Here is a 57,671-nt window from a genome sequence, read left to right on the forward strand (position 1 = left end):
GTGGGCAACCTGCGCGTGCCGGAAGTGGTCATGGAACGCATGCGCGCCTCACCCTGCATTTCGCTCCAACTGGACCGTGCCCTCCGCGTGCAGTTGCTGATGGAAGACTACCACCACTTCTGCGCCGACCCGGGCGCGCTGAATGCGCAGCTGGACCATCTGGTGCAGCTGCACGGCCGCGCGCGCATCGAAACATGGCACGAGATGGCCAATACGGGGCAGATGCCGGAACTTGTGGATCAACTGCTTGTCGAGCACTACGATCCCGCCTACCTGCGCTCGATCGACCGGAACTTCGTGCAGTACCCGAAGGCGGAGACGCTCACCCTGCCGGGCATCTCGAAGGACGACTTCATGGCGGCGGCGCGGCACCTCCATACCTAGGGTGGGCACACTCTGCCCACGCGCTCGACGACCATATGCGCCCTCGAGATGCCGGATGACGGTCCGGTCGGTTGAACGCGTGGGCGGGGGCCGCCCACCCTACCCGCAACGCGGCATTCGCCGCAACGCCCCACCGCATTCATTCCGCCGCCAGATAACCCTGTGACGCGGCCTTGTCCTGGTCCTGGAACACGGCCATCGCCGTCGCCATGCGCCGGAAGCCGTAGCGCGCATAGAACCCCTCCTTGCCGGGCACCGAATACAGGATGATCTTCGCGTGCCCGCGCGACAGCTCGACCAGGTGCGCGATCAGCGCGTCGCCCAGGCCGCGTCCCTGGTGGCTGGGCAGGATCGCCACGTCGCAGATGTAGGAACAGTCGAGGCCGTCGGCCAGCGCGCGTCCGGCCGCGACCAGCACGCCGTCCTCGTAGCCGAACCGGCGGAACATGCTGTTCGTGAACACGGTTTTCAGGCGCTCCGGCGACTTGTTCCCGAGCGGCGCCTTGCGGTACAGCTCGGAGAGCTCGTTCCAATCGATAGCGTCGAGCGTATCGGTCCAGGTCACGGTCATGCGGTTGTCCTTGCGTTGTGGATCGAATCGCGATTGTAGCGGTGTCGCAAAGAAAAAGCCCGGTCCGCTCGCGCGGCCGGGCTGTCGATGACGCGTCCGGATTTACTCGGACTTCGCGCCGAGATCGGCAGGCTTGACGTTGATCTTCGCCTTCGCCTTGTGCTTCAGCGCTTCGACGAAGCCATAGGTCTCGGCATTGCCGACGGCGCGGCCGATCTGTTCCGCTTCCTGCTTGCGGCGCGCCACGTCCGGCTGCGCCGGCTGGCTCACCTTGTTGATGCGGTAGACGCCATAACCCACGCCCGGGATATCGACGCCGACATAGGCCGGCAGCTTGCTCGCGTCCGCCTTCAGCACGGCGACCGCGGCCGTTTCGTTGATCGTCGGCTGCTTCGTGCGCGCCACGATCTTCGCTTCGCCGAAGCCGGCGGTATCGCCCGATGCCTTGGCGGCGGCCAGTTTCGCTTCGCCGGCCTGGCGTGCCAGCTTGGCCGCTTCTTCCTGCGTCACGCGCTGGCGGATGGCGGCTTCGACGTCGGCCAGCGGACGCTTGGTCGCCGGCTTGAATTCCACGACGCGGCCTGCGACCAGCGTACCCGGCGCCACTTCGACGGCGTCCGTGTTGCGCTTGTTCTTCACCGCGTCGCTGCCGAAGATCGCTTCCAGGAACTTCGGATTGTTGACCGGCGACGGGCCCAGGGCCGGGTTCGGTGCGCGGGTCAGGCCTTCGGCGGTCTGGATCGTCAGGCCCAGCTTGTCGGCGACCGGCTTCAGGCTGTCCGACTGCTCGTACACGGTATTACGGAAGGTTTCCGCCAGCTCGGTGTACTTGGCCGACATCTTCGCCTTCTTGAGCTCGGCAGCGATCTCCGGCTTCGCCTCTTCCAGCGACTTCTGGGTTTCCGGCACGATCTTCGTGATCTTGATGATGTGGTAGCCGAATTCCGAACGGACGAGACCGCTGACTTCGCCTTCCTTCAGGCCGTAGATCGCGTCTTCGACGGGCTTGACGAACACGCCCTTCTGCACGACGCCCAGGTCGCCGCCCAGCTCGGCCGAGCCCGGATCCTGCGATTGCGCCTTGGCGATCTTCGCGAAGTCGTTCGGGTTCTTGCGCACGTCATCCAGGATCGCCTGCGCCTTGGCCTTCGCGGCGGCGTCCTCGGCGGCCGAGGCGCCCTTCTTCACGTTGATCAGGATGTGGCTGGCGGTGCGCTTTTCCGGCGTGGTGAAGCGCGCCTTGTTCTTGTTGTACGCGTCGGCGATTTCGGCGTCGGACACGTTGACCTGCTTCTCGACGGCGGACGCATCGAACACGACGTATTCGGCCTTGACGGATTCCGGCACCTGGAACAGCGCCGCATTCTTGTCGTAATAAGCCTTGACCATGTCATCCGTGACCTTGACCTGCGAAACGTAGTTCGCCGCCGGGAACAGCTGCTCCTGCACTTCGCGCTCTTCGTCGTTGATGTCCGACAGGCGGTTGGCGACGGTACGCGGTGCGAACGCGGTCTGCTGCACGGAACCGACGAGCTGCTGCACGGCCAGGTCGTGGCGCATGCGCTGGTCGAACATCTCCGGCGTCATGCCCTGCGCGGCCAGCGCGGCCTTGTAGCGGTCCATGTCGAACGTGCCGTCTTCCTTGCGGAACGCCTGGATCTCGAGGATCGCCTTCTGCAGCGCGGCGTCGCTCACCGTCAGGTGGTTGCGGACGATCTCGGCGTTGATGGCGCGCTCGGCCACGAGCTGGTCGAGCACGGCCTGCTTCGCTTCCGGCGTCTCGAACAGTTTCTGGTCGAACTGCTCGCCCATCATCTGGCGGGCCTGGTCCAGCTGGCGGCGCTGGGCGGATTCCCACTCCTGCTGGGTGATCTTTTTCCCGTCCACGGTCGCCACACCATCGTTGCTGCCGCGTTCGTTGTAGCTGCTGACGCCGACCAGAACGAACGACGGAACGATCAGCAGCAGCAGAAAGAACTGCATCAGGCGCTGGTGAGTACGGATAAATTCAAACATGGTCAGCCAATCAAGGTTGAAAATGCGTTATCGAAAAACTTAAAAAAAAAGGCGAACCTAGGTTCGCCTCTCTTTCAGTATCTGGCGGAGCGGACGGGGCTCGAACCCGCGACCCCCGGCGTGACAGGCCGGTATTCTAACCAACTGAACTACCGCTCCGAATTCTTGTATTTCGCAACCGCGAAATCGAATGCCGACAAGGCTTGCGATTCGTGGCGGAGCGGACGGGGCTCGCCGACGTTCCGCCGGCCGCGGAATCGCTTGCAAGCGATTCCCTTCGATCCCTAAACCGTGTTGCCCGCAGGGGCAACACTACGTCTGCTAAACCGTGGCGGAGCGGACGGGGCTCGAACCCGCGACCCCCGGCGTGACAGGCCGGTATTCTAACCAACTGAACTACCGCTCCACGAAATACTGGGTGCTACTCGACTGACTGGAATCCAGCAGCGTCCTGCTGCGTGTCAGCGCAGCGGAGGCATTAGTTTACTGCATCTTTCAGTGCTTTACCAGCCTTAAATTTCGGGACCTTGGCCGCCTTGATCTTGATGGCTTCCTTCGTGCGCGGATCGCGGCCCGTGCGTGCGGCGCGCTCGCCGACGGTGAACGTGCCGAAGCCGACCAGCGTGACGCTGTCGTTGTTCTTCAGCGTGTTCGTCACAGCGTCGATCATCGCATCGAGGGCGCGCGCCGCGGAAGCTTTGGTCAGGTCCGCGGACTTCGCGATTTCTTCGATCAGTTCAGTTTTGTTCACTTTCTTCCCTCGTTGTGCGTTCTGGACACGGTATGCACGACCGGGTCGGATTGACCGTCGGCAAAAACCGCAAGGGCGTATTAAACAAGCCGACAATGCGTTGTGTCAAGTAACGCACTCGCAACAGCGCGACATAAAAAAAACGGCACCCGAAGGTGCCGCTTTCACCCTGCCCAGCAGGCTCAGTGCTTGACGACGCCGCCCTGGCCGTCGCTCGTGGCGGTCGTCACCGACGACGAGGACGCCGCTACCGCAGGCACGTCGACGATCGGTTCCGGCTGGCGTTCCAGTGCCACTTCCAGCACTTTCTCGATCCAGCGCACCGGCACGATCTCGAGCTTGTTCTTGACGTTGTCAGGAATGTCCGCGAGATCCTTCACGTTCTGCTCGGGGATCAGCACGGTCTTGATGCCGCCGCGCTGGGCCGCCAGCAGTTTTTCCTTCAGGCCGCCGATCGGCAGGACTTCGCCGCGCAGGGTAATCTCGCCCGTCATCGCCACGTCGGCGCGAACCGGGATGCCCGTGAACACCGACACCAGCGCCGTCGTCAGGCCGATACCGGCGGACGGACCGTCCTTCGGCGTCGCGCCTTCCGGCAAGTGAACGTGGATGTCGGTCTTCTCGAACACCTCGTTCTTGATGCCCAGGCGCGCCGCACGGCTGCGGACCACGGTGCGCGCGGCTTCGATCGATTCCTTCATCACGTCGCCCAGCGTACCGGTACGGATGACGGCACCTTTACCCGGCACCTGCACGGCTTCGATCGTCAGCAGGTCGCCGCCGACTTCCGTCCACGCGAGGCCCGACACCTGGCCGATCTGGTTTTCCTTCTCGGCCACGCCGAAGTCGTAGCGGCGGACACCCAGGAATTTATCCAGGTTCTTCGACGACACGATCACGCGCTTGCTGTCCTTCTTGAGCAGCAGCATCTTGACGACCTTGCGGCAGATCTTCGAGATTTCGCGCTCGACCGAACGCACACCGGCTTCGCGGGTGTAGTAGCGGATGATGTCGCGGATCGCCGCCTCGTCGACCTTGATCTCTTCATCCTTCAGGCCGTTCGCCTTGATCTGCTTCGGCAGCAGGTAGCGCTGCGCGATGCTCGTCTTCTCGTCCTCGGTGTAACCCGACAGGCGGATCACTTCCATACGGTCCAGCAGGGCCGGCGGGATGTTGAACGAGTTCGACGTCGCCACGAACATCACGTCCGACAGGTCGAAGTCCACCTCGACGTAGTGGTCCGAGAACGTGTGGTTCTGCGCCGGATCCAGCACTTCGAGCAGGGCCGACGACGGGTCGCCGCGGAAGTCCGCGCCCATCTTGTCGATCTCGTCCAGCAGGAACAGCGGGTTGCGCACGCCGACCTTCGCCAGCGACTGCAGCACCTTGCCCGGCATCGAGCCGATGTAGGTACGGCGGTGGCCGCGGATCTCGGCTTCGTCACGGACGCCGCCCAGTGCCATGCGGACGTACTTGCGGTTCGTCGCCCGGGCGATCGATTCGCCCAGCGACGTTTTACCGACGCCCGGAGGACCCACGAAGCACAGGATCGGGGCCTTCAGCTTGTCGACGCGCTGTTGCACCGCGAGGTATTCGAGGATGCGTTCCTTGATCTTGTCGAGGCCGTAGTGGTCGGCTTCCAGGACTTCCTGGGCCTTTTCCAGGTCGATCGTGACCTTGGATTTCTTTTTCCACGGCAGCGACACGAGCGTGTCGATGTAATTGCGCACGACGGTGGCTTCGGCCGACATCGGCGACATCAGCTTGAGCTTCTTGATCTCGGCCTGGGCTTTGTCCATGGCCTCCTTCGGCATCTTGGCGGCGATGACCTTCTTCTCGAGTTCCTCGATGTCGGCGCCCTCTTCGCCCTCGCCCAGTTCCTTCTGGATGGCCTTGACCTGTTCGTTCAGGTAGTACTCGCGCTGCGATTTCTCCATCTGGCGCTTGACACGGCCGCGGATGCGCTTTTCCACCTGCAGGATGTCGAGCTCGCCTTCAAGCTGGCCGAGCAGATGCTCCAGGCGCTTGGCGACGTTGAAGATTTCCAGGATGACCTGTTTCTGCTCGAGTTTCAGCGGCAGGTGGGCGGCAACGGTGTCGGCCAGGCGGCCAGCGTCGTCGATACCGGCCAGCGAAGCCAGGATCTCGGGCGGGATCTTCTTGTTCAGTTTGACGTACTGGTCGAACTGCTGGACGATCGCGCGGCGCATTGCCTCGACTTCGGAGTCGTCGCCGATTTCCGAATTGATCGGAGTCAGGTCGGCGATGAAATGACTCGGCGCGTCGTTGATGTGATTGATGCGTGCACGCTGCGCGCCTTCGACCAGCACCTTCACGGTGCCGTCCGGCAGCTTCAGCATTTGCAGAATATTGGCCACGCAGCCGATCTCGTAGATGTCTGCGGCGGAGGGTTCGTCCTTGGCAGCGGCCTTTTGGGCGGCGAGCATGATGCTCTTACCCTGTTCCATGGCAGCCTCGAGCGCCTTGATGGATTTCGGGCGGCCAACGAACAGCGGTATCACCATATGCGGGAACACCACCACGTCGCGCAGGGGCAGCAGGGGCAGCGTCATTTGCTCGGTCAATTTGGAAGTTGTCATGGCATACCTTATAGAAAGCGTGTAGACGATGTGGGAGCACACTGTCGAAACACAATACCGGCCCGGAAATATTTTCTACAAGTAAAAAAACTTTAACTTGATACGAATAATAGCCGTTTCTACAAAAGTCTTGAATTCAAATAAAAAAGCCACTTCACAGCATCGGCCGCGAGTGGCTTTTCGATTGAAGCCGTCTTTTGTTGAGATTGATTGTACCGTCTCAACTCAGCGATTCAATACCTTTGTTGTGTTTGCGCCCGGAAATTTTTCAGCTTGGTTCAATTTTCGCCTGCAGCCTTCGGCGATTCGCTGTAAATCAGCAAAGGTTTCGCGCCATTCGTGATCGTATTTTCATCGATGACGACTTTCACGACATTTTGCTGGCTCGGCAATTCATACATCACGTCGAGCAGAGCATGTTCCAGGATCGAACGGAGACCACGTGCGCCGGTCTTGCGCGCCAACGCCTTCTTGGCAATCGCGTGCAGGGCCGCCGGGCGGATTTCCAGTTCGGCGCCTTCCATATCCAGCAGTTTCGAATACTGCTTGATGAGGGCGTTTTTCGGCTCGACCAGAATCTGGATCAAAGCCTCTTCCGTGAGCTCGCTCAGGGTAGCTACGACAGGCAGACGGCCGACAAGTTCCGGAATCAGGCCGAACTTGATCAGGTCTTCCGGTTCCGCTTCCAGCAGGATGTCGCTGACGGAACGCTGCGTCTGGCTCTTGACGCTGGCCGCGAAGCCGATGCCGCTCTTTTCCGAACGGTTCTGGATGATCTTGTCCAGGCCGTCGAAAGCGCCGCCGCAGATGAACATGATGTTCGTCGTGTCGATCTGCACGAAATCCTGGTTCGGATGCTTGCGGCCGCCCTGCGGGGGCACCGACGCCATCGTGCCTTCGATCAGCTTCAGCAGCGCCTGCTGCACGCCCTCGCCCGACACGTCGCGGGTGATGGACGGGTTGTCGGACTTGCGCGAAATCTTGTCGATCTCGTCGATGTAGACGATGCCGCGCTGGGCTTTCTCGACTTCGTAGTTACAGCTCTGCAGCAGCTTCTGGATGATGTTCTCGACGTCCTCGCCGACATAGCCGGCTTCCGTCAGCGTGGTCGCGTCGGCGATCACGAACGGGACGTTCAGCATGCGCGCCAGGGTCTGGGCCAGCAGGGTTTTACCGGAACCGGTCGGGCCGACGAGCAGGATGTTGCTCTTGGCCAGTTCGACGTCGTCCTTCTTGCCCAGGTGCTTCAGGCGCTTGTAATGGTTGTAGACCGCCACCGACAGGATGCGCTTCGCCGTCTGCTGGCCGATGACATATTGATCGAGCAGTTCGGCGATCTCGTGCGGAGTCGGCAGGTCGGACTTGGCGCCCGCCACCGATTCGACGTTCGAGGTCTCGTCGCGGATGATGTCATTGCACAGGTCAATGCACTCGTCGCAGATGAAGACCGAAGGTCCTGCGATGAGCTTCTTGACCTCGTGCTGGCTCTTGCCGCAGAACGAGCAGTACAGGAGTTTTTCGCCGCTAGAGGATTTTTTGTCTGACATGGGGCAGGTTTCAGTTGAATTGCTATGAATATAACGCTAATACGAGGGCGCAACAAGTGCACACGACACCATGCTACCCGATTTGAAAACAAAACGCCCGAAGCGCTGTCGCGTCCGGGCGTATTTGAGCAACAGTTGTCGAGTGCACCACGCGATCTCGAAAACCGCGCGGTTTACCCTCAGCCGCGGTTCGTCAGAACCTTGTCGATGAGACCATATTCCACGGCCTCTTCGCTCGACATGAAACGGTCGCGATCGGTATCCTTGTGGATCTGTTCGATCGTCTGGCCGGTGTTGTCCGCCATGATGCGGGCAAGGCGTTCACGCAGGTACAGGATTTCCTTGGCCTGGATCTCGATGTCCGACGCCATGCCCTGCGAGCCACCGGACGGCTGGTGGATCATGACACGCGAGTTCGGCAGCGAGAAGCGCTTGCCCTTGGCGCCGGCGGCCAGCAGGAACGCGCCCATCGAGGCGGCCAGGCCGGTGCACAGCGTCGACACGTCGGGCTTGATGAAGTTCATCGTGTCGAAGATGGCGAGGCCAGCCGACACGGAACCACCCGGCGAGTTGATGTACAGCGAGATGTCCTTGTCCGGATTCTCGCTTTCCAGGAACAGCAGCTGGGCCACGATGAGGTTGGCCATCTGGTCGTTGACAGGACCGACCAGGAAAATCACGCGCTCCTTCAGCAGGCGCGAGTAGATGTCGTAGGCGCGCTCGCCGCGGCCGCTCTGCTCGATCACCATCGGCACGAGGCCGAGGGCTTGGGTATCCAATGCCGGATTACGATTCATACCTGTCAATTCCTTTGTAAAAGTTACGAAGCCGCACTATCTCAGATTTCTCAGGAGAATGTCGTACGGCTTTATCAAGGAAGTTAAGCCTGAGCAGCGCTTCCCATCAGCTCGTCAAAGGCGATGTCCTTGGTCGTCACCTTTGCCTTGCCGAGCACATAGTTAACGACGTTTTCTTCCAATACAAGAGCTTCCACTTCGCCCAGGCGGCGACGGTCGCTGTAGTAGTACTTCAGGACTTCCTTCGGATCTTCGTAGCTCTGCGAGAAGTCTTCGATCTGGGCCTTCACCTGCTCTTGCGTGGCTTGCAGGTTATTCTCCGAGACCAGCTGCGACAGGATCAGGCCCAGGCGCACGCGGCGCTCGGCCTTGGTGGCGAACAGGTCGGCCGGGAACGGCAGGCTCTGCACGTCCATGCCGCGCTGGGCCATGTCCTGGCGGGTCTGCTCGGCCAGGCGCTGCGAATCCTGCTCGATCATGACCTTCGGCACGTCCATTTCGGTGTGCTTGACCAGGGCGTCCATCACGGCTTCCTTGTTGCGCGCCTTGATGCGGGCGTTGACTTCACGCTCCAGGTTGACCTTGATGTCTTCGCGCATTTTCTCGACGCTGCCGTCTTCGATGCCCAGCGTCTTGGCGAACTCGGCGTCGACTTCCGGCAGGTGCGCCCATTCCAGCTTCTTCAGCGTGATGGTGAACTCGGCGGTTTTGCCGGCCACGTCCTTGCCATGGTAGTCTTCCGGGAAGGCCAGCGGGAAGGTCTTCGACTCGCCCACTTTCAGGCCGACGGTCGCGGCTTCGAACTCCGGCAGCATGCGGCCTTCGCCCAGCACGAATGCATAGTCTTCGGCTTTACCGCCCGGGAATTCGACGCCGTCGATGACGCCGACGAAGTCGACGGTCACGCGGTCGCCGTTCGCTGCGACCGGCTCGCCGCCATCGCCATGCTCACCGGCTTCGCCCTTGGTGTGGTAGTGCACGCGCTGCTTGCGCAGGATGTCGATGGTCTTGTCGATCTCGGCATCGGTCACGTCGGTCTTGACGGTCTCGATCTCGATCCCCTCCAGGCCCGGCAGCGACACTTCCGGATACACTTCGAAGGTCGCGTCGAAGGCGAGCATGCCTTCCGGTGCGTCCTGCTTCGGCTCGATTTTCGGCATGCCGGCAACGCGCAGCTGCGCTTCGTCCGCGGCACTGCTGAACGCCTGGCCGACTTTGTCGTTCAACACGTCGGATTCGATCTGGTAGCCGTACTGCGCAGCGACCATCTTCAGCGGCACCTTGCCCGGACGGAAGCCCGGAGCACGAGCGGTCTTGGCCTGCTTCTTGAGGCGCTTTTCAACTTCCGTACGTACGTCGCTCAGCGGAAAAGAGATCGTCAAGCGACGCTCGAGTTTACCCAGGTTTTCGACTGCAGTTGCCATTGTAAAAATCGTCCAAAAAAATAATTGTTCGTGGTGCGAGGAAGGGGACTCGAACCCCTACACCATTGCTGGCGTCAGGACCTAAACCTGGTGCGTCTACCAATTTCGCCATCCTCGCGCAGGATTGCTGATCTTGCCACAAAAACAAAGGGCGCCCGACAATGAAACCGGCCGCCCTGAATCCAATGTCTAGGGGCTACAACTTCAACCCGATATTTTACTGGATTTTCTGACACCATTGGGCAGATTTTAAATCGTATCAAATCGCCCGATATTTCAAGGATTTACGACCGCCACCCGGGTGTGCACCGGCCGCTTTACCCGGAACCATGCGGCATACAGCGCCGGCAGGAACAACAGCGTGAGCGCCGTGGCGACCAATAATCCGCCCATGATCGCGATCGCCATCGGGCCCCAGAACACGGAACGGGACAGCGGGATCATCGCGAGCGCCGCCGCGGCCGCCGTCAGCAGGATCGGCCGGCACCGCCGCACGGCGCTTTCCACGATCGCTTCCCACGCCGGGTGCCCGGCCGCGATGTCCTTTTCGATCTGGTCGACGAGGATCACGGAATTGCGCACCACCATGCCGAACAGCGCGATCACGCCGAGGTTGGCCACGAAGCCGAACGGCGCGTTGAACAGCAGCAGCCCCATCGCGGCACCCGCGATGCCCAGCGGCCCGGTGAGGAAGACCATCACGGACCGCGAGAAGCTGTGCAGCTGCAGCATCAGCAGGGTGAACACGATGAACAGCACCAGCGGGACGTTCGCCGAAATGGAGTCTTCCGCCGTCGAACTGTTCGCGGCCGCGCCTTCGAGCTTGATCCGGTAGCCGGCCGGCAGCTTCGCGCGCAGCGCGTCCAGTTTCGCATTGACCTGGTCGGACACGGTCGGTCCCTGCACGCCGTCGACGACGTCCGACTGGACCATGATCGCCCACTCGCGCCCGTAGCGCTGCACGACACCCGGCTCCCACACGAATTCGATGCGCGCCAGCTGCGACAGCGGCACGGCCCTGCCGGACGGCGTCGGCACGTTCGTATTGGCGAGCACGGACATGTTCGAGCGCTCGTCCAGCGGCTGGCGCACGACGATGTCGATCAGTCGGTTGCTTTCCCGGAACTGGCCCACCGTCGTTCCCGACAGGAGTGTCGCGATCGTGCGGCGCACGGTCTGCGAGGTCACGCCCAGCGCGCGCATCTTGTCCTGGTCCAGTTCCAGCCGCAGCACTTTCACGGACTCGTTCCAGTTGTCGTTCACGCCCACCGTGTTCGGGTTGGCGATCATGATCTCCTTCACCTGGTCGGCGACCTTGCGCACGACGCCGATGTCCGGCCCCATCACCTGGAACTGCACGGGGTACGGCACCGGCGGCCCGTTCGGCAGCAGTTTGACGCGGCCGCGCACTTCGGGAAAATCCGACTTGAACCTGTCCTCGATCTTGCGCTTGAGGGCGTCGCGCTGATGGACGTTCTTCGGCAGCACGACGAATTGCGACACGTTCGACGCCGGGAAGATCTGGTCCAGCGGCAGGTAGAAGCGCGGGCTGCCCGTGCCGATGTACGACGTCACGCTGTCCGTTTCCGGCTGCGCGCGGGCGAATGCTTCGAACTTCTTGGCCAGCGCCTCGTTGACGGCAAAGCTCGTGCCCTCCGGCGCCCACATCTCGACCATCAGTTCGGGGCGGCTCGAATCGGGAAAGAACTGCTTCTCGATGAACTTGAAGCCGAACACGCCGAGGAAGAACACGGCGAGCGACAGCACGATCGTCGTCTTGCGCCATTCCACGCAGCGGTCGACGAGACGGCGGAAGCGCTGGTACATCGGCGTGTCGAACACGTCATGGTGCCCGTCGCCGTGAGGTTTTACCCGCAGGAGGATGAAACCGATGTAGGGCGTGAACGTGACGGCGACGACCCACGACACGAGCAGCGCGATCGCGTTCACGGAAAACATCGAGAACGTGTACTCGCCGGCCGCCGATTTCGCGAGGCCGATCGGCAGGAATCCCGCCGCCGTGATCAGGGTCCCCGTGAGCATGGGGAACGCGGTCGACGTGTACGCGAACGTGGCCGCGTCGAAGCGCGACATGCCCTCCTCCATCTTCCGCACCATCATCTCCACGGCGATGATGGCGTCGTCCACCAGCAGGCCCAGCGCGATGATCAGCGCGCCCAGCGAGATCTTGTGCAGCGAAATGTCGAACACGCGCATGAACAGGAACGTAATCGCCAGCACGAGGGGAATCGTCAGCGCGACGACGAGGCCGGGGCGCACGTCCAGGCGCAGCTTCGGCTTCGTATGCAGGCCCAGCGCGACGAACGACACGACCAGAACGACGACGACGGCCTCGATCAGGCTGTGCATGAATTCGCTGACGGACGCCGTGACGGCCGCGGGCTGGTTCGACACGCGCTCCAGTTCGATGCCGACGGGGAGCTGGCGCCGGATGCGTTCGACCGTCTGTTCCAGGCCCTTGCCCAGCTCGATGATATTGCCGCCCTTCTCCATCGACACGCCCAGGCCTATCACGTCCTTGCCGTTGAAGCGCATCTTGTCGTGCGGCGGATCCTCGTACGCGCGCTCGACTCTTGCGAAATCGCCGAGGCGGAACGTCGTGTTCCCCGCGCGCAGGCTCAGGTCCTCGAGCTGCTTGACGGTCTTCAGGCCGCCGGTCACGCGCACCTGCAGGTTTTCCAGCGGCGTCACGAGCACGCCGGCCGATTCGATGCCGTTCTGCGTGGCGATCTGGTTCACGATCTGCTCGAACGGGATGCCCAGCTGCGCGAACTTCTGCTGCGAGAACAGGATGTTGACTTTTTCCTGCTGCACGCCGAACTGCTCGACCTTCGACACGAGCGGCACGGCGAGCAGCTGCTGGCGCACGAAATCGGCGTAGTCGCGCATCTCGGCATAGGTAAAACCGTCGCCCGACAGCGCGAAGATGGAGCCGTACGTGTCGCCGAATTCGTCGTTGAAAAACGGCCCGATCACGCCGGGCGGCAGGGTCCCCGCGATGTCGCCGACCTTCTTGCGCACCTGGTACCAGACGCCCTGCACCTCCGCCGGCGGCGTGGATTCCTTCAGTTCGATGATGATCGTCGTCTCGCCCGGCTTGGAAAAGCTGCGCAGCTTGTCGATGTGCGGCGTCTCCTGCAGCTTCTGTTCGAGCTTGTCCGCCACCTGCTGGGCCATCTGCACGGACGTGGCGCCGGGCCAGTACGCGGTCATGACCATCACGCGGAAGGTGAACGGCGGGTCCTCGTCCTGGCCCAGTTTGCCGTAGCTGATGATGCCGCCGATGAGCAGCGCGGCGATCAGGTAGCGGGTCAGCGGGATGTTTTCCAGCGCCCAGCGCGACAGGTTGAAGCCTCTCATTTAGGGGCCCCGTTCGCTTCCACCTCCGCATCGCCGCGGCGCGCGACGTCCGCCGTCAGCACCTTCACTTTCTGGCCTGGTTTCAGCAGATGCACGCCGGCCGTGACGACCGTCTGGCCCGGCTTCACGCCGCCCGCGAGCACCACGTCGTTGCCGGAGACGCCGCCGACCTGCACGGGCACGAGGTGCACGGCGCCGTTCTCGATCACCCACACCGACGTCGCGCCCTTGTTCTGGTACAGCGCGGACAGCGGCACCTTGATCGCGGCACCCGTGTTCGCATGCGCCAGCTGGACGACGGCCGTCATGCCGAGGCGGATGTCTTCCTGCGCCGGGATCGCCACTTTCACGGTGTACGTGCGCGTGGCGGGATCGGCCACCGGCGCCACTTCGCGGATCTTGCCCGGAATGCCGCGGTCCGGATCCGCCCACAGCCGGACCTTTACTGTGCTCACCTTGCGCAGCTCGTCGACCTGATCTTCCGGCACGCCGATCACCACTTCCTTCTCGTCCGTCCGCGCCACGCGCACGACCGGGGTGCCGGCCTGCACGACCTGGCCCACTTCCGCATCGATGCCCGTCACGACGCCGTCCGTGTCGGAAACGAGGTTCGCATAACCCGTCTGGTTGGCCTGCTCGCTCGACGCGGCGCGCGCCGCTTCCACGTTCGCCTGCGCCGAACGCGCGGCCGCCACTTTCTGGTCGAGCACCGCCTGGCTGACGAAGTTCTGGCTGCGCAGGTCCTGGTAGCGCTTCAGGTCCGCGCGCGCCAGCTCGTACGTCGTTTGCGCCGCGCGCAGGTTCGCCTGGGCCTGGGCCTGGCCGAGCCGGAGGTCCTGCGGATCGAGCTGCATCAGCACCTGGCCGCGCTTGACGACCGTGCCCACGTCCACCTTGCGGGCGCTGATCTTGCCCCCGACGCGGAAACCGAGGCGGGATTCGTAACGGGGCCGGACGTCGCCGGAAAACTCCGCCGACGAGCCGACCGTGCCCGTCGCGAGCGTGAGGGCACGCACGGGGCGTACGTCTTCGGCGGGGGTGTCGTTACGGGAGCAGCCTGCCAGCGATACGGCGGCCAGGACCAGGGTCAAAGGAATGGCGAACGAAAAAGCACGCATTGGTTTCCTCATGGCGGCCCGGCCGGGACGGCGAGGCACTGTCGTGGATTTAACCTAGCAATTATAATCATGCAATTAACGCCAGTAAATGACTTTAGAGTCAGCAATCTACAGAGTCGCATGGCCGTCGACCATTACGAAAACTTCCCTGTCGCGTCGATCCTCCTCCCCCGCCGCCTCGTGCCCGCGGTGGAGGCGATCTATGCGTTCGCCCGCAGCGCCGACGACCTCGCCGACGAGGGCGACGCCACCCCGGCCGAACGCCTGGCCGCCCTGCAGGCGTACGAGGCGGCGCTGGACGCCATCGCGGCCGGCAAGCCCCCGGCCGAGCCCATGTTCCAGCGCCTCGCCGCCGTGCTGGCGGAATACAGGCTGCCCCTGCAGCCGCTGCGCGACCTGCTCTCGGCCTTCAAGCAGGACGTCGTCACGACGCGCTACCCGGATTTCCCGCACCTGCTGGATTACTGCCGGCGCTCCGCCGATCCCGTCGGGCGCCTGATGCTGGGGCTGTACGGCGTGGACGACGCGACGAGCCTGCGCGAGTCGGACGCCGTCTGCACGTCGCTCCAGTTGATCAACTTCTGGCAGGACGTCGCCATCGACATCGCCAAGGGCCGCATTTACCTGCCTCTGGACGATCTCGTTCGCTTCGGCGTGACCCAGGACGTCATCGAGGAGGGCCGCATGAACCCCGCCTGGCGCGCGCTGATGCGCTTCGAGGTGGACCGGGCGCGCGCACTGATGCTGGAAGGCGCGCCGCTCGCCACGCGCCTGCCGGGCCGCATCGGCTGGGAGTTGCGCATGGTCGTCCAGGGCGGCCTGCGCATCCTGGAAGCGATCGAACGCGTGGATTACGACGTGTTCCGGCGCCGTCCGCGCCTGAAACGCCTCGACTGGCTCACGGTAGGCTGGCGCGCACTACGTATGTAACGCCTCATCGGCTAAGATAGCGGACTTGCTCCGCGCAATAACAACCTAATTATGTCCCCCGACGAATACTGCCAACAAAAGACCGCGCAAAGCGGCTCCAGCTTCTACTACAGCTTCCTGTTCCTGCCGCCCGAGCGGCGCCGGGCGATCACGGCGCTGTACGCGTTCTGCCGGGAAGTCGACGACACGGTCGACGAAGCCACCGACCAGTCGGTCGCGCGCATCAAGCTGGCATGGTGGCGCAACGAGGTCGCGCAGATGTATTCGGGCACGCCCACGCATCCCGTGATGCTGGCGCTGAAGCCGCACATCCAGCCGTACGACCTGAAACAGGAACACCTGCAGGCCATCATCGACGGCATGGAAATGGACCTCGACCAGTCGCGCTACCTCGACTACCCGAACCTGAAGAAATACTGCTGGCACGTGGCGGGCGTCGTCGGGATCCTGTCGGCCAGCATCTTCGGCGTGACCAATCCGCAGACCTTGAAGTACGCGGAGACGCTGGGCCTCGCGTTCCAGCTCACGAACATCATCCGCGACGTGGGCGAGGATGCGCGCAAGGGCCGCATCTACCTGCCGGTCAACGAACTGCAGCAGTTTGGCGTGACGGCGGCCGACCTGCTGAACGCGCGCCACAGCGAGAAGTTCGAAGCGCTGATGACATTCCAGGCCGCCCGCGCGCAACAGCTGTACGACGACGCGTTCGCGCTGCTGCCGCAGGAAGACCGGCGCGCGCAGCGCCCCGGCCTCATGATGGCCGCCATCTACCGCACGCTGCTCGACGAGATCGAGCGCGACGGTTTCCACGTCCTCACCCAGAAGATCTCCCTGACGCCGCTGCGCAAGCTGTGGCTCGCGTGGAAGACGTATGTCCGCGGTTGAGAAACGGCAGGTCGCGGTCGTCGGCGGCGGCTGGGCGGGATGCGCGGCGGCCGTCGCGTTGCTGGAAGCGGGCTGCGGCGTGACCCTGTTCGAAGCCGCACGCACGCTGGGCGGCCGCGCCCGCGCGATCGAGACGAACGGGCGCCTGCTCGACAACGGCCAGCACATCATGCTGGGCGCCTATGCGGATACGTTGCGCCTGATGCGCCGCGTGGGCGTCGACCCGAAACAGGCGTTGTTGCGGCTGCCGCTGCAGATGCGCTACCCGGCGGGCGGCGACGGCATGGACTTCGTCACCCCGCGCCTGCCCGCGCCCCTGCACATGCTCGTCGCGCTGCTGCGCGCCCGTGGCCTGGACCGCGCCGACAAGCTGGCCCTCGCCCGCTTCACGACGACCGCGCGCTGGATGGGCTGGCAGTTGCACAACGATTGCAGCGTGGCGGAACTCCTGGTCCGCTACGACCAGACCGAACGCCTGAATCGCCTGATGTGGCGCCCGCTGTGCCTCGCGGCGCTGAACACGCCGCCCGAACGCGCGTCCGCCCAGGTGTTCCTGGCCGTGCTGCGCGACAGCCTGGGCGCAAAGCGGGCCGCGTCCGACATGCTGATCCCGCGCGTGCTGCTGGACGCCCTGTTCCCGCAAGCGGCGCGCCGCTACCTGGAAAGCCGCGGCGCCGCCGTGCACACGGGCCGCCGCATCGATGCGCTGGGCCCCGACGGCGGCACGTGGAGCGTGCACGCGGGCGCCGACGTGCAGACGTTCGACGCCGTCGTGCTGGCGGCCCCACCGTGGCAGGCGGCGGCACTGCTGCGGCCTCTCGACGGCACCGCCGGCATCGTCTCCCGACTCGATGCGCTGGCCTATGAACCGATCGCCACTGTGTACCTGCAATACGCGGCCGGGGTCCGCCTGCCGCTGCCGTTCTGCGCGCTGGCCGATGCGCCGCATGACAACCGGTGGGGCCAGTTCGTGTTCGACCGCGGCCAGCTCGATCCCGGCCAGGACGGTCTGTTGGCCGTCGTGATCAGCGGCGCGGATCCGGCCGCAGACATCGGCCAGGACGCACTGGCGGCCAGCGTCGCCGCCCAACTGGCCGCTGCATTCGCGCAGCCGGGGCTTGCGACGCCGCAGTGGAGCCGCGTGATCACGGAGAAGCGCGCCACGTTCGCGTGCTCCCCCGCGCTGGACCGCCCGGCCAACGCCACGGACTTGCCCGGCCTCGCGCTGGCGGGCGACTACACGGCCTGCGACTATCCCGCCACGCTGGAGGCGGCGGTGCGCAGCGGGATGGCCGCAGCCAATGTCATGACAGGAGTCGGACGATGAGCGGCCAGTCGCCCGCAGCCTCGAGACCGTCATCCCCGCGCAGGCGGGGATCCAGGTTCTGCGTCCAGGGCCGACGAAATCGGGTTCCCGCCTGCGCGGGAACGACGAGCTGGGGCAGCCGGTCATCCCGCCTGATCGCACCCTGCCCCGCATTTTCCGCAGCCTGTCGCACCCCGGTGGCGCACGCCGTCCCGGATCCGTACAGTAGCAACATCGAAACGAGTGTTAGCGGAAATGCAAATGAACATCCATCTCGGCGTACGTACCCTTGCCCTGCTGGCCGTCGTGGCGGCCGCGACGATCGCCCTGGTGCACGCGGGCGGGGCCCCCGATCCGGCACTGAACGCCATGCTATTGCTTGGCCGAAATTAATACCGCCCTGTCAGGAGCAACGATGGGCAAACTGGAATACCTCGAGGCGCTCAAGCGGGCCATGCTGGGCCTGCCACCCGACGTCCAGGCCAGGACACTGGCCTATTACGAGCAGCGCTTCGTCGACGGCGTCGCTGCCGGACGGGGCGAGCCGGACGTGGCGCGCGAGCTCGACGATCCGACGAAGATCGCCATGACCCTGCGCGCGAGCGTCCACCTGAACGCGTTCACGGGGAAGAAGAACCCGGCGAATGAATTCACCGAGAAGCGGAACCCGGCCAACGTGCTGCGCGTCGCGGTGTCCGCCGTCGGCCTGGCCATCTTCAACCTGTTCATGATCGTGCCCGCGATGGTCTACTCCGCGCTGCTGTTCGCCCTGTACGTGTGCGCGCTGACGTTCTACCTCGCCGGCGTCGCGACGACCGCGAGCGGCCTGGCCGGCGCCAACGAACTCGTACTGGACTGGCCGAGCCGCTTCGTCACCATCGACGACGACGGGCGCGGGCGCCAGATGCGCATCGAGATCGGCAGCCACGGCATCAACGTCACGCAGGAACGCCCGCAGGTCGCGGACCCGCTGCCGCCCGCCGACCCGGACGCCGAGGCCGACCGGAGCAGCCGTCTCGAACGCTCGCGCGCCATGCGCAGCGCCGAGGCGCTCGCGGACAGCACGGTGCGCATCAGCACGGAGATGGACGCGGAATCGCGCACGACGCAGACGCTGTTCGGCTTCGGCCTCGTGCTGGGCGGGATCGCGCTGTTCCTGCTGTCCCTCGTGATCACGCGCTATACCTTCATCGGCCTGAAGCGCTACCTCCAGATGAACCGTTCCCTGCTCAAGGGGAGCTGAGCCACCATGCGCGCATTACTCAAAGTGGGCTTCACCCTGCTCCTCATCGCCTTCCTGCTGATCGGCGTCTCGTACAGCATGCTGCGCGCCCACGGTACGAACGGCCCATCGAACCCGGGCAGCCGCCTGCTCACCACCGAGCGCCGCACGCTAGCCCAGCCGGTTGCCAAGGTCGACCTGTCCGGCCCCGTCAACCTCACGCTGCGCCAGGGCCCGACGCCATCGCTGGAAGTCCGGGGCGAGCAGCGCCTGCTGGCCAACATCGACACGACCGTCGACGGCGACATGCTGCACATCGGCCCGCGCGGCATCCTGCTGCGCCACCGGACGCCGATCGAGGTGACGGTCACCCTGCCGTCGCTGGAATCCCTCAGCATCAACGGCAACGGCGAACACACCGTGAGCGGCTTCGCAGGCGACCATCTCGACGTCGCGCTCGACGGTTCCGGCCGCATGCGCTTCAACGGCCGCTACCGCGAGATCATGGCGGCGATCCACGGCAGCGGAGACATGGAACTGACGGGCGGCACGAGCGACACGGTGGATGCCGCCGTCATCGGCAGCGGCCGCCTCACGCTCGTCGGTTCGACGCGCGCGCTGCACGCGGAGCTGCGCGGGTCCGGCGACCTGGATGCGCGGCACCTGCGCGCCGACGAGGTCGACCTGGCGCAGCAGGGTTCCGGCGACAGCGCCGTGTATGCCCGCAAGCGCCTGCATGCGGACCTGACCGGCAGCGGCGACGCGCGCGTCTTCGGCAATCCGGACGAACGCTCCGTCAGCCGCAACGGCAGCGCGACGGTCAGCTTCGACGACAAGGATTGACGGCTGCCGGCGGCAGCGCGCCCCGGGGATCACGCCGCGCGCTGCCCCAGCGCGATCACCGCCGCGCCGCACAAGGCCAGGGCGACGCCCGCAATATCCGTCCACGTCGGCCGCAGGCCATCGACGAGCCACAGCCATCCGAGCGCGGTGGCGATGTACACCGCACCATACATCGCGTAGACCCGGCCGGCCGCGGCGGGATGCAGCGTCAGCAACCACACGAACATGACGAGGCTCAGCGCCGCGGGCGCAAGCAGCCAGACGCCGCCCTTGCCCGTCCACCAGAGCAGCGGCAGATAGCAGCCGACCAGTTCCGCGATCGCGGTGGCAAAGTAGAGCCCGAACGTCCGGGCCAGACCCGACCCGGCCATCATGTCCCCAGCGTCGCGCCGGCGCGCGACCCGAGCCACTCCAGCGCCGCGCGCCCGGCCGCGCGCCCGCTGCCGAAGCAGGCCGTCAACAGATAGCCGCCCGTCGGCGCTTCCCAGTCGACCATCTCGCCCGCCACGAACACGCCCGGCAGCCCGCGCAGCATGGCGCCGTCGAGCGCGTCGAAACGCACGCCGCCCGCGCTGCTGATCGCTTCATCGATCGGGCGCGGACGTTTCAGCACGAGCGGCAACGCCTTCAGCGCCCGCGCCACCTTGACGGGGTCCGCGTAGTCGGCCTTGCCCAGGCATTCGTGCAGCAGCCCCGATTTCACGCCCTTGATGCCGAGACGGCTCTGCAGATGGCTGGACATCGAGCGCGTGCCGCGCGGCCGGCTCACCTCGTCCAGCACGCGCCGCGGGTCGTGGTCGGGCAGCAGGTCCAGCAGCACGGTCGCCTGGCCGGCCTGCGCGATGCGGTCGCGGATGCCCGCCGACAGCGCGTACACGAGGCTGCCCTCGATGCCGGTCGCGGTGACGACGAACTGGCCCTTGCGGAACGGGCCGCCCGCCAGCGCCAGCGCGACGGTCGTCAGCGGCGCGCCCGCGTGACGCTGCGCGAAGTGTGTCGACCAGTCGGCGTCGAAGCCGCAATTGGCCGGCACGAGGGGCGCCACGTCCACGCCGCGCGCAGCCAGCAACGGCACCCACGCACCATCGGCCCCAAGCCGCGCCCAGCTCGCGCCGCCCAGCGCCAGCACGGTCGCGGCGCCCGTCGTGTGCACGGTCGTCGTGCCGTCGGGCGTGTCGAACACCAGGGCGCCATCGCGCCATCCCGTCCAGCGGTGGCGCATGTGGAACACGACGCCCGCTTCGCGCAGCCGGTGCAGCCACGCCCGCAGCAGCGGCGCGGCCTTCATGTCGGTCGGGAACACGCGGCCGGACGTCCCCACGAACGTGGCGACGCCGAGGCCGTGGATCCATTCGCGCAACTGCGCCGGCGGGAACGCGTCCACCCACGGCCTCACCGCGTCGGCGCGGGCGCCGTAGCGGCCGACGAAGGCATCATGGGGTTCCGAATGCGTGATGTTCATGCCGCCCTTGCCGGCCAGGAGGAACTTGCGGCCGACGGACGGCATCGCATCGTACAGGTCCACGCGCACGCCGCCCGCGGACAGCACCTCGGCCGCCATCAGGCCGGCGGGGCCGCCGCCGATGACGATGGCGCGATGGGGACGGGTTTCGGTTGGCAAGGACATGGCGGTCGCGGGAGGAAAACGAGAAAACGCGGAGGCGTGCATTGTAGTCGAACGGGGGCCAAAAAAGGATGTAAAGGAAGCTTGACATGGTCGCAAACCCGTCCTACGATGTAAAGCATACTTTACATGAGGAGGTGTGTGATGCATGAGAAACGTGTCGGCCGGGCCTACCGCAGCGATCTGTTGACGGCCATCGCCGTGTATGTCGTGCTGCTGCTCGCGTCGATCCGGTACGGCCGGCCGCTGGACGACGGGGTGCTGCGCACAGCCGCCTTGCTGTCGCCGATGATCGGTTTCTGCCTGATGATCCGTGCTATCGCCCGCCACGTGGCCCGCATCGACGAATACCAGCGCATGCGTCTGCTGGAAAGCCTGGCGCTCGCGTTCGGGATCACCGGCGCGGTCACGTTCAGCTACGGCTTCCTCGAGACGGCGGGCTTCCCGAAGCTGTCGATGTTCAGCGTGTGGATGGTGATGGGCGTCAGCTGGGGTGTCGCGAGCACCATACTGTCGCTGCGCGCCCGCCGGGCCGTCGAATCATGAAGAACACCATCCGCGACCTGCGCGCGACGCGCGGCTGGAGCCAGGCGCACCTGGCCGAGCTGCTGGACGTCTCGCGCCAGACCGTCATCGCCATCGAGACGGGCCGCTACGACCCGAGCCTGCCGCTGGCCTTCGCGCTCGCGAAACTGTTCGAACAACCGATCGAAACCATCTTCTTCCCCGACCAGGAGACCGCATGAACCTCGTACGCAACAAAGCACTGTTCGCCGCCATCGTCGTCACGCTGTGCATGAGCGCCGGCCACCAGAGCCGCGCCGCCGATGCGGCGCCGGAGACCAACCGCTACGCCGCCACCATCGCGCCGGCCGAGCGCTTCGAAGTGGGCGGCGTGCTGGTCGAACGCCACGGCAAGGCGGGAAACGGCGGCCGCGCGCTGATCCTGATCCCGGGCCTCGCGAGCGGCAGCTGGGTGTGGCAGGACACGATCGGCGCCTTCGCGCCCGACCACGCCGTCTACGTCCTGACCCTGCCCGGCTTCGACGGCCGCCCGCCGGCCGGCCCCGCGCCGTTCGCGGCCGCGCGCGCCGCCGTCGGGGAACTGATCGCGAGCCGCCGCCTCGACAAGCCCGTCATCGTGGGCCACAGCCTGGGCGGCATCCTCGCGCTGGCGGTCGCCGAGGACAAGCCGTCCGCGGTCGGCGGCATCGTCAGCATCGACGGCCTGCCCGTGATGCCCGGCGCGGAAGACATGACGCCTCAGCAGCGAGCCCAATTCGCCGAGCGGATGGGCGCCCAGGCCGGCAACCAGCCGCCGGCGCGGTTCGCGCAGCAGCAGCAAGGCTATATGCGCACGATCGGTGTGATGGACATGGCCAGGGCCGATGCGCTGGCCCGGCTGACGGCGCGCAGCGATCCGGCGTCGGTCGGCACGTGGGCCGCCGACGTCGTGACCGTGGACCTGCGCCCCGGCCTCAAGGCGATCCAGGCGCCGGTGCTGACGATCGTGCCCTACCTGGACCTGGACAGCAGCCAGCAAGGCCTCACGCCCGCCGCCAAGGCCGACTACTACCGCGCGCTGATGGAAGGCACGCCGAAACTGCAGGTGGTGACGGTCGCGCCGTCGCGCCACTTCGCGATGTTCGACCAGCCGCAGGCGGTCAACGCGGCGATCCGCACCTTCCTCGACACGCTGTAAGTCCGTGCGCCGCCGTCAAGGCCGCGCTGGCATCATGACCGTCATCGATATCGAGGAGACGGCGGGAAGGAGATGACATGAGCTGGGACGACGTGTGGGGCACGGTACGCGAGGAATTCACCGACATCGGCGACGGCGCGAGCATTGTCCGCATCGTCGTGCGCCTGCTGGTGGCGGTCGTACTGGGCGGCGTGCTGGGCTGGGAACGCGAATCCGTCGGCGCGCCCGCGGGCCTGCGCACGCACATGCTCGTGTCGCTGGGCTCCGCGCTGTTCGTCCTGATCCCGCTGCAGGCGGGCATGAAGATGGAAGACCTGTCGCGCGTGCTGCAGGGCGTGACGGCCGGCATCGGCTTCCTCGGCGCCGGCGCGATCCTCAAGCAGCGCGACCGCAACGACGTGCGCGGCCTCACGACGGCGGCCAGCATCTGGCTGACGGCCGCTCTCGGCGTCGCGGCGGGCATGGGCCGCGAGGCGACGGCGCTGCTGTCGACATTGTTCGCCCTCGTCATCCTCGCCATCCTGCGGCGCTGGTCCAAGACCTGACGTTGTAAAGATTTCCCGGTTGGCCGCCGTCGGGTAGAGTGCATGGCGGCGACGCCCGCGCATCCGCACGTCGCCCATCATACAAAAAGCCCAAGCGGCCAAGGAGTCCCATGCATCCCGTTCACAAGACCACCCTCCCCATCCTGCTGCTGCTCGGCGCCGGCGCCAACGCCGCGCCGCTCGCGGACGCCACCCTCCCCGCGCGCCAGGCCGACGTCGACGCGATCGTGCGCGAGATCTCGCCGCAGCGCATCCACGCCTACGTCGAAAAACTCGTGAGCTTCGGCACGCGCCACACGATGTCCGAGACGGCATCGAACACGCGCGGCATCGGCGCCGCGCGGCGTTGGATCAAGGCCGAGCTGGAACGCTGCGGCGCCGGCAAGCTGGACGTGCAGTTCCAGAGCCACGTCCACCCCGTCGCCAACCGCATCACGCGCCCGACGGAGATCGTCAACGTGGTGGCCACGCTGCCCGGCACGCAGCCGGCGTCGAAGGACCGCTACTACGTCGTCAGCGGCCATTACGATTCGCGCGTGACCGACGTGATGAACACCACGGCCGACGCGCCGGGCGCGAACGACGACGCGTCGGGCACCGCCGCCGTCATCGAGATGGCGTGCGTGATGTCGCGCCACAAGTTCGACGCGTCGCTCGTGTTCATGACCGTCGCGGCGGAAGAGCAAGGCCTGTACGGCTCCGGCGACTACGCGGCGAAGGCGAAAGCGGCCGGCATGAACATCGCGGGCATGCTGAACAACGACATCATCGGCAGCTCGCACGACGAGAACGGCAAGCTTGACAATGCGGAGGTGCGCCTGTTCGCTGAAGGCGTCCCGCCAGTGAAGGAGACGACGCCGGCGCTGCGCACCCTCCTCCAGACGGGCGGCGAGAACGACTCGATCACGCGCCAGCTCGCGCGCCACGTCAAGGAGACGGGCGAGCGCTATGTCCCGAACTTCAAGGTGAACATCATCTACCGGCGCGACCGCTACCTGCGCGGCGGCGACCACAGCCCGTTCCTCGACGCCGGCTACGCGGCCGTGCGCTTCACGGAACCGCACGAGGACTTCAACCACCAGCACCAGGACCTGCGCACGGAGAACGGCAGGAAGATCGGCGACCTCGTCGAATACGTCGATCCGGACTACGTGGCCCAGGTCGCGCGCGTGAACGCGGCGTCGCTCGCGTCGCTGGCGCTGGCGCCGGCCGCGCCGCAGGACGTCAAGGTGAAGACGGCGAACCTCGACAACGGCACGGACCTCGTGTGGAAGGCGAACACGGAACCCGACCTGGCCGGCTACCGCATCGTGTGGCGCGACACGACGGCGCCGCTGTGGCAGGGATCGAAGTTCGTCGGCAACGTGACGACGTACCGCGTCGACCTGTCCAAGGACAACCTGCTGTTCGGCGTGCAGGCCGTCGACAAGGACGGCAACGTGAGCCCGGCCACGTATCCGTTCCCCGCACGCTGATCCCCGCCCCATCATGCAGGGCGCATGACACGCCCCGCATGCCCTGTCAAAAAGCGCCGCCGGCCGTCTGGCGACGGATGTAACATTCGCGGCGCCGCAGCACGCCGCACTTCAGATCCGGCGCAAACCTCCTCGACTCTGCGGCGCGATACTGCGCCCTTGACGGCGCCCTTGTGCAGCCTGTGTTTATGCTGCGCCGCATGGTTTTTCGGCGCAATATTTTCTTGACAAGGCCACTGCTGAGCCTATTCTTATAGGCTACAAAAAATGTAAAAAGCTCGAACGATGTGCGCCCATGGCGGTCGTCAAGAGGCGTCCACGATTCGTAAGGTAGTCCGTAATATCATCTTGGAGGATGTGTATGTCGGTTATCACCCGTAGGACAATGCTGGTTGGAATTGCGGCCAGTCCGCTCTTGTTGCACGCTGCATGGGCCCAGCCCACGAACCTCAAGATTTCCCATCAATTCCCCGGCGGCAGTGTCGCCGAAGGTGATTTCCGCGACCGCCTGTGCCGCATGTTCGCGGCCGAGACGGAGCGCCGGACCAAAGGCAAAGTCAAATTCTCGATCTACCCCCGCTCCACCCTGATGAAGAGCGATGCGCAGATCCCCGCCCTGGCCAAGGGCGCGCTGGACATCTCGCTGGTGCCGCTGTCGTACGCCGGCGCCGACCTCCCGGAAGTGAACATCGGCCTGATGCCGGGCCTCGTCACGTCGTATGAACAGGGCTATGCCTGGAAGAACGAAGAGATCGGCAAGGAATTCAATCGCGTACTGGCCGACAAGGGCCTGATCATGCTGAGCTGGATCTGGCAGGCGGGCGGCATGGCGTCGCGCGGCAAGCCGATCGTCGATCCGGAAGACGCGGCCGGCCTGAAGGTGCGCGGCGGCTCGCCAGAAATGGACATGATCCTGAAGGAAGCCGGCGCCACCGTCGTGACGATGCCGTCGAACGACATCAAGGGCGCGATGGAAAAGGGCCAGCTCGACGCGGCCATGACGTCGTCGTCGTCGCTGATCTCGTTCCGCCTCGACGAAGTGAGCAAGTCCGTGACGACCGCGCGCGGCGGCACCTACTGGTTCATGCTGGAGCCGCTGCTGATGTCGCGTGCCGCCTTCGAGCGCCTGCCGAAGGACCAGCAGGCCGTGCTGCTGTCGGTGGGCGCCGACCTGGAAGCGTTCGCGCGCAAGTCGGCCCAGCAGGACGATGCGGCCGTGGCCGCGCTGTTCCAGGGTGCCGGCGGGCGCACGGTGGACCTGAACCAGGACTCGCTGCGCAAATGGCAGGAGCTGGCACGCGCGACGGCGTGGCGCGACTACGGGGAGCGCAATGCGAATTGCGCGAAGCTGCTGGCGCTGGCGGAAAAAACGATCGTCTAAGCACACCGTCATTCCCGCGCACGCGGGAATCCATGCTGAGCCTCCGACTGCCTCGCTCGCGAACAACCGCATGCGGCTTCGAGAGCTCTGCATGGGTTCCCGCTTTCGCGGGAACGACGACTCATCCGCCGGTGACCGGCGGGAAGAACGCCACTTCCCCGCCTTCCTGTACCGGCGTCCCCGGCTCGCACATCACATGGTTGAACGCCATGCGCAGCGCGCGCTCATGCGCGAGGGCCTCGGCCCACGTGCCGCCGCGGGCGATCAGGAAGTCGCGCACGGCGCCCACGGTGGCCACACCTTCGGGCAGGTCGACCGACTCGCCCGAACTGCCTACGGCTTCACGCACGCTGGCAAAGAATCGCAGATTGATCTTCATAATATTTCTCAGTACTGCAGCGCCGCGAACGGAATGAAGCGCACGATGTCGCCCTTCGCGATCGCCTGGCCCGGCGGGTTGTCGATCAGGCCGTCGGCCCATACCGTCGACGTCAGCACGCCGGAGCCCTGGTTCGGGAACAGGTCCAGCCCGCCGGCATCGTTGATGCGGGCGCGCAGGAATTCGTTGCGGCGGTCCGGCTTCGTCCACTCGAAATCCGCGCGCAGCGGGATCGCCTTCGGTGCGACGCCGCCCGTGACGCCCTGCAGGCGCAGCAGGAACGGCCGCACGAACAGCAGGAACGTGATGAAGCTCGACACCGGATTGCCCGGGAGGCCCAGGAAGAACGCGGCGCCTGATCCTTCACGGTTCACTTCGCCGAATGCCAGCGGCTTGCCCGGCTTGACGGCGATCTGCCACATGTTCAGGCGCCCTTCCGCTTCCACGGCCGGCTTGATGTGGTCTTCCTCGCCGACCGAGACGCCGCCCGACGTGATGATCAGGTCGTGCTCGGCGGCCGCGGCACGCAACGTGTCGCGCGTGGCCCGCAGCGAATCCGGCACGATGCCGTAGTCGCTGATCTCGCAGCCGAGGTTTTCCAGCAGCCCGCGCAAGGTAAAACGGTTCGAATTGTAGATGGCGCCCGGCGCCAGCGGCTCGCCCGGCATCGCCAGCTCGTCGCCCGTAAAGAACACGGCCACGCGCACGCGCCGGCGCACGGGCAGGCGCGCGAGGCCGACGGAACTCGCCAACCCCAGCTCCTGGCCGCGCAGCCGCGTACCGGCCGGCAGGATCACGGAACCGGCGACGATGTCCTCGCCGGCGCGGCGGATCCATTCGCCCGACTGCGGCGCGTGTTTGATCGTCACCTGATCGCCGTTCGCCTCGCACTGCTCCTGCATCACGACGGCATCCGCACCCTCTGGAATCAGCGCGCCCGTGAAGATGCGCGCGGCGGTGCCCGGTTCCAGGGGCTGGCCGACGGTGCCGGCCGGGATGCGCTGGGCGATGCGCAACGTGACCGACCCGCTGGCGCAATCGGACGCGCGGACGGCATAGCCATCCATCTGCGTGTTGTCCGCCGACGGCACGTTCAAGCCCGACACCTGGTCGCAAGCGAGCACGCGGCCGTTGGCGGCAAGCGTGTCGACGTCCTCGACGCCGTCGACGGCACGCGCCGCCGCCAGCAGGAAGTCCAGCGCCTCCCGCACCGGCATCAGCGGCTTGCGTGCAGGCTGGTTCACTTGTCCAGCCCCGTGTGCGCCGCGATGAACTGCTTCATCTCGGCGACGTTCGGCTGCATGACGACGAAGCGCTGCGGCAGCGACTCGATGTCCTCGAAGCCGGCCGGACGCGCGGCGTCGGTGCCCAGCGCTTCCAGGATCGTCTCGTTGAACTTGGCGGCCAGCGCCGTCTCCAGCACGATCATCGGCACGCCCGGCTCCACGTGTTCGCGCGCGACCTTGATGCCGTCGGCCGTGTGCGTGTCGATGGTGATGCCGTAGTCGTCGAACACGTCGCGGATCGTCGCGAGACGGTCTTCGTGCGTCGAGCAGCCCGACTGGAAGCCATAGTTCGCGACCAGCTTGAATTCGTCGCCGTCGCTGCCCGGCGCGCCCGACAGGTCGAAGCCGCCGTGCGTGTCGACCTTGCGAAACAGCGCGTGCGTGCGGTCCGCATCGCGGCCGACGAGGTCGTACACGAAGCGCTCGAAGTTCGATGCCTTCGAGATGTCCATCGACGGGCTCGACGTGTGATACGTCTCGGACGATTTACGGACGCGGTACACGCCGGTGCGGAAGAATTCGTCCAGCACGTTGTTCTCGTTCGTCGCGACGACCAGCTTCGCGATCGGCAGGCCCATCATGCGCGCGATGTGGCCGGCGCAGATATTGCCGAAGTTGCCCGACGGGACGGTGAACGACACTTTCTGGTCGTTCGACGTCGTCGCGCTCAGGTAACCGCGGAAGTAGTACACGACCTGCGCGACGACGCGCGCCCAGTTGATCGAGTTCACCGTGCCGATCTTCTGGCGGACCTTGAATTCGAGGTCGTTCGACACGGCCTTGACCATGTCCTGGCAATCGTCGAACACGCCTTCGACGGCGATATTGTGGATGTTCGGATCCTGCAGGCTGAACATCTGGGCGGTCTGGAACGCGCTCATCTTCTTGTGCGGCGACAGCATGAACACGCGGATGCCTCGCTTGCCGCGCATCGCGTATTCGGCCGCGCTGCCCGTGTCGCCGGAGGTGGCGCCGAAGATGTTCAGCTCGTCGCCGTTCTTCGCCAGCGCGTATTCGAACAGATTGCCCAGCAGCTGCATCGCCATGTCCTTGAAGGCCAGCGTCGGGCCGTTCGACAGGCCCTGCAGGATCAAGGTGCGTTCCGGCGACTGTTCCAGCACGCGCAGCGGCGTGATCTGGCTTGCGGACTCGTCGGCGCGGGCGTTCCTGTAGACCTCGGGGGTGTACGTCTTCGCCGTGAGGGCCTTCAGGTCGGCGTCCGGAATATCGGTCGCGAACTTGCGCAGGATCTCGTACGCGAGTTCCGCGTAGGACAGCTTGCGCCAGGCGTCGAGCTCGGCGCCGGTCACCTGCGGGTACTGTTCGGGCAGATACAGCCCGCCGTCCGGCGCCAGGCCGCCCAGCAGGATGTCGGAAAATTGTTGGGGATTACGTGCTGCGGACGCGCTCGTTGCGCGGGTGGACACATATTGCATACGATAGAAAAGATCGGGGTTGGCTGGCGTTGGATATTTATTATAGTCCGGACGAGCAATATTGTCTTTTTACCGAATATTGTTTTGTTATTTCGTTGGAAAATGATGCGCTGCAATGCGGCGGGCGCGAAAGCCCACCGTTTGCATCAGCACGCGGCGTGATTCACCGTCACCACGTGGATCGCCAGGCCGCCCAGCGACGTTTCCTTGTACTTCGCCTGCATGTCGAATCCGGTCTGGCGCATCGTCTCGATGACCTCGTCCAGGGTGACGAAGTGCGTGCCGTCGCCCTTCATCGCCAGCGACGCCGCCGTGATCGCCTTGATCGCGCCCATGCCGTTGCGTTCGATGCACGGGATCTGGACGAGGCCGCCGATCGGGTCGCAGGTCATGCCCAGATGGTGTTCGATGCCGATCTCGGCCGCGTTTTCGATCTGGCCGTTGGTGCCGCCCAGCGCGGCGACGAGCCCCGCCGCCGCCATCGCGCACGCGACGCCGACCTCGCCCTGGCAACCGATCTCCGCACCGGAGATGGAAGCGTTCTTCTTGCACAGCATGCCGATCGCGGCCGCCGTCAGCAGGAAGTCGTGGATGCCGCGGCGCGCATCGGTCGGACGGCAATCCTCGGCGTAGTAGCGCAACACGGCCGGGACGATGCCGGCCGCGCCGTTCGTCGGCGCCGTCACCACGCGGCCGCCGGCCGCATTCTCTTCGTTGACGGCCATCGCGTACAGGCTGACCTGGTTGACGGCGTCGTGCGGCAGGTGGTTCGTCGCGTAGCGCGCCGCCTGCTCCTGGCGCCACAGCTTCGCCGCGCGGCGCTTGACGTTCAGCCCGCCCGGCAGTTCCCCTTCCGTGACGAGGCCGTGCTCGATGCAGCTGCGCATCACTGCCCAGATGCGGTCCAGGCCGGCATCCAGTGCGTCGTTCGTCATGCGCGCGCACTCGTTCGCGCGCAGCATGGCCGGGATCGCCAAGCCGTCGCGCTCGCCCTGCGCCAGCAGCTCGCGCATCGTCGAGAACGGGAACGGCACCGCGACCGTCTCGCGCGCCGCCTGCGTTTCGCCCGGGGCCGTGACGAAGCCGCCACCGACCGAGTAATAAATGCGCTCGATGACGCTGCCGTCGGCCAGCTTCAGCACGAAGCGCATGCCGTTCGGATGGTCCGGCAGCGTGGATTGCTTGTGCCACACGAGGCCCGTGCCGCGGGTGAACGGCACAGTCTTGGTGCCGAGCAGGTTCAGCACGCCGTCCAGTTCCGCTTCCGCGAGCTTGTCCTCGACGGTGTCCGGGTCGACGTCCTGCGGCGTCTCGCCCATCAGGCCGAGGATGACCGCCTTGTCGGTGGCGTGGCCGACGCCCGTCAGCGCCAGCGAGCCGTACAGGTGTGCTTCCACGCCCACGACATCGCTGAGCGGGCCGCATTCGACGAGGAAGCGGCGCGCGGCGACCATCGGGCCGACGGTGTGCGAACTGGATGGGCCGATGCCGATCTTGAACAGGTCAAATACGCTCATGTCCATGAGCTGTCTCCTTGTTGTGTAGCGGGCTGTTGGAACGTCTCGTGGACGCCGCCCTCAAAAAGCGTCATTCCCGCGGCAGCGGGAATCCATACTGAATCGGCAATGCCAGCTCAGCTCGGATTCCCGCCTTCGCGGGAATGACGGTGCATATGTTGTCCACTTATGGTGAATCCACACATGCGCATAGTGTACTCAAGCCGCCTTGCTCAACCCGACATCGACATTGGCCAGCATGTCCTCGACCATCTCGTCGACCTTGACGCGCGCCTTCCAGCCCCAGTCCGCGGTCGCGCGGCTGTCGTCGAGGCTCTTCGGCCAGGAATCGGCGATCTGCTGGCGGCTGTCCGGCTGGTACGCGATGCGGAACGCCGGCAGTTTTTTCTGGATGGCGGCGGCCAGTTCGCGCGGGTTGAACGACACGCCGGCCACATTGTACGAGGAACGGATGACGACCTGCTCCGCGGGGGCCTCCATCAGCTCGATGGTGGCGCGGATCGCGTCCGGCATGTAGATCATCGGCAGCGTCGTTTCCGGGCCGAGGAAGCATTCGTACGTCTCGCCGCGCAGGGCCGCGTGGAAGATGGCGATCGCGTAGTCCGTCGTGCCGCCGCCCGGGGGCGACTTGTAGCTGATGATGCCGGGGTAGCGGATGCTGCGCACGTCCACGCCATACTTCGCGTGGTAGTACTCGCACAGGCGCTCGCCGGCCAGCTTGCTGATGCCGTAGATCGACGTCGGATCCATGATCGTGGTCTGCGGCGTGGCTTCCGCCGGCGTATTCGGGCCGAACGCGGCGATCGACGACGGCCAGAACACCTTCAGCGGCTTGCCGGCGTCTCCCCGCTCGCGCGCGATCTCGAGGATGTTCAGCAGGCCGTCCATGTTCAGCGTCCATGCCTTCAACGGCGCCTTTTCGCCCGTGGCCGACAGCAGCGCCGCCAGCTGGTAGACCTGCGTGATGTCTTCGACGGCGATCAGGCGGGCCACCCCGTCCTTGTCGAGCACGTCGACGCGGACGTAGCGCGCGGCGCCGTAGACGTTGTCCGTGCCGATGTCCGCTGCGATCACGTTGGCCGCGCCGTGCTGCTGCGCGAGGGCGGTTACCAGTTCACTGCCGATCTGGCCGTTGGCGCCGATGACGAGGATGCGTTCCATGCTTGTTTTCCTTGCTCTTTTTGCGGCTTCGTGAGCCTGTTCCGGCGCGCCGCTTCGTGGGCGGCGCATCCGGTCGATCGATGATCCGGCTGTCGCGGTCAGGCGGCCTTGATGATGCCCAGTTCGCGGCCGGCCTGCTCGAAGGCGCCCAGCACCTTGTCGAGCTGTTCGCGGGTATGCGCGGCCGACAGCTGCACGCGTACGCGCGCCTGCCCCATCGGCACCACCGGGTAGAAGAAGCCCGACAGCAGCACGCCCAGTTCGAACATGCGGGCGGCGAATTTCTGCGCGACGGGTGCGTCGAACAACATCACCGGCACCACCGGGTGCGTGCCCGGCTTGATGGTGAAGCCGATGCGCTCGATCTCGCGGCGGAAATAGGCCGTGTTCTCGTGCAGGCGGTCGCGCAGTTCGGTCGACTTGCCGATGCGGTCCAGCACCGCGAGCGACGCGCCCGCGATCATCGGCGCCAGCGTGTTCGAGAACAGGTACGGACGCGATTTCTGGCGCAAGGTCTCGATGACTTCCTTGCGGCCGGAGGTAAAACCGCCCATCGCGCCACCCAGCGCCTTGCCGAGGGTGCCCGTGATGATGTCGATCCTGCCGATCACGCCGCAGTGCTCGTGCGTGCCGCGGCCCGTCTTGCCCATGAAGCCGGACGCATGCGACTCGTCGATCATCGTCAGCGCGCCATATTTCTCGGCCAGCGCGACGATCCTGTCGAGCTGCGCGATCGTGCCGTCCATCGAGAACACGCCGTCCGTGACGATGATCTTGTGGCGCCTGCCGGCTTCCGTCGCGGCCTGCAGCTGCTTTTCCAGGTCGGCCATGTCGTTGTTGGCATAGCGGTAGCGCGCGGCCTTGCACAACCGGATGCCGTCGATGATCGACGCGTGGTTCAGCGCATCCGAGATGATCGCGTCGTTCTCGTCGAACAGCGGCTCGAACACGCCGCCGTTGGCGTCGAACGCGGCGGCGTACAGGATCGTGTCTTCCGTGCCGAGGAAGTCCGACAGCTTCTTCTCGAGTTCCTTGTGCACCGTCTGCGTGCCGCAGATGAAACGCACGGACGACAGGCCGTAGCCGTATTTCTGCAGCGCCGCTTCGGCGGCCTTCTGCGTCTCGACGTCGCCCGACAGGCCGAGGTAGTTGTTGGCGCACATATTGATCAGCGTGCGGCCATCGTCCGCGACCACTTCGGCGCCCTGGCGCGAGGCAAGCACGCGTTCGGGCTTGAACAGGCCCCCGGTCTTGAGCGTGTCGAGTTTCTGCTGGAGGCCGCTATAGAATGCTTGATCGCTCATGTTTCCTCGTCCTTGTCGGTTGGCGAATGGTATAGTGTGGATTCGTTCGATGTATGGAACTTGTTCTATATTTCGAACAGAAATTCAATATATTGAATATTACTCCCAGCCATTGAACTTGGCAAGCAAGCTCCATGAACAACAATACCAGTGCTCCGCCGGAAGTCGGCGCCACCCTGCAGCGGCTGCGACTCGCACGCGGCCTGACCCTGGAAGACCTGTCGCGCATCGCCGGCGTGTCCAAATCGATGCTGTCGCAGATCGAGCGCGAAAAGGCCAACCCCACCATCGCCATCACGTGGCGCCTGGCCAATGCGCTCGGCGTGCAGATCGGCGAATTACTCTCCTCCGAAGTGCGCGCGGTCGACCTGATCCGTGTCGTCGACGCCCACGAAATCCCCACCTTGCCCGGCAGCCACGCGGGCTACTCCCTGCGCATCCTGGGACCGATGGACCTTGCCGGCAAGTATGAATGGTATGAACTGACCTTGCAGCCGGGCGGCGAACTGGCGTCGCAGGCCCATGATCCTGGTACCAACGAGCACTTGACCGTGGTAACTGGGACGGTGGAATTGGAGGTCGGGGCCGAGAAGCGAAAAATCAAGCACGGCGCGACGGCGCGTTATCCGGCCGACCAGAATCATGCCATCCGGAATGCCGGCAAGACGGAGGCGAAGGCCTTGCTGGTGGTCGTACACCGCTAGCTGGGCGGCACTTCCGTTTCACTCAACACGCGAACCTCTCGTCAAAAGGTCGATCTTACGCTGTACATTTGCGCACGCCGTTCATATAACTCACAGCAACCGCCAGGCCGGGCTTTCCCAAGTCAATCTCGTCATTGATCCGCCGTCAACAGGACTCATCCGACTGCGTTCCCATCGACAACCGCCATTGCCGCCGACCGCCCGGCACGATGTGGGTTGCACCCCGCGTGCCGTCCGTTTGCAGCATGGCAAAGACCAGAGAGGTTAGCCATGACCGACCAAGCTCGCGGCGATACCGTGATGTTGACCATCACAGGGCGTCAGCTTGAAACGAAACCGATGCCGGCAGCCTTCGTGCGCGTCATTCCTCGCGCCGCCGGTCCCGGTCAGGAAGCCGACGACGAGCTGCTGCCACCGGGCCTGGAAACGGTGTGGGCGATCGACGTGAGTCCCGCCGCGCGCGACACCGAAGCGACGACGAAGACCTTCTCGGTAGCACCCGATCATATCGTCGTCCTGGAGTTGGCGGACGGGGGGACGCTCGTGGCCAACCCGGCCCGCCTGAAGGAGGCGCTGGACCGCGCCGGCGACAGCCAGTTGCAGAAACAGAAAGACAGCCAGCCCGACCTCGACAAGCTGGGCCCGGATACGAACGCGCAGCGCGGTGCGGTGGCCATGCTGAAGGGGTTGATCAGCAGGATCACGCTGCTCGCGGTGCCGGAGTCGGGTCACGACGACCTGCTGCGCGACGTCGCCGCCGACGTCGGCATGGCCCAGGCCGGCGTGACCTGGCTCGGCACCATGGCCCTGATGAAAGCCATCGAGGCGCGCCTTGACCGCCCTGGCCTGTGTCGCCTCGAATATGGGGGAGGCACACCGCACGACCTGGCGGAGTTGAAATTGACTGAAGCAAATCTGACGGGCCCCGGTTCCAAGCCATTGTCGCCGGACACGCACCTGCTCGTGTTTATCCATGGCACCGGATCGAGCACCGCAGGCAGTTTCGGCCACCTGTGCACCGCGGAACCAGACCTTTGGAAAAGCCTGGTCAATCGCTTTGGCGAACACATCTACGGCTTCGAACACCGGACGCTATCGCAAAGCCCGATCGAAAACGCACTCGACCTGGTCCGCGCCCTGCCGCACGGCGCCCAGGTCTCGCTGGTCTCGCACTCGCGCGGCGGCCTGGTCGCGGACTTGCTGTGCCTGGCCGATTTCGGCGCCCAGATCGAAAACTATTGCTACCGGTTTCCTTCGCCGGGAACGCACGACGAGAAGTTGGGCAAGGCCATCCTGGATGGGTTGAAGGACGCCTACGGCGACCAACTCAAGATGCTGCTGAATCTCGCCGGCGAACTTCGCGACCGCAAGCTCGTGATTCGCAGGTATGCGCGCATCGCCAGCCCCGCCAACGGGACGCTGCTGGCCAGCGGTAACTTCGACGTGTTCCTGTCAAGCGTGCTGACCCTGCTCGGCGCCGTGCCCTTCCTCTATTCGAGCTTGCTGTACCGGGAGTTCCGGCGCGCCGTCATCGAAATCGCCAAGCGCCGCACGGACCCGCACATGGTGCCCGGCATCGAGGCCATGCTGCCGGATTCGCCCCTGACCCAGTTCCTGTGCGTGGCGCCGGTCCAACCCGGCATCCAGATGGCGGTCATCGCCGGCGACGCCGAGGGCGGCGACATGCTGAGCCGGCTGCGCGTCGCGCTCACCGACTTCGTCCTGTTCGACAAGGAAGACAACGACCTTGTGGTCGACACGCCCGCCATGCTGGCAGGGATCGCTCCCAGAGCCAACGCGCGCATATTGTTCGAACGGGGGAGCAACGTATCGCACTTCCGCTATTTCACCAACAGTTCCAGCCGCATCGCGGTGCGCGATTGGCTGCTGAGTCCCGACGTCGACAAGCTGGACCGTTTCATCACGCTGCCCGAACGCGAGGACTACGCCGCCGCCATGGCAAAGGCGACAAGCTGGCGGGGCCGCAGCGGCGCGGCGCGGCTGCCGATCGTCGTGGTCCTGCCGGACCTGATGGGATCGCACCTGAAGACCAGGCAGAATCACATCTGGTTCCCGCCCCTGCCAGGCGCGCGCGGGCTGGAACTGCTCGAGCTCCCCGATGCGAACTGTTACGACACCGAGGCGACGGACATATTCGACATCTTGTACGGCAACCTGTGCCGCCACCTCGCCGACAGTCACCAGGTGGAGCCGTTTCCTTATGACTGGCGGCTGTCGCCGGAAGACCTTGGAAAGCGGCTCGCCGCCTTTCTGGAGCGTTTCCGCGACAGCCAGGTTCCGGTGCGCTTCCTCGCCCACGGCATGGGCGGCCTCGTGGTGCGTGCCTGTGCCTGCCTGCCCGCACAAAACATCCTCCGCATCCTCATGGAGCGCAAAGGTGCGCGCATCGTCATGCTCGGCACACCCAACCGCGGCACCCATTCGATAGTGGCCGACCTGCTGGGCAAAGGCGACGGCTTCCGCTCACTATGGCGGCTCGACGTCAACGGCCCCTCCCTCCGGAAGCTGCTGGACACCTTCGCGCGCTTTCCAGGTGTGCTCAGCCTGCTTCCTGCGCGTGACTTCGCCGAAACCGTCGGCATGATACCGGGCAGCAGAGAACACGATTATTACGACGCGCAGGAGTGGAAGCGCCTGGCCGGCCTCGTTTCCGACCGCTGGTTCGGCGCCGGATGCAGCGCCACGCCATCGCAGGCACTGCTGGTCCAGGCCGCGTGGCTGTCCGACAAGAATGCCGAGCTGGAACGGGAGCGCGTCGGCAAGGCGCTCCCGACCGCGAGTTCGGATCCGACCACGATCTATGTGTTCGGCGTCGCACCCAGCACGCCTTGCGGCCTCGTGGAGCTTGCCGGACTTCCGCATCCGGGCATGATGGCCACCCCGTCCGGCGACGGCATCGTGACCTGGGAATCCGGCCGGTTGCCCGGCATCGACAGCTATTACTTCATGCCGGCCCGCCATGGCGACATGGCGGCAACGCAGGAGTACTTCCCGGCGCTTGCCGAACTGCTGAAAGCCGGCACAACCCGCCACCTGTCGCACGAACCGCCGCTGCGGACGATCGAGAAGATGGGTCCCGTCATGTACGACGCGGCGCCCCCGACCGCGGCCGACACCGAGGCGGTGCAGCGCTGCCTGCTCGGCGGCTCGCTGCGTAGCCGGCTGCCGGCCGCGCCGCCGCGCCGCCTGGACGTCAAGGTGCGTGCGATGGACCTGCGCTTCCTCTCCATGCCGATCATGGTCGGCCACTACGAACAGGATCCGATCTCCGGACCGGAAGCCCTGATCGACCGCGAACTCCTCGGTGGCGACCTGAGCAAGCGCTACAACCTCGGCCAGTACGCAGGCGCACGCGGTTCCGCGACCGTCGTGCTGCGCGGCGCGCGCGCCGGCGAGCGCGCGGCCCGCCTGAGCGGTGCGGTGGTCACCGGACTGGGGCGCTACGACGTCTCGCTCAGTGCCTCCGAGCTCACCGAATCGGTGCGCGTGGGCGCTCTGCGTTTCCTGCTGCAGGTAATGGATGTGCTGGGGAAGGATGAACGTGAGCTGGCGCTGAGCTCGCTGTTGATCGGCTTTAATTCCTCCGCCAACCTGTCCGCCGCGGCGTCGGTCGAGGCATTGGTCCGCGGCGTGGTGCTGGCCAACGCCCGCTTCCACGAGCGGACAGGTACCAACATCCACATCGCCACGCTCGATATCGTCGAACTGTACCTGGACACGGCCATCAGCGCCGTATACGCGTTGCGCGACTTGCGCGAACGTATGAAGCAGTTCGCCGCCAGCCACAACACGGAACTCGTGACCTGCGATGAGCTGGTCAGCGGCGAAGGGATGCGCCAGCGCCTGCACGATACGGCGGAGGCCAGCTACTGGCCGCGCATCATCGTCACGGACGCGGACCGGACCGAGGAAAATGCACTCGCCCCGCCGGCCCTCAAGCCGACAGAACAGGCAGAGGCGCCGATCGCCGATCGTCTCCGCTTCATGTACGTCGGCACCCGGGCGCGCGCCGAGACCATCGTCCAGCAGCGCCAGCCGAGCCTGATCGAGACGCTGGTCCGGCGCCAGATCGCGAGCCACAAATGGGACCCGGAGTTCGGCCGCATGCTGTATCAACTGATGGTGCCGCACGATTTCAAGGATGCGGCGCGCCAGCTCGACCGGCTGGTTCTCGTCGTCGACGGGTATACGGCCAACCTGCCATGGGAACTGATGCTGGCCGAGGAGCCGCCGCGCGAGCGCACCGGGGCCGAGCGCGAGAACATGCCGCTTGCGGTACGCGCGTCCGTCGTACGGCAGCTTGCCTCGCTGCGCTACCGGCCGCAGGTGGTGCAGGCGATGGCATACACCGCGTTGGTCATCGGCAATCCATCCGTGCGGGGCTTCCAGGACGGATTCGTCCCGACCGACGGTGACGCGGCCGCCTGGCAACCGGCGCCGCTCCCCGGCGCCCGCGACGAGGCATTGACGATCGCCCAGGTCTTGAAAAAACATAGTTATGAAGTACAGCAGCTCATCGGCTACGAGTCCGTCGTGGCAACCTTCACGGAGGACGCCGCCGTCACGGCCCGCGGCGGCCCGATGCGCCTCGGCCCACCCGTTCCGGAGGACGCCGGCAACGATACCGACGCGGCCCATGTGCTGGCCGCGCTGTACCGGCAGCCGTGGCGCATCCTGCACATTTCCGGGCACGGCGTGTTCCACATGCAGCACAAGGACGGGCGACCGCGCAGCGGCGTGCTGCTATCGGACGGTTTGCTGATCACCGCGGCCGAAATCTCGGCGATGGAAGTGGTACCCGAACTGGTGTTTCTGAATTGCTGCCATACCGGGCAATTCGACGATGGACGCCAGAGCAACCGTCTGGCCGCCAGCATTGCCCGCGAACTCATCGAGATCGGGGTGCGTTGCGTGCTCGTGACGGGCTGGGCGGTCGACGACGCGTTGGCGCAGCGCTTCGGCACCTGCTTCTACAATCAGCTGCTAGGGCAACGTCAACAGTTCGGCGAAGCAGTCAAGGTCGCTCGTTACGAAGTCTGGGAGCGCAATCGGAACGATCTCACCTGGGGCGCGTTCCAGGCCTACGGCGATCCTGGCTGGACTGCGGAATCTAGCACCGACAACACCGACGAACCGGTACTGCAGGATACCCCGTTCGTTGCGCTGGAAGAACTGTTGGAGGCCCTGGCGGATGCCCGGGTGCGCCTGGCGCACCAGCGCGATACGTACGCCGAGCAGGAAAGCGCCCTCATCGCGAAGCGGGTCGACATGCTCGTGGACAAGCGATGCCAGCCCAAATGGCGGGTGCGTCCCGAGTTGCATTCGGCCCTCGGCGCCACGAGGCGGGAGCTGAACCAGATCGAAGAGGCCTACGATGCCTTCCTGCGCGCGGCCCAACTTGAGGATCAATACGGCAAATTGTCGGTCCGTGACATCGAACAACTGGCGGAGGTCGAGGCCCAGTACGGCGAACAGTGCGCCGCGCGCGCGCTCCCGCCGGAGAACGGCAAAGGGCCGGACCAGGCGCAGTTGCGCAAGGCACTGGCGCGCAGCGACGCTTTGCTCCAGCGTGCGTTGGCACGGGTCGATTCGCTCGACCATTTGTCCGACATCGCCGTCGGGCCCGACGCCAACCGGGCCACACCGGCCGGGCCTGGCGTGGCACCGAATTGCCTGCGCCAGGCCTTGCGCGGCAGGATCCACCGCCGTATGGCCAGCGTGCAGGCGCGCCGGCTGCTGGCCCTGTCCGAAGACCGCACCCAGGAAATCGCAGATGCCGCGACCAGGATGGAAGAGCAGTTGCGCCTGGCCACCGACGCTTACCGGAAAGCCGAAGGCAAAACAGCCCTCGGCAATATTGCTCCCGACCTTGCCCTGAGCAGGCTGGCGCTGGAGGCGCTGGCCGGCCTGTACACCGCCGACAAGACGCAAGGCGCCGCCATCACGTTCGCCCGGCTGTGCGGCACCTACGCCTGCGAGACCGACCCATCCACCGATACCGCGTCGACTCTGCTACGGGCCAAGGCGCTGCTGGTGGAGACCCTGATCACGGGCACTCTCGGGGATGACGGCGCCAGCGGCCAGGCCAGCTTCGACAACGTGCTGCTGGCCTATACCGACGCTACCCATGGCGTCGCGCTGAAACCGTCGGAGATGGATGTCATCGTGACCGACATCGAGGCGCTGGCGCGCCTGTACCGGGCTTTGAGCACGCGCCGCGAAGGCCCGGACGAAAGCTACAAGCGGATCGCCAGGACACGGGAACAGATCGCCGACAACCTCAGAAAGCTGGCGCTCAGGCTGCAGCCTTCGCGTGTGCAGCGGGCGGAACGACATAGCGCGGCGAGCCTGACCCGGCCGGAAAGCGCGGAGGTCGCGAAAAGCTTCTGACGGCCCGGCAGGCGGGCACGGCGCCAAACAAAAACCCCCGCAGGCGGCGGGGGTTGTCGGGTCCTTCGGGGCACAGCGCCGCCACAGCGGGACGGCGGTGCAAGCGCGACTTACATCGGCGGCTGCAGGCCGTTCTGGTACGCGGCGCCGACGGTTTCGATGGCGCGGCGCATTTCCATGCAGAACGTGCGAAACATGCGGCTCAGTTTGCTGTCGCCGGTGGCGGTGTTGCGGGTCGAGATCGTGGTATAGGCGTTCATGACAGCTCCGTTTTCAATATCGTTCGTTGATGACTGAAGTCTACGCCCACATCAGATATCAATCCAATTTCCTTTTCCGATCTCCGCAATAGGTTTCCGTGATGTCTCCCCGCTGTCATATTGCAGCCGCTGACAGCGGGGATCACGCAAACTTATATCTCCGCGCCGCCCGCGACGGTGGGCGACATCTCCACGTTGAGCGCCTTCGTCAGGAAGCCCCAACGGTCGGCCACTTCCTCGATCTGCTTGTTCGTCGGCTTGCCCGCGCCGTGGCCAGCCTTCGTGTCGATGCGGATGAGCACCGGATTCGGTCCGGCCTGCGCCGCCTGGGCCGTCGCGGCGAACTTGAAGCTGTGCGCCGGCACCACGCGGTCGTCATGGTCGGCCGTCGTGATCATCGTGGCCGGGTAGCATGTGCCCTGCTTGAGGTTGTGCAGCGGCGAATACTTCACCAGGGCCTTGAACTCATCCGGGTTTTCGGACGAGCCATAGTCCGACGTCCAAGCCCAGCCGATCGTGAACTTGTGGAAGCGCAGCATGTCCATCACGCCCACCTGCGGGATCGCCGCCGCGAACAGCTCGGGCCGCTGAGTCATCGCCGCGCCCACGAGCAGGCCGCCGTTGCTGCCGCCGCCGATCGCGAGTTTCGCGGGCGACGTTACCTTGTTGGCAAGGAGCCATTCCGCCGCGCCGATGAAGTCGTCGAACACGTTCTGCTTCTTGAGCTTCGTGCCGGCCTCGTGCCACGCCTCGCCGTATTCGCCGCCGCCGCGCAGGTTGGCGACAACGTACACGCCGCCCATTTCCATCCACGCCAGGTTGGCCGGCGAGAAGGCCGGGGTCAGCGAAATATTGAAGCCGCCGTAGCCGTACAGATAGGTCGGATTGTTGCCGTCCAGCTTCAGTCCCTTTTTCGACACGATGAACATCGGCACGCGCGTGCCGTCGCGGCTCGTGAAGAACTGCTGGCGCGTTTCGTAGTCGTTCGGGTCGAACTGGACCTTCGGCTGGCGGAACACGGTACTGGTGCCCTTCTTCATGTCCAGCCGGTAAATCGTCGTCGGCGTCGTGAAGCTGGTGAACGAGAAGAAGGTTTCCTTGTCGCCACGCTTGCCCGTGAAGCCCGCGACGCTGCCGATGCCCGGCAGCACCACCTCGCGCACCGGCTTGCCCTTCAGGTCCGTGATCCTGACGACACTGCGCGCGTCGGCGAGGTATTGCGCGATCAAGCGGTCGCCGACGAGGTGCGCCGCCACGAGCGTCTGCTCGCCTTCCGGCACGATCGTCTTCCAGTTCGCCTCCCGCGGCTTGCGGGTGTCGATCGCGACGATGCGCTGGCGCGGCGCATCGCGGTCCGTGACGAAATAGAACACGGGACCTACGTTGTCGACGAAGTCGTAGGCCGCGTCGAAGTTGTTGATCAGCGGTTGCACCTTCGCGCCCGGCTTCGTCAAGTCCTTGTAGAACACGCGGTATTTATGGGCCGTACCCTTCGTCGCGGTGATGATGAGGTAGCGGCCGTCGTCCGTCGTCGCGGCACCGAAACCCCACTCCTTCTCGTCCGGCCGGTCGTAGACGAGCACGTCGGCGTCCTGCGGCGTACCCAGCTTGTGGTAGTACAGCTTCTGGAAGTAATTCACGTCTTCGAGCTTGGTCGCTTCCTTCGGCTCGTCGTAGCGGCTATAGAAGAAACCCTTGCCGTCGCGCGTCCAGGCCGTCTCCGAGAACTTGACCCACTTGATGTGATCCGCGAGATCCTTGCCCGTCACCACATCGCGCACCTTGATCTCGTTCCAGTCCGAGCCCGAGGCCGCGGTCGAGTATGCGAGCCGCTTGCCGTCCGGGCTCACGGCGAGGCCGGCCAGGGCGACGGTGCCGTCGGCGGCCAGCGTGTTCGGGTCGAGCAGCAGGCGCGGCGTGTCCGTCAGCGACGTCATCGTGTACAGCACGGCCTGGTTCTGCAGGCCGTCGTTGCGGCTGAAGAAATAGCGGCCGCCTTCGCGGAACGGCACGCTGTAGCGCTCGTAGTTCCACAGCTGGGTGAGGCGCTGGCGGATCGCGGCGCGCTGGGGGATCGTGGCCAGGTAAGCCTGCGTCACCTGGTTTTCCGCGTCGACCCACGCCTTCGTGTCCGCGCTGTTGGCGTCTTCCAGCCAGCGGTACGGATCGGCGACGGTCGTGCCGAAATAGGTGTCGGTCTGGTCGCCTTTCTTCGCGACCGGATAGGTCAGCGGCGTGGCGCTGCCCTGGCAGGTCTGGCTGTTGGCCGGACCGGCGAGCGCCGCAGCGAGAGCGACGAAGGCGGCGACAAAGGTGGCATGTCTCATGTGCATGGTTGTTGTCGTTGTACGATGGGTTGTCGGCGGATGCCGCTGAGCATGATAGCGCGATTCAGCTGTCAGGACGACAACACCGCCGGGCTCACGCGGCACGCCGCTCCGGCCCCGCGTACGACCGGGCACTCTGCCACTGGCGCCGCATGTCGTCCGCGCTCGCGATCTGTTCCTCCGACAGGCGGCGCGCGACGATCGCCTTGTTCGCGCTGGCGGCCGGGTCGCCCGCGTCGGCCGCGAGCAGCATCCACATGTACGAGCGCACGGTATCGCGCGCGACGCCGCGGCCGCTGTTGTACATGCCGCCCAGGTTGTACTGGGCCAGCGCGTGGCCCTGTTCGGCGGCGAGCCGGTACCAGTGCACGGCCTGCGCGTCGTCCTGCGGCACGCCCTGGCCGTTCGCATACATGACGCCGAGATTGTTCTGGGCGCTCGCATCGCCCTGCTCGGCGGCGCGCCGGTACCAGGCCGCCGCCAGCGCCTCGTCGCGGCGCACGCCCTGGCCGTTCGCGTATATCACGCCGAGCGTGAACTGGGCCTTCGCGGCGCCCTGCTCGGCCGCGCGCCGGTACCAGTACAGCGCCTGCTCCGGATCGCGTGCGACGCCGCGCCCGAACGCGTAGCGGTTGCCAAGGTTCACCTGGGCCAGCACGTGGCCCTGCTCGGCCGCGGCCAGCGTCCAGGCCAGCGCGGGGCCGCTCCAGCGCGCCCCATCGCCCGCCCCCGCGAGTGCCTCGGCGTCGGCCGCGCCCAGCAACTGGGCCAGGCTGAACTGCGCTTCCGCGTCGCCCTGCTCGGCGGCGCATTCGAGCCAGGCGCGCGCACCCTGCGCGTCGGACGGCAACCCATGCCCCACCAGGTACGCGAGCCCCAGCAGGCGCTGCGCCGGCGCATGGCCGCGCGCGGCCGCGCGCCGGAACCAGTACAACGCCTCGGCCTCGCTGGGGGCCACGCCCTCGCCGCCGCGGTACATCAGCCCGAGGCAGACGGCGGCCTCGGCATCGTCCAGCAGCGCGGCCTTGCGGAACCACGCCATCGCGAGCGGCAGGCTGCGCGCGACGCCCGCGCCGTCCCGGTAGCACGTGCCGAGCAGCCGCTGGGCGCTGGGCAGGTCCTGCTCGGCCGCCTTGTAGTACCAGGCGACGGCCTGGGCGGAGTCGCGCACGACGCCCCGCCCGGCCCGGTACAGGTCGCCCAGGTTCTGCTGCGCCGACGCGTCGCCCTGCGCGGCGGCGAGGCCGAACCAGTACGCTGCTTCGTAGTCGGACTGCACCACGCCCCGCCCCAGGAAATACATGCTGCCCAGGTGGTTCTGGGCGAACGCGAGACGCTGGCGCGCGGCCCGCTCCAGCCACCGGCAGGCGGCGACGTCGTCCTGCGGGGCACCGTCGCCTTCCTTGTACATCATGCCCAGGTTGAACTGCGCATAGGCATCGCCACACGCGGCGGCGCGGGCGAACCAGGCGAGCGCGCCGGCGCGCGGGAGGGACTCGTGACTGTGCATGCGGTAGCTCCTGACGGACACGCGTTGAGGCCAAGAATTGCAAAAATTGTAATGACGAGATGCATTACGGATTTGACTTGCAACAACGTGAAGGGGATGGACGACGGCAAAAACGACGCCGGCGCGACGGCTCGGCCGGCGGGGACAGTGCCACGCGACGAAGCCCTACTGCATGCAGGAAATATAAAGCCGGATCAGGCCGTTACGCGCCGCCCGGCCGCGTACACGCCCATGAATGCGTCGACCTTCGCGGCCGCCACGCGGTTCAGCGAGACGAGCAGGTCCGGGTCGACGCCCGCCAGCCCGTAGGCGTCGCCGAGGTGCCGGCCGATGTGCAGCAGCAGCTGGGCGGCCACTTCGGCGTCGGCCTCGGCCCGGTGGGCGTTGCCCTTGAACACGATGCCGAGCGCACGCGACAACTGGCCCAGCTTGTAGCTCGCCATGCCGGGGAACACGCGGCGCGACAGCTTCAGCGAGCACACGAGCCCGCCATGCCGGCAACCGTGTCCCAGCAGCGCGCCCTCGGCCTTGAGGAATTTCTCGTCGAAGCTCGCATTGTGCGCGGCCAGCACGTCGTCGCCGATGAAGTCGATGAGCGCGGGCACGACCTCGGCGGCCGGCGGCGCGCCGTCGACCATCGCCTGCGTGATGCCCGTCAGCTGGGTGATGAACGACGGCACGCGCACGCCGCAGTTCACGAGCGAGACGTAGCGCTCGACGATCCGGCCGTCCGCGATGCGCAGGGCCGCCACCTCGGTGATGCGGTCGCCGCCGTCGGGCGACAGGCCGGTGGTCTCGAAGTCGAGCATGACGATGGGGCGTTCGAACACGGTGATCCTTTCTTTGACCAGATCGCTTCAACCAAACTTACGGGCGGCGTCGATCGCCAGCCCGGCGCCGATGCTGCCGAACAGGTCGCCTTCGACGCGGCGCGCGTCCGGTACGATCGCGGCGATCCGCTCGCGCAGGCTCGCCACGCCGCTGGAACCGCCCGTGAAGAACACGGTATCGACGCGCTCCGGCCCGATGCCCGCTTCGTCCAGCAGGCGCTGCACGGTCGCGCCGACGCTGTCGATCATGCCGGCGATCGCGTCCGTGAACAGGTCGCGGTGCACGCGCAGCAGTTCGGGCGGGTCGAGGCGGTCGAGGTCGAGCGCCACTTCCGGCGTGTCCGACAGGCCGATCTTCGCTTCTTCCACGCGCATCGCGAGCCAGTGGCCGGCGCGGTCGTCGATCAGGCGCTGCAGGCGCTTGAGCTTGTCGGGCTCGGCCGCGTCGCGCACGAGGTCAGCGAGCTGCGCGACGCTCTTGCGCGTATAAGCCTGGTTGATCGTGTGCCACGTCGCCAGGTTGAAATAATAGCTCGACGGCACCGAGGCCCCCGACAGCAGCGTGCTGCCATGGCCCAGCAGCGGCATGACGGACGCCAGGCTCAGGTATTTGTCGAAGTCCGTGCCGCCGATGTGCACGCCGCCGGTGGCGAGGATGTCGTCGCGGCGGTCCAGGCGGTTCGCGCGCGCCGGCCCCAGGCGCACGAGCGAGAAGTCGGACGTGCCGCCGCCGATGTCGGCGATCAGCACCAGTTCCTCGCGTTCGATGCGGGATTCGTAGTCGAACGCGGCCGCGATCGGTTCGTACTGGAAGCCGATCTCCGTGAAGCCCACGGAACGGGCGATGTCGGCCAGCGTGTCCTCGGCGAGGCGGTCCGCCTCCGGGTCGTCGTCGACGAAGTACACGGGGCGGCCGAACACGGCACGGTCGAACCCGCGGCCCGCCTCGCACTCGGCGCGGCGCTTGACCTCGCCGATGAAATGCCCCAGCAGTTGACGGAACGGCAACGCGCGGCCCGCGACCTCCGTCTGGCCATCCATCAGGCTGGTGCCCAGCAGGCTCTTCAGCGACCGCATCAGGCGCCCGTCATAGCCTTCCAGATAGTCGGCCAGCGCGGCGCGGCCGTAGCGTACCTGCTCGTCGTCGGCATTGAAGAACACGACGGACGGCAGGGTCGCCTTGCCGTCCTCGAGGGGCAGCAGCGTGGGTTGGCCGGGCCGCACCCAGCCGACGGTGGAATTGGACGTGCCGAAATCGACGCCGCAAGCGTTGGCCATGGAAGTCTCTCGATGAAAGGGGCGAGATGTTACCAGATTCCGGGCGCGGAACCAACGCCGGCCCGGCTTGTCTCATGCACACGACGCCAAACGGAGCAGATATGTCGACGACGGCAGGCAGTTCCGATTACAGCCCCGGCAGCCATGCCGGCGGGCACACCCACCCGCACGGGTGGCGCCGCTGGCTGTTCGCAACGAACCACAAGGACATCGGCACGCTGTACCTGTGGTTCTCCGTCACCATGTTCATGGTCGGCGGCGTGCTGGCCCTGCTGATCCGGCTGGAACTGTTCCAGCCCGGTCTGCAATTCTTCCAGCCGGAGCTGTACAACCAGTTCGTCACCATGCACGGCCTCGTGATGATCTTCGGCGCCATCATGCCCGCCTTCGTCGGGTTCGCGAACTGGATGATCCCGCTGCAGGTGGGCGCGGCCGACATGGCGTTCGCACGCATGAACAATTTCTCGTTCTGGCTCCTGGCGCCCGCCGCGATCCTGCTCGTGGGCTCGTTCTTCGTCGCCGGCGGCGCCAACGCGGCCGGGTGGACCATGTACCCGCCCCTGTCGGTCCAGATGGGGCCGGGCATGGACATGACGATCTTCGCCGTGCACATGATGGGCGTGTCGTCCATCATGGGCGCCATCAACATCGTCACGACGATCCTGAACCTGCGCGCGCCCGGCATGTCGCTGATGAAGATGCCGATGTTCTGCTGGACGTGGCTGATCACCGCCTACCTGCTGATCGCCGTGATGCCGGTGCTCGCGACGGCCGTCACGATGATCCTCACCGACCGCCATTTCGGCACCACGTTCTTCAACGCGGCCGGTGCCGGGGACCCCGTCATGTACCAGCACATCTTCTGGTTCTTCGGCCACCCCGAGGTCTACATCATGATCCTGCCCGGCTTCGGCATCATCTCGCAGGTCATTCCCGCATTTTCGCGCAAGGCCCTGTTCGGCTATGCGTCGATGGTCTATGCGACGGCCGCCATCGCCATCATCTCGTTCATCGTGTGGGCGCACCACATGTTCACGACGGGCATGCCCGTCACGGGCCAGCTGTTCTTCATGTATGCGACGATGCTGGTCGCCGTCCCCACCGGCGTGAAGGTGTTCAACTGGGTGGCCACGATGTGGAAGGGGTCGCTCAGTTTCGAAAGTCCGATGCTGTTCGCCGTCGGCTTCATCTGGGTATTCACGATCGGCGGGTTCACGGGCCTCATCCTCTCCGTGGCGCCGATCGACGTCCAGGTGCAGGATACTTACTACGTGGTCGCGCACTTCCATTACGTGCTGGTGGCGGGGTCGCTGTTCGCCCTGTTCGCCGGCTATTACTACTGGGCGCCGAAATGGACCGGACACATGATCGACGAACGACGGGGGCGTTTTCACTTCTGGAATTCGCTCGTCTGGGTCAACGTGACCTTCTTCCCGATGCATTTCCTCGGGCTGGCGGGCATGCCGCGCCGCTACGCCGACTATCCCGTCCAGTTCACGGACTTCCACGCCATCACGTCCGTCGGCGCCCTGCTGTTCGGCCTGTCGCAGGTGTACTGGCTCGTTTGGGTCGTGATCCCGAACATCCGCGGCGGCGCGCCCGCACCGCCGAAGCCATGGGAAGGCGCGGAAGGCCTCGAATGGACCGTCCCCAGCCCGGCGCCCTTCCACACGTTCGAGACGCCGCCGCTCGTCAAGTGAACCCGGGAGTGCCTCCATGACGCGCGAATGGACATTGCGGCGCAATTGCTCCCTGTCCCCGCGCCAGGTCGCGCGCGCGTACGCCGTCCTGTGTCTCGGCTCGCTCGCCGTCGCGCTCGGCTTTCTCCTTCAAGGCATCTGGTTCGTCCTCGCGTTTTCCCTGCTCGAGCTGGCACTCGTCGGGCTCGCCCTCCTCGTCTATGCGCGCCACGCGACGGACCACGAGCGCATCGCCCTGTCCGAGTCCGGCCTGCTCGTCACCTGCGTCCAGGCCGACCACCGGGAACTCGTGCGGCTCGATCCACTGTGGACCCGCGTCGTCGTGCCGGACGAACGCCGCCGCACGCTGATCCAACTGGAATCGCGCGGCGTGAAGGTCGAGATCGGGCGCTTCGTGGACGATACGCGGCGCCGCCAGGTGGCGCGCGAACTGCGCCAGGCGCTGCGCAGCGTATCCGCGATGCGGTAGCGCAACGCTGTCAGAACGCGTTCCCGGCTGAAACGAAGCGCGCCGGGATACCCGTATTCCCACTCCTACGGACAGCTTTCTCGTCAACCTGATCCGTGTAAGCCGCGTCCGACAACCACACGGCGACGCGACCGATGTTTCTATTTTCTTATGTTTTGCATAATGCGGTATCCGCTTTGCCGCACCGCGTTGGTGCGCGCATTGCACAAGTTTCCCAGGAGAGAAGAACAACATGAGCGTTACCCAAGGATATGCAATCGTCGTGCACGGCGGCGCCGGAAGCCCGCGCGCGTACGACGACGGCTGCGAGCGCGCGGCGCAGCGGGCCGTCGAGGAGCTGGCCATCAGCGCCGACGCGCTCGAGGCCGCCATCGCGGCGGTCGTATCGATGGAAGACGACGGCCGCTTCAATGCCGGCAGCGGATCGGTCCTGTGCCTCGACGGCGCGACCGTCGAGATGGACGCCTCCATCATGGACACGCGCGGCCGCCTCGGCGCCGTCGCCTGCGTGCAGGGCGTCAAGAACCCAGTGCTGCTGGCGCGGGCCGTCGCCGAGACACCGCACTGGCTGCTGGCCGGCGACGGCGCCGCCCGCTTCGCCGCCGCCATCGGCCACCCGACGCACACCACCATCTCCGACCACCAGCGACAAGCACACGAGAAAGTCGTGCGCGAACTGGCGGGCAGCGTGCCCGCCATGCCCGGGATCTCGGAAGAAGCGAAAGCCTTCCTGCGCTTCTGGAATTACCAGACGCCACTCGACCTGCCCGCGCACGCCGCATGCGACACGGTCGGCGCCGTCGTGCGCGGACCGGACGGCCACTTCGCCGTGGCGCTGTCCACCGGAGGCTCGGCGCCGTCGCTGCTGGGCCGCGTGGGCGACACGCCGATCATCGGCAGCGGCTTCTATGCCGGTCCGCAGGGCGCCGTCGCGGCCACCGGCATCGGCGAACAGATCGTGCGCCACCTGCTGGCCCGCACCGTCTATGGCTGGATCGAGGACGGCGTGCCGCTCGAACAGGCCCTCAAGCGCGGCGTCGACCTGTTCGACCCAAAAGTGCCCGTCGGCCTGATCGCCGTCACCCGCACGGAAGCCGCGTCGCACAGCAACCAGGACATGCCCCACGCAAGGATAGTCGCACCATGACCGCACAGGACAAGAACGCCATCGCCCAGGCCGAACAGGCGGAACGGGTCGCCAAGAGCCACGGCCACCTCGTCATCATCGGCGGCGGCGAAGACAAGCAGAACGACATGGCGATCCTCAAGCGCTTCGTCGAGCTGTCCGGCGGGCCGGACGCGAAGATCGTCGTCATCACGGCGGCGAGCAGCGTCGCGGAGAACATGTGGGAAACGTACGACCGTGCGTTCGCGGACCTGGGTGTCACACGCCACTCGCACCTGCACCTGCAGAGCCGCCATGACGCGAACGACGAAACGCATATCCGCGACGTCGCCGACGCCGACGGGATCTTCATGACGGGCGGCGACCAGAAACGGCTGCTCGCGATCATCGGCGGCACGGCGCTGGACGCCGGGATGCACGCCGCGCTCAAGCTGCGCGGCGCCTGCATCGGCGGCACGAGCGCCGGCGCTTCCGCCATGTCCGGCCACATGCTGGCACAGGGCCGCGCCGAACTGCATCCCGAAAAGGGCTCCGTGAGCCTCGGTGCGGGCCTCGGCTTCCTGCACAAGGTCGTCATCGACCAGCATTTCTCCGAACGCCAGCGCCTGTCGCGGCTGTTGTCCATCGTCGCCCAGAACCCGTATCTGCAGGGGATCGGGATCGACGAGGACACGGCCCTCGTCGTCGAGCGCGGCGTCGGCATCGAAGTGGTGGGCCAGGGCGCCGTCACCATCGTCGACGGCCGGACGATGTCGACGAACGTGGCGGAGATCGCGAACCACGAGACGCCGGAACTGATCGACGTCCGCCTCCACCTGCTGCCCGCCGGCAGCAAATACGCACTACCCGTCGGCGACGACGCAAAACGCATCCCGCCGCCGTTGCTCGAGTTTTTGGAAAACATCACGAAACGGAACCCGCTCTCTTGACGTCTTCCCCACCTTAAAGGACGGGGCTTCCTGCAGCCAGCGTCGCACGTCCGCGACGGAGAATGTTTATCGCAGCATTGATATCGCGATCATGTTTACAACCGCAAACACGACACTGCCACTCTCTTATTCCAAGGTCTGCGATACCTTTCGGCCGCGAATCGGGCATGGCGCCGCAATTCGAACAGACTTGGGAAGTCAATCTCTCATCAACTTCCTCGAACCACGCGCCATGCTTAACAGCCTTGTACGCCAGTTGATGTCGGAAGCTCGACCAGCCGGCATCAAGAACAGACTTCGCCATGCCGGTCCTGGCGAGTCTGGCGGCAGTCACGTTGCCGACCGCGATATAGTCGAATTGGCGGACAATGCGGTCCGACAATTTGTGCAGAAAGTCATTGCGACGGTTCGCAATCTTTGCGTTGATAGCCTTGGCGCGCCGCTTCTTGTGGGCGCGCTGCGCCAGCGCCAGAGTCCGCTCGGCACCACGATAGATTCGCTGCGCTTCGATCTTTTCGCCGGTGGAAAACGTTGCGAAGTCCTTCAGGCCGAGGTCGATACCGACACCGCGCAACGGTTGACGAGCATGGATCTCGGGGGTGACCACATCGATCACGATGTTCAGGTACCAGTGCCCTCGCGTGTCACGCGAAAAGTTGGTGCCATCCTTGATCTTCCCTTCGGGCAGCGGCCGGCTGTTAAAAACGCGGAAGGTATTGCCCGCGAAGCGAAACGCATCACCTTCCCGCTTCAGTTCCCGTCCCTTGATCGGCACCCAGCCCAGAGACCGCTTGCCGCGATAGCGAAGATAAGGTCGCTTCTTTTGCGAACGCGATCTTGCATACTGTTCGCAGACCGCATTTACGGTCCCGGAATGCAGGCCCAGTTCCTTGCTGCTGCCTGTCGTCAACTTGTTCAGGTCAAAACCCGACAGCCAGGGGCGGCCAAAACGCAGCGCATCCTTTTGCCGATCGTTGCAGTAATTCCAGACGAAGTTACAGGCCCGCGACTGCCTGTTGAGCAGCCCGTTAAGGGACTTCACCCGGTAACGATAAACAAGAATCATGCTGTGATTATAGGCAGCGTTTTTAGCAACCGAAAGGCATCGATTGCCGCGCAATCGGCTGCTTTCCTCCCCGCCCTGAAGGACGGGCTTTCTCGGAGTACCTGATGAACATCGTAGAACAACGCTTCCTGCGCGGCCCGAGCCTGTATGCCGCGACGCCCTGCCTGCTGGCCGTGATCGACCTCGCCGCCCAGCAGAACGCGGCTGGCCTGGGCGCGCGCCTGCTCGCCCTGCTGCCCGCGATGCCGGCCGAAGCGGCGGCGCGCCTGTCGGACTGCCAGGCCGCGCACGAAGCGCTCGAACCCGTGGTGATGGAATTGCAGCGCCTTGCCGGCGCGTCCGGCACCTTCGGCATGACGAAGACCGATCCCGCCAGGCCGGGACAGGCCCGCGTCGTCTGCGGCTACACGGTGGAACAGGTGGCGGGCCAGGCGCTGCGCACGGCCGCCGCGCTGATCGATGCGTGCGCGAGCCACGTCGCGTTCGACCTGGACGCCGCGCTGGACGACCTGCGCGACACCGCGCACCGCCACGCCATCGGCACGAGCACCGCGGCCGTGCTGGCGGCCGCGCACCGGCGCGGCATCCCGAGCCTGCGCCTGATCGAGGAAGCGAATCTGTTCCAGCTGGGCTGGGGCAGCCGCCAGAAGCGCCTGCAGGCGACGATCACGGGCGCGACGAACCACGTGGCCGTCGGCATCGCCAGCGACAAGCAGCTGACGAAGACGCTGCTCGACCAGGCCGGCGTGCCCGTGCCGGCTGGTTCCACGGTCACCACGCTCGAACAGGCACTGCGCGAGGCGCGCCGCATCAAGGGTCCGGTGACGGTGAAGCCGCTGGACGCGAACCAGGGCAAGGGCGTGACGGTCAACTGCGCGACCCAGGACGAGATCGCGCGCGCGTTCGAATTCGCCCGCAAGTACGGGCGCCACGTCATCGTCGAGGAATTCCTGCACGGCCGCGACTACCGCGTGCTCGTCACGGGCCACAAGGTGGCCGCCGCGTCATGGCGCCGGCCGCCGCACGTGACCGGGGACGGCGTGTCGACGGTGCGCGAACTGGTCGAGATCGAAAACCGCAACCCCGCGCGCGGCGACGGCCACACGAACATCCTCACGACGATCCCGCTGGACGACCTCGCGCTGCAGGTGCTGGCGCGCCAGGGTCATGACCTGGACTCGGTCCCCGCGGAAGGCAGCGTGGTCGACCTGCGCGGCAACGCCAACCTGTCCACCGGCGGCACTGCCGAGGACGTGACGGACCTGCTGCCGGAAGAAACCCGTGACATCTGCATCCGCGCCGCGCGCACCATCGGCCTGGACGTGGCCGGCATCGACATCGTCTGCCAGGACATCGCGCGCCCGCTGCGCGAACAGAAAGGCGGCATCATCGAAGTCAATGCGGCGCCGGGCATCCGCATGCACCAGTACCCGAGCCGCGGCACGCCGCGCGACGCGGGCGCCGCCATCGTCGATGCGCTGTTCGGCGCGGACGACGGCCGTATTCCCGTCGTCGCCGTGACGGGCACGAACGGCAAGACGACGACGAGCCTCATGATCGCGCACGCGACGCGCCTCGCGGGCCTGCGCACGGGCGTGACGACGACGGAAGGCGTGTACATCGACGGCGAACGGATCGTGAAAGGGGATTGCACGGGCTACCGTTCGGCGCGCACCGTCCTTGCCTCGCCGGACGTCGACTTCGCCGTGCTGGAGACGGCGCGCGGCGGCATCCTGAAACGCGGCCTCGCGTTCGACCGCTGCGACGTCGCCGTCGTGCTGAACGTGTCGGCCGACCACCTGGGCCTGGACGGCATCGACACGGTCGAGGAACTCGCGCGCGTGAAATTCGTGATTGCCGAGCGCGCGCGCCGCGCCGTCGTGCTGAACGCGGAGGACGACCATTGCGTCGCGATGTCGTCCGAGCTGGCGCATGGCGTGGAAATCCTGTACTTCGCGCTCGACGCGGACAACCCTGTCCTGCTGCGCCACCTGGAAAACGGCGGCCGCGGCGTCTACCTGGAAGACAACATGATCGTGCTGGCGACCGGCACGCGCCACGACGCGCTGCTGGACGTGCGCACGATGCCCTGCACGATGAAGGGCGCGGCGCGCTACAACATCGCCAACGCGCTGGCCGCCGCCGCCGCGCTCAGCGCGACGGGCTTCGGCAACATCGAGATCGCGGCCGGCCTGCGCACGTTCCTCTCCGACTGGAAGCACAACCCGCTGCGCTCGAACGTGTTCGACGTCGACGGCGTCACCGTCATCTTCGACTACGCCCACAACACGGCCGCCTATGCCGCATTGGCCGAGACGGCGCGCGCGCTGACGCCGGGCCGCCTCGTCGGCGTCGTCGCGGCGCCGGGGGACCGCCGCGACGAAGACCTCGTCGCCATCGGCGAGACGTGCGCGGCCGGCTTCGACGAGCTGGTCGTGTACGAGACGGAGAACCGCGGGCGCGCATCCGGCGAGGTGGCCGCGCTGCTCGTGCAGGGCGCGCGCCTCGGCAAGTACGAGACGGATCACCTGCAGGTGGAACTGAACGTGCACGAAGCGATCCGCGCGGGCCTCGCGCGCTGCGAGCCGGGCGACGTGCTGGTGTTCGGCTGCGGCTCGGCGCTGACCGAGCTGACGGAAGCGATCCGGCCGACATCGCCCGCGACGGCGAGCCGCATCGAAGCAGAGGCGGTATAGGAGCCGTCGTTCCCGCGCAGGCGGGAACCCATACTGAGTGTCCCAATTGGCTCAGTATGGATCCCCGCTTTTGCGGGGACGACGGTTTAGATGGCGCGGCGTACCAGCAATTCCTTGATCTTGCCGATGGCCTTGTTCGGGTTCAAACCCTTCGGGCACACGTCCGTGCAATTCATGATCGAGTGGCAGCGGAACAGGCGGTACGGGTCTTCCAGGTTGTCCAGGCGCTCGTTCGTTGCCTCGTCGCGCGAGTCGGCGATGAAGCGGTACGCCTGCAGCAGGCCGGCCGGACCGACGAACTTGTCCGGGTTCCACCAGAACGACGGGCACGACGTCGAGCAGCACGCGCACAGGATGCACTCGTACACGCCGTCGAGTTCTTCACGCTCTTCCGGCGACTGCAGACGCTCCTTTTCAGGCGGGATCGAGTCGTTGATCAAATACGGCTTGATCGAGTGGTACTGCTTGAAGAAGTTGGTCATGTCCACGATCAGGTCGCGGATGACCGGCAGGCCCGGCAGCGGACGCAGCACGATCGGCTGCGTCAGCTCGTTCAGGTTCGTCGTGCAGGCCAGGCCGTTCTTGCCGTTGATGTTCATCGCGTCCGAACCGCACACGCCTTCGCGGCACGAGCGGCGCAGCGCGAGCGAGTCGTCGACGTCGGCCTTGATGCGCTGCAGCGCGTCCAGCAGCATCTTGTCGGTGTCTTTCAGCTCGACGGTGACGTCTTGCATATAGGGCTTCGAATCCTTGTCCGGATCGTAGCGGTAAATCTTCAGGTGGACTGTGCGTGCCATTATTTCGTACCTAGTTAGAACGTGCGGGGCTTCGGTTTGAACGTGTCGACGGTGAGCGGCTTGGTCACCACCGGCTTGTAGTCGAGACGGTTGCCTTCCGAGTAGAACAGGGTGTGCTTCATCCAGTTCACGTCGTCGCGCTGCTCGTAGTCGCTGTGGGCGTGGGCGCCGCGCGATTCCTTGCGCGCCGCGGCCGACACGACGGTCGCCTTGGCCACTTCGATCAGGTTGTCCAGCTCGATCGCTTCGATGCGCGCCGTGTTGAACACCTTCGACTTGTCCTTGAACGAGACGTGCTTGCGGCGCTCGTCCAGGGCCATGATTTCCTTGACGCCTTCGTCCATCAGCGCCTGGGTGCGGAACACGCCGCAGTGCTTCTGCATCGTCGCGCGGATCGCGTTGGCCACGTCCTGCACCTTCTCGCCGCCGGTCGAGTTTTCCAGGCGGTTCAGGCGGCCCAGCGCGTAGTCGGCGAAATCCTTCGGCAGCGCGCGGTTGCCCTGCTCCTTCAGGTTCTGCGCGACGATGTGGTTGCCGGCCGCGCGGCCGAAGACCACCAGGTCCAGCAGCGAGTTCGTGCCCAGGCGGTTCGCGCCGTGCACCGACACGCACGAGCATTCGCCGATCGCGTACAGGCCATTGACGACCTTTTGCGAACCGGTACCGTCAGGCGTGACGACCTGGCCGTGGATGTTGGTCGGGATGCCGCCCATCTGGTAGTGGATGGTCGGGACGACGGGAATCGGTTCCTTGGTCGCGTCGACGTTGGCGAACTTGTGGCCGATCTCGAGAATCGACGGCAGGCGCTTGCGGATCGTGTCCGCGCCGATGTGGCGCAGGTCCAGCAGCACGTGGTCCTTGTTCGGGCCCACGCCGCGGCCTTCCTTGATTTCCTGGTCCATCGAGCGCGAGACGAAGTCGCGCGGCGCCAGGTCTTTCAGGGTCGGCGCGTAGCGCTCCATGAAGCGTTCGCCGTTGCTGTTGATGAGGATACCGCCCTCGCCGCGCACGCCTTCCGTGATCAGCACGCCCGCGCCGGCCACGCCGGTCGGGTGGAACTGCCAGAACTCCATGTCCTGCAGCGGGATGCCGGCACGTGCCGCCATGCCGAGGCCGTCGCCCGTGTTGATGAAGGCGTTGGTCGACGCGGCGAAGATACGGCCCGCGCCGCCCGTGGCGAACACGGTCGTTTTCGCCTGCAGCATCATGACGTCGCCCGTTTCCATCTCCAGCGCGATCACGCCGAGGACGTCGCCGTCGGCATTGCGGACCAGGTCCAGCGCCTGCCATTCGACGAAGAAGTGCGTGCGCGAGCGGACGTTACGCTGGTACAGCGTGTGCAGCAGCGCGTGGCCGGTACGGTCGGCCGCGGCGCAGGCGCGCTGCACCGGCTTCTCGCCGAAGTTGGCGGTGTGGCCGCCGAACGGACGCTGGTAGATCGTGCCGTCCGGGTTGCGGTCGAACGGCATGCCGAAGTGTTCGAGCTCGTACACGACCTTCGGGGCTTCGCGGCACATGAATTCGATGGCGTCCTGGTCGCCCAGGTAGTCCGAACCCTTGACGGTGTCGAACATGTGCCAGTACCAGTCGTCCTCGCTCATGTTGCCGAGGGATGCGCCGATGCCGCCCTGCGCTGCGACCGTGTGCGAGCGGGTCGGGAACACTTTCGACAGCACGGCCACGTTCAGGCCCGCTTCGGACAGTTGCAGCGCCGCGCGCAGGCCGGAGCCGCCGGCGCCGACGATGACGACGTCGAAATGGCGGACGGGGATGTTGGTGTTGATTGCTGCCACGATTACACGCTCCAGAGAATTTGCACAGTCCAGGCGGCGCAGGCGAGCAGCCAGAGCACCGTGGCGATCTGCAGGGTCAGGCGGATGCCGACCGGTTTGACGTAGTCCATCCAGATGTCACGGATGCCCACCCACACGTGGTAGAACAGGCCGAAGAACGTGACCATCGTGAAAAGCTTGAACCACTGGC

46 protein-coding genes and 3 tRNA genes (2 of these 49 cut by a window edge) are annotated in these 57,671 nt (G+C 65.8%); 20 read left to right on the forward strand and 29 right to left on the reverse strand.

The genetic code is table 11. The features are described 5' to 3' along the window. A protein-coding gene (gene mnmH, locus ACEN9G_RS29310) for a tRNA 2-selenouridine(34) synthase MnmH (RefSeq protein WP_413343672.1) crosses the window boundary here: on the forward strand, positions 1-384 show its end. The gene continues 669 nt to the left of window position 1, outside the view; the window shows 384 of its 1,053 coding nt (coding positions 670-1,053); its start codon lies beyond the left edge, outside the window; the stop codon is at positions 382-384. Between the two features lie 139 nt (positions 385-523). Here the strand turns inward: mnmH and ACEN9G_RS29315 are convergent, their stop codons facing one another. From ACEN9G_RS29315 to ACEN9G_RS29370, 12 genes are all read right to left on the reverse strand, one after another. Continuing rightward, a complete protein-coding gene (locus ACEN9G_RS29315) occupies positions 524-955 on the reverse strand; it encodes a GNAT family N-acetyltransferase (protein WP_413343670.1) in 432 nt (143 codons plus the stop codon). A 102-nt stretch (positions 956-1,057) separates the two neighbouring features. Next, complete coding sequence (locus ACEN9G_RS29320) at positions 1,058-2,938, reverse strand: SurA N-terminal domain-containing protein (protein ID WP_413343668.1); 1,881 nt, start codon at positions 2,936-2,938, stop codon at positions 1,058-1,060. A gap of 115 nt (positions 2,939-3,053) precedes the next feature. Continuing rightward, positions 3,054-3,130, reverse strand: a tRNA-Asp gene (locus ACEN9G_RS29325). A 170-nt stretch (positions 3,131-3,300) separates the two neighbouring features. Next, positions 3,301-3,377, reverse strand: a tRNA-Asp gene (locus ACEN9G_RS29330). 72 nt (positions 3,378-3,449) lie between these two features. Beyond that, entirely contained in the window at positions 3,450-3,722 is a 273-nt protein-coding gene (locus ACEN9G_RS29335) for an HU family DNA-binding protein (protein WP_025511959.1), read from the reverse strand. Positions 3,723-3,904: 182 nt separating this feature from the next. Beyond that, positions 3,905-6,322 carry an endopeptidase La gene (lon, locus tag ACEN9G_RS29340; protein ID WP_413339148.1) on the reverse strand — a complete coding sequence of 806 codons (2,418 nt, stop codon included), beginning with the start codon at positions 6,320-6,322 and terminating at the stop codon, positions 3,905-3,907. Positions 6,323-6,600: 278 nt separating this feature from the next. Then, the gene (gene clpX / locus ACEN9G_RS29345; protein WP_056129433.1) at positions 6,601-7,869 is read right to left on the reverse strand and encodes an ATP-dependent Clp protease ATP-binding subunit ClpX; all 1,269 of its coding nucleotides are present in this window, start codon (positions 7,867-7,869) and stop codon (positions 6,601-6,603) included. A gap of 179 nt (positions 7,870-8,048) precedes the next feature. Next, positions 8,049-8,666 (reverse strand): ATP-dependent Clp endopeptidase proteolytic subunit ClpP, encoded by a 618-nt coding sequence (gene clpP, locus ACEN9G_RS29350; protein WP_166861694.1) that lies wholly within the window; start codon positions 8,664-8,666, stop codon positions 8,049-8,051. 83 nt (positions 8,667-8,749) lie between these two features. Continuing rightward, positions 8,750-10,090, reverse strand: a complete 1,341-nt coding sequence (gene tig, locus ACEN9G_RS29355) for a trigger factor (protein WP_413339146.1) — start codon at positions 10,088-10,090, stop codon at positions 8,750-8,752. A gap of 31 nt (positions 10,091-10,121) precedes the next feature. After that, positions 10,122-10,208: transfer RNA gene (locus tag ACEN9G_RS29360), tRNA-Leu, on the reverse strand. 158 nt (positions 10,209-10,366) lie between these two features. Further along, positions 10,367-13,471, reverse strand: a complete 3,105-nt coding sequence (locus ACEN9G_RS29365) for an efflux RND transporter permease subunit (RefSeq protein WP_413339144.1) — start codon at positions 13,469-13,471, stop codon at positions 10,367-10,369. Continuing rightward, complete coding sequence (locus ACEN9G_RS29370) at positions 13,468-14,589, reverse strand: efflux RND transporter periplasmic adaptor subunit (RefSeq protein ID WP_413339142.1); 1,122 nt, start codon at positions 14,587-14,589, stop codon at positions 13,468-13,470. The genes ACEN9G_RS29365 and ACEN9G_RS29370 overlap by 4 nt, the downstream gene beginning before the upstream one ends. A 120-nt stretch (positions 14,590-14,709) precedes the next feature. Here ACEN9G_RS29370 and hpnC point away from each other — a divergent pair, with 120 nt between their 5' ends. The 6 genes from hpnC to ACEN9G_RS29400 all read left to right on the forward strand — a co-directional run bounded on the left by hpnC (position 14,710) and on the right by ACEN9G_RS29400 (position 19,775). Then, a complete protein-coding gene (gene hpnC / locus ACEN9G_RS29375) occupies positions 14,710-15,519 on the forward strand; it encodes a squalene synthase HpnC (RefSeq protein ID WP_413339140.1) in 810 nt (269 codons plus the stop codon). Positions 15,520-15,570: 51 nt separating this feature from the next. Beyond that, a complete protein-coding gene (gene hpnD / locus ACEN9G_RS29380) occupies positions 15,571-16,404 on the forward strand; it encodes a presqualene diphosphate synthase HpnD (RefSeq protein ID WP_413339138.1) in 834 nt (277 codons plus the stop codon). Continuing rightward, positions 16,391-17,731 carry a hydroxysqualene dehydroxylase HpnE gene (hpnE, locus tag ACEN9G_RS29385; protein WP_483127405.1) on the forward strand — a complete coding sequence of 447 codons (1,341 nt, stop codon included), beginning with the start codon at positions 16,391-16,393 and terminating at the stop codon, positions 17,729-17,731. The genes hpnD and hpnE overlap by 14 nt, the downstream gene beginning before the upstream one ends. Positions 17,732-17,971: 240 nt before the next feature. Continuing rightward, positions 17,972-18,103, forward strand: a complete 132-nt coding sequence (locus ACEN9G_RS29390; RefSeq protein WP_413339134.1) for a hypothetical protein — start codon at positions 17,972-17,974, stop codon at positions 18,101-18,103. Positions 18,104-18,125: 22 nt separating this feature from the next. Beyond that, positions 18,126-18,953: a DUF1700 domain-containing protein gene (locus tag ACEN9G_RS29395; protein WP_413339132.1), complete on the forward strand. Its 828-nt coding sequence runs from the start codon at positions 18,126-18,128 to the stop codon at positions 18,951-18,953. 6 nt (positions 18,954-18,959) lie between these two features. After that, entirely contained in the window at positions 18,960-19,775 is an 816-nt protein-coding gene (locus ACEN9G_RS29400; protein ID WP_483127406.1) for a head GIN domain-containing protein, read from the forward strand. A 29-nt stretch (positions 19,776-19,804) separates the two neighbouring features. On the opposite strand, the gene ACEN9G_RS29405 is transcribed toward ACEN9G_RS29400, so the two are convergent. Next, positions 19,805-20,149: a YnfA family protein gene (locus ACEN9G_RS29405; protein ID WP_413388535.1), complete on the reverse strand. Its 345-nt coding sequence runs from the start codon at positions 20,147-20,149 to the stop codon at positions 19,805-19,807. Continuing rightward, complete coding sequence (locus ACEN9G_RS29410; protein WP_483127407.1) at positions 20,146-21,402, reverse strand: TIGR03862 family flavoprotein; 1,257 nt, start codon at positions 21,400-21,402, stop codon at positions 20,146-20,148. The genes ACEN9G_RS29405 and ACEN9G_RS29410 overlap by 4 nt, the downstream gene beginning before the upstream one ends. A 141-nt stretch (positions 21,403-21,543) precedes the next feature. Here ACEN9G_RS29410 and ACEN9G_RS29415 point away from each other — a divergent pair, with 141 nt between their 5' ends. The 6 genes from ACEN9G_RS29415 to dctP all read left to right on the forward strand — a co-directional run bounded on the left by ACEN9G_RS29415 (position 21,544) and on the right by dctP (position 26,502). Beyond that, entirely contained in the window at positions 21,544-21,945 is a 402-nt protein-coding gene (locus ACEN9G_RS29415; protein WP_413346030.1) for a hypothetical protein, read from the forward strand. Beyond that, positions 21,942-22,145, forward strand: coding sequence for a helix-turn-helix transcriptional regulator (locus ACEN9G_RS29420; protein WP_413346028.1), 204 nt, complete (start codon positions 21,942-21,944; stop codon positions 22,143-22,145). The genes ACEN9G_RS29415 and ACEN9G_RS29420 overlap by 4 nt, the downstream gene beginning before the upstream one ends. Next, positions 22,142-23,101, forward strand: a complete 960-nt coding sequence (locus ACEN9G_RS29425) for an alpha/beta fold hydrolase (protein ID WP_483127408.1) — start codon at positions 22,142-22,144, stop codon at positions 23,099-23,101. Before ACEN9G_RS29420 ends, ACEN9G_RS29425 begins: the two co-directional genes overlap by 4 nt. Before the next feature lie 77 nt (positions 23,102-23,178). After that, on the forward strand, positions 23,179-23,646 hold the full coding sequence (locus tag ACEN9G_RS29430; protein WP_056129476.1) for an MgtC/SapB family protein: 468 nt from the start codon (positions 23,179-23,181) through the stop codon (positions 23,644-23,646). A 110-nt stretch (positions 23,647-23,756) separates the two neighbouring features. After that, entirely contained in the window at positions 23,757-25,121 is a 1,365-nt protein-coding gene (locus ACEN9G_RS29435) for a M28 family peptidase (protein WP_413338059.1), read from the forward strand. 361 nt (positions 25,122-25,482) lie between these two features. Next, positions 25,483-26,502, forward strand: a complete 1,020-nt coding sequence (gene dctP, locus ACEN9G_RS29440; protein WP_413338061.1) for a TRAP transporter substrate-binding protein DctP — start codon at positions 25,483-25,485, stop codon at positions 26,500-26,502. Positions 26,503-26,623: 121 nt separating this feature from the next. On the opposite strand, the gene moaD is transcribed toward dctP, so the two are convergent. From moaD to ACEN9G_RS29470, 6 genes are all read right to left on the reverse strand, one after another. Continuing rightward, complete coding sequence (gene moaD, locus ACEN9G_RS29445; protein ID WP_413338063.1) at positions 26,624-26,881, reverse strand: molybdopterin converting factor subunit 1; 258 nt, start codon at positions 26,879-26,881, stop codon at positions 26,624-26,626. An 8-nt stretch (positions 26,882-26,889) separates the two neighbouring features. Then, positions 26,890-28,098 (reverse strand): molybdopterin molybdotransferase MoeA, encoded by a 1,209-nt coding sequence (locus ACEN9G_RS29450; protein WP_413338079.1) that lies wholly within the window; start codon positions 28,096-28,098, stop codon positions 26,890-26,892. Positions 28,099-28,121: 23 nt separating this feature from the next. Further along, positions 28,122-29,603: a threonine synthase gene (gene thrC / locus ACEN9G_RS29455; RefSeq protein ID WP_413338065.1), complete on the reverse strand. Its 1,482-nt coding sequence runs from the start codon at positions 29,601-29,603 to the stop codon at positions 28,122-28,124. A 146-nt stretch (positions 29,604-29,749) separates the two neighbouring features. Then, on the reverse strand, positions 29,750-31,126 hold the full coding sequence (locus ACEN9G_RS29460; protein ID WP_413338067.1) for an L-serine ammonia-lyase: 1,377 nt from the start codon (positions 31,124-31,126) through the stop codon (positions 29,750-29,752). Between the two features lie 192 nt (positions 31,127-31,318). Then, complete coding sequence (locus ACEN9G_RS29465) at positions 31,319-32,281, reverse strand: NAD-dependent epimerase/dehydratase family protein (RefSeq protein WP_413338069.1); 963 nt, start codon at positions 32,279-32,281, stop codon at positions 31,319-31,321. A gap of 98 nt (positions 32,282-32,379) precedes the next feature. Then, entirely contained in the window at positions 32,380-33,585 is a 1,206-nt protein-coding gene (locus ACEN9G_RS29470; protein ID WP_413338070.1) for a glycine C-acetyltransferase, read from the reverse strand. 134 nt (positions 33,586-33,719) lie between these two features. Here ACEN9G_RS29470 and ACEN9G_RS29475 point away from each other — a divergent pair, with 134 nt between their 5' ends. Both ACEN9G_RS29475 and ACEN9G_RS29480 read left to right on the forward strand, forming a co-directional pair. Beyond that, positions 33,720-34,289: a helix-turn-helix domain-containing protein gene (locus ACEN9G_RS29475; RefSeq protein WP_056129496.1), complete on the forward strand. Its 570-nt coding sequence runs from the start codon at positions 33,720-33,722 to the stop codon at positions 34,287-34,289. Positions 34,290-34,559: 270 nt separating this feature from the next. Then, complete coding sequence (locus ACEN9G_RS29480; RefSeq protein WP_495605496.1) at positions 34,560-40,700, forward strand: DUF7379 domain-containing protein; 6,141 nt, start codon at positions 34,560-34,562, stop codon at positions 40,698-40,700. 110 nt (positions 40,701-40,810) lie between these two features. Here ACEN9G_RS29480 and ACEN9G_RS29485 read toward each other — a convergent pair whose 3' ends face one another. The 5 genes from ACEN9G_RS29485 to ACEN9G_RS29505 form a co-directional block, all read right to left on the reverse strand. After that, entirely contained in the window at positions 40,811-40,960 is a 150-nt protein-coding gene (locus ACEN9G_RS29485) for a hypothetical protein (protein ID WP_413338074.1), read from the reverse strand. 152 nt (positions 40,961-41,112) lie between these two features. After that, complete coding sequence (locus ACEN9G_RS29490; protein WP_413338076.1) at positions 41,113-43,293, reverse strand: prolyl oligopeptidase family serine peptidase; 2,181 nt, start codon at positions 43,291-43,293, stop codon at positions 41,113-41,115. An 88-nt stretch (positions 43,294-43,381) separates the two neighbouring features. Continuing rightward, complete coding sequence (locus tag ACEN9G_RS29495; RefSeq protein ID WP_483127411.1) at positions 43,382-44,797, reverse strand: tetratricopeptide repeat protein; 1,416 nt, start codon at positions 44,795-44,797, stop codon at positions 43,382-43,384. A 194-nt stretch (positions 44,798-44,991) separates the two neighbouring features. Next, entirely contained in the window at positions 44,992-45,627 is a 636-nt protein-coding gene (locus tag ACEN9G_RS29500; RefSeq protein ID WP_413343719.1) for a 3'-5' exonuclease, read from the reverse strand. 27 nt (positions 45,628-45,654) lie between these two features. Then, positions 45,655-46,905: an Hsp70 family protein gene (locus ACEN9G_RS29505; protein ID WP_413343718.1), complete on the reverse strand. Its 1,251-nt coding sequence runs from the start codon at positions 46,903-46,905 to the stop codon at positions 45,655-45,657. 101 nt (positions 46,906-47,006) lie between these two features. Here ACEN9G_RS29505 and ctaD point away from each other — a divergent pair, with 101 nt between their 5' ends. The 4 genes from ctaD to ACEN9G_RS29525 all read left to right on the forward strand — a co-directional run bounded on the left by ctaD (position 47,007) and on the right by ACEN9G_RS29525 (position 51,129). Further along, entirely contained in the window at positions 47,007-48,605 is a 1,599-nt protein-coding gene (gene ctaD / locus ACEN9G_RS29510; protein ID WP_413343716.1) for a cytochrome c oxidase subunit I, read from the forward strand. 16 nt (positions 48,606-48,621) lie between these two features. After that, positions 48,622-49,074, forward strand: coding sequence for a DUF2244 domain-containing protein (locus tag ACEN9G_RS29515; protein ID WP_413343714.1), 453 nt, complete (start codon positions 48,622-48,624; stop codon positions 49,072-49,074). A 232-nt stretch (positions 49,075-49,306) separates the two neighbouring features. Further along, positions 49,307-50,221, forward strand: a complete 915-nt coding sequence (locus tag ACEN9G_RS29520; protein WP_483127412.1) for an isoaspartyl peptidase/L-asparaginase — start codon at positions 49,307-49,309, stop codon at positions 50,219-50,221. Continuing rightward, positions 50,218-51,129: a cyanophycinase gene (locus ACEN9G_RS29525; protein WP_413345053.1), complete on the forward strand. Its 912-nt coding sequence runs from the start codon at positions 50,218-50,220 to the stop codon at positions 51,127-51,129. Before ACEN9G_RS29520 ends, ACEN9G_RS29525 begins: the two co-directional genes overlap by 4 nt. Positions 51,130-51,142: 13 nt before the next feature. On the opposite strand, the gene ACEN9G_RS29530 is transcribed toward ACEN9G_RS29525, so the two are convergent. After that, positions 51,143-52,195 (reverse strand): RNA-guided endonuclease InsQ/TnpB family protein, encoded by a 1,053-nt coding sequence (locus tag ACEN9G_RS29530; RefSeq protein ID WP_413345051.1) that lies wholly within the window; start codon positions 52,193-52,195, stop codon positions 51,143-51,145. A 104-nt stretch (positions 52,196-52,299) separates the two neighbouring features. On the opposite strand from ACEN9G_RS29530, the gene cphA reads away from it, so the two are divergent. After that, positions 52,300-54,891, forward strand: coding sequence for a cyanophycin synthetase (cphA, locus tag ACEN9G_RS29535; RefSeq protein WP_483127413.1), 2,592 nt, complete (start codon positions 52,300-52,302; stop codon positions 54,889-54,891). Between the two features lie 86 nt (positions 54,892-54,977). On the opposite strand, the gene ACEN9G_RS29540 is transcribed toward cphA, so the two are convergent. The 3 genes in view from ACEN9G_RS29540 to sdhD are tightly spaced (at most 14 nt apart) and all read right to left on the reverse strand, a layout consistent with a single transcriptional unit that may run on beyond the window. After that, on the reverse strand, positions 54,978-55,688 hold the full coding sequence (locus tag ACEN9G_RS29540) for a succinate dehydrogenase iron-sulfur subunit (protein WP_413342144.1): 711 nt from the start codon (positions 55,686-55,688) through the stop codon (positions 54,978-54,980). A gap of 14 nt (positions 55,689-55,702) precedes the next feature. Next, complete coding sequence (gene sdhA, locus ACEN9G_RS29545; protein WP_413383971.1) at positions 55,703-57,481, reverse strand: succinate dehydrogenase flavoprotein subunit; 1,779 nt, start codon at positions 57,479-57,481, stop codon at positions 55,703-55,705. 2 nt (positions 57,482-57,483) lie between these two features. Beyond that, positions 57,484-57,671, reverse strand: partial view of a succinate dehydrogenase, hydrophobic membrane anchor protein gene (gene sdhD, locus ACEN9G_RS29550; RefSeq protein WP_036240800.1) — the 3' portion only. 181 nt of this gene lie beyond the right edge of the window; the window shows 188 of its 369 coding nt (coding positions 182-369); its start codon lies beyond the right edge, outside the window — the gene reads right to left on this strand; it ends in the stop codon at positions 57,484-57,486.

The sequence above is a fragment of the Massilia sp. Masssp94 genome, from assembly GCF_059491305.1.

Coding starts and splice junctions, on each gene's coding strand:
- ACEN9G_RS29315 (WP_413343670.1), bottom strand. CDS start 955: ATGACCGTGACCTGGACCGATACGCTCGACGCTATCGATTGGAACGAG.
- ACEN9G_RS29320 (WP_413343668.1), bottom strand. CDS start 2,938: ATGCAGTTCTTTCTGCTGCTGCTGATCGTTCCGTCGTTCGTTCTGGTC.
- lon (WP_413339148.1), bottom strand. CDS start 6,322: ATGACAACTTCCAAATTGACCGAGCAAATGACGCTGCCCCTGCTGCCC.
- clpX (WP_056129433.1), bottom strand. CDS start 7,869: ATGTCAGACAAAAAATCCTCTAGCGGCGAAAAACTCCTGTACTGCTCG.
- clpP (WP_166861694.1), bottom strand. CDS start 8,666: ATGAATCGTAATCCGGCATTGGATACCCAAGCCCTCGGCCTCGTGCCG.
- tig (WP_413339146.1), bottom strand. CDS start 10,090: ATGGCAACTGCAGTCGAAAACCTGGGTAAACTCGAGCGTCGCTTGACG.
- ACEN9G_RS29365 (WP_413339144.1), bottom strand. CDS start 13,471: ATGAGAGGCTTCAACCTGTCGCGCTGGGCGCTGGAAAACATCCCGCTG.
- ACEN9G_RS29370 (WP_413339142.1), bottom strand. CDS start 14,589: ATGCGTGCTTTTTCGTTCGCCATTCCTTTGACCCTGGTCCTGGCCGCC.
- hpnC (WP_413339140.1), top strand. CDS start 14,710: ATGGCCGTCGACCATTACGAAAACTTCCCTGTCGCGTCGATCCTCCTC.
- hpnD (WP_413339138.1), top strand. CDS start 15,571: ATGTCCCCCGACGAATACTGCCAACAAAAGACCGCGCAAAGCGGCTCC.
- hpnE (WP_483127405.1), top strand. CDS start 16,391: ATGTCCGCGGTTGAGAAACGGCAGGTCGCGGTCGTCGGCGGCGGCTGG.
- ACEN9G_RS29390 (WP_413339134.1), top strand. CDS start 17,972: ATGAACATCCATCTCGGCGTACGTACCCTTGCCCTGCTGGCCGTCGTG.
- ACEN9G_RS29395 (WP_413339132.1), top strand. CDS start 18,126: ATGGGCAAACTGGAATACCTCGAGGCGCTCAAGCGGGCCATGCTGGGC.
- ACEN9G_RS29400 (WP_483127406.1), top strand. CDS start 18,960: ATGCGCGCATTACTCAAAGTGGGCTTCACCCTGCTCCTCATCGCCTTC.
- ACEN9G_RS29405 (WP_413388535.1), bottom strand. CDS start 20,149: ATGATGGCCGGGTCGGGTCTGGCCCGGACGTTCGGGCTCTACTTTGCC.
- ACEN9G_RS29410 (WP_483127407.1), bottom strand. CDS start 21,402: ATGTCCTTGCCAACCGAAACCCGTCCCCATCGCGCCATCGTCATCGGC.
- ACEN9G_RS29415 (WP_413346030.1), top strand. CDS start 21,544: ATGCATGAGAAACGTGTCGGCCGGGCCTACCGCAGCGATCTGTTGACG.
- ACEN9G_RS29420 (WP_413346028.1), top strand. CDS start 21,942: ATGAAGAACACCATCCGCGACCTGCGCGCGACGCGCGGCTGGAGCCAG.
- ACEN9G_RS29425 (WP_483127408.1), top strand. CDS start 22,142: ATGAACCTCGTACGCAACAAAGCACTGTTCGCCGCCATCGTCGTCACG.
- ACEN9G_RS29430 (WP_056129476.1), top strand. CDS start 23,179: ATGAGCTGGGACGACGTGTGGGGCACGGTACGCGAGGAATTCACCGAC.
- ACEN9G_RS29435 (WP_413338059.1), top strand. CDS start 23,757: ATGCATCCCGTTCACAAGACCACCCTCCCCATCCTGCTGCTGCTCGGC.
- dctP (WP_413338061.1), top strand. CDS start 25,483: ATGTCGGTTATCACCCGTAGGACAATGCTGGTTGGAATTGCGGCCAGT.
- moaD (WP_413338063.1), bottom strand. CDS start 26,881: ATGAAGATCAATCTGCGATTCTTTGCCAGCGTGCGTGAAGCCGTAGGC.
- ACEN9G_RS29450 (WP_413338079.1), bottom strand. CDS start 28,098: ATGCCGGTGCGGGAGGCGCTGGACTTCCTGCTGGCGGCGGCGCGTGCC.
- thrC (WP_413338065.1), bottom strand. CDS start 29,603: ATGCAATATGTGTCCACCCGCGCAACGAGCGCGTCCGCAGCACGTAAT.
- ACEN9G_RS29460 (WP_413338067.1), bottom strand. CDS start 31,126: ATGGACATGAGCGTATTTGACCTGTTCAAGATCGGCATCGGCCCATCC.
- ACEN9G_RS29465 (WP_413338069.1), bottom strand. CDS start 32,281: ATGGAACGCATCCTCGTCATCGGCGCCAACGGCCAGATCGGCAGTGAA.
- ACEN9G_RS29470 (WP_413338070.1), bottom strand. CDS start 33,585: ATGAGCGATCAAGCATTCTATAGCGGCCTCCAGCAGAAACTCGACACG.
- ACEN9G_RS29475 (WP_056129496.1), top strand. CDS start 33,720: ATGAACAACAATACCAGTGCTCCGCCGGAAGTCGGCGCCACCCTGCAG.
- ACEN9G_RS29480 (WP_495605496.1), top strand. CDS start 34,560: ATGACCGACCAAGCTCGCGGCGATACCGTGATGTTGACCATCACAGGG.
- ACEN9G_RS29485 (WP_413338074.1), bottom strand. CDS start 40,960: ATGAACGCCTATACCACGATCTCGACCCGCAACACCGCCACCGGCGAC.
- ACEN9G_RS29490 (WP_413338076.1), bottom strand. CDS start 43,293: ATGCACATGAGACATGCCACCTTTGTCGCCGCCTTCGTCGCTCTCGCT.
- ACEN9G_RS29495 (WP_483127411.1), bottom strand. CDS start 44,797: ATGCACAGTCACGAGTCCCTCCCGCGCGCCGGCGCGCTCGCCTGGTTC.
- ACEN9G_RS29505 (WP_413343718.1), bottom strand. CDS start 46,905: ATGGCCAACGCTTGCGGCGTCGATTTCGGCACGTCCAATTCCACCGTC.
- ctaD (WP_413343716.1), top strand. CDS start 47,007: ATGTCGACGACGGCAGGCAGTTCCGATTACAGCCCCGGCAGCCATGCC.
- ACEN9G_RS29515 (WP_413343714.1), top strand. CDS start 48,622: ATGACGCGCGAATGGACATTGCGGCGCAATTGCTCCCTGTCCCCGCGC.
- ACEN9G_RS29520 (WP_483127412.1), top strand. CDS start 49,307: ATGAGCGTTACCCAAGGATATGCAATCGTCGTGCACGGCGGCGCCGGA.
- ACEN9G_RS29525 (WP_413345053.1), top strand. CDS start 50,218: ATGACCGCACAGGACAAGAACGCCATCGCCCAGGCCGAACAGGCGGAA.
- ACEN9G_RS29530 (WP_413345051.1), bottom strand. CDS start 52,195: ATGATTCTTGTTTATCGTTACCGGGTGAAGTCCCTTAACGGGCTGCTC.
- cphA (WP_483127413.1), top strand. CDS start 52,300: ATGAACATCGTAGAACAACGCTTCCTGCGCGGCCCGAGCCTGTATGCC.
- ACEN9G_RS29540 (WP_413342144.1), bottom strand. CDS start 55,688: ATGGCACGCACAGTCCACCTGAAGATTTACCGCTACGATCCGGACAAG.